This is a genomic window from Mesorhizobium sp. CO1-1-11, from assembly GCF_020164995.1.
GTDB classification, from domain to species: Bacteria; Pseudomonadota; Alphaproteobacteria; order Rhizobiales; family Rhizobiaceae; genus Mesorhizobium; species Mesorhizobium australicum.
Genome location: NZ_JAIUHE010000020.1, coordinates 1 through 55,406 on the forward strand (window position 1 = coordinate 1; position 55,406 = coordinate 55,406).

The window sequence follows — 55,406 nt, forward strand, 5'->3', positions numbered from 1 at the left end:
GGTGGGTGGGTTGGTCGGCGGCGGCAAGGGTGCCCTGATCGGCGCAGCCGTCGGTGCCGGATCCGGCCTGCTGGTTCGCAAGCTGCGGAACGGCCGTTGCGTGTATCGTGATCGTCACGGCACCTACACGGCCCGCTGCAACTGATTCAACGATAACAAGACCAAATCCGGAGGCCCTTGGGCCTCCGGATTTTCGTGGATGGGAGGCTGCCGCTGGGTCCCTCTGATGGGTGGGTTTCAGCCGGCCAGTGGAATTTTGATTTCCACCTTGAGGCCATCGGCCTGAAAATCGCGTCTGATCGTGCCGCGCAGCTCGCGCGTGACATTGAGATCGATCAGCTTGGTGCCGAATCCCGTCCGCGATGGCGCCTGTACCCTCTTCTTCCCCGCCTCCCGCCAGTTCAGCGCCAGCGTCCGCTCGCGCCCCCGCCCTTCCAGCGACCAGTTCACCTTGAGAGCGCCAACGAAATTGCCGGCTTCGCCGTATTTCAGCGCGTTGGTGGCGAGTTCATGAAAGGTCAGGCCAAGCGCCTGCGTCGTTGTTTCATCGAGCAGCACCTCCGGGCCTGACAGGAGCCCGTCCGGCAGTTCCTTGCCGAACACCTGGCCAAGCTCGATGCGCAGCAGATCGGCAAGGTCGGCTTTCTGCCAGCGCGAGCGCGTCAACATGTCCTGCGAGGCGGCCATCGCCTGCAGCCTGGCCGAGAAGGAAGCGGAAAACTCATTGACGTCGGTTGCCCGCGAAGCCGTCTGCCGCGCGATCGCCAGCACCCTGGTGATGGAGTTCTTGATGCGATGCTTCATCTCCTGCAGCATCAGGTCCTTTTCGAGCAGGCTTTTTTCCGTCGTCTCGTGCAAGGCCGACACCGCGTCATAGGCTCGCTCCTGATAGCGCGCCACCAGCGCGATGGCGCCTGCCAGGAGCAGGCCGAACAGCCCCAGCATCACGGGGATGGCGCGCGAAGAGGGTTGCGAGAAGGCGCTGGTTGGCCTGAACAATACGGTCCACGGGCGTCCGGCCACGGTCATCTTGCGGGTGACCAGCAGCCGGTCTCCCAGGGATGAGGCCGGTGGCGTCTCCGAGCGGAACAACAGGTTGTCGCCGTTCACCGCTCCATCATAGATCTCGGTGTTGACCGGCAGCAGCGGCGCACGGCTGAGCGCGATCTGGAACAGGTCCCGGGCCCGAAAGGCCGCATAGAGAAAGCCGGCGGTCGAGGACCGCGATGCGTTGATGACCTCCGGTGCCGTTTCCACATTGAGCCGCACATAGACCAGGAAGCCAGTGAACGTCTGCGCCACGCCCGTGCCCTGGCCGAGTTGGACCAGCCCGCTCGCATGCTGCTGGTCGTCGGCCATGGCTTTTTCGATCGCCGCACGCCGCACCGGCTCGCTGAACATGTCGTAGCCGATGATGGTCTGGTTGGACGGATCGAGCGGCTCGAAAAGCGCGATCGGCGTGCGCCAGGCCTGCGTCGTATCCGGATAGACCGGATGACTGGCGCCGAAATCGTGGAGGAGGTCGCGTTCCACCGCTGCCTCGTCGCCCGTCCTGACCAGCCGCAGGAAGCCGATGCCTCGCAGGCCGGCGAAATTGTTGTCGACATCCAGCGCCTTGAAGAATGCCTTGAACTCGTTCTGGGAAATATCGCCGTTGCGCGCGTCGAACAGGGCCTGTGTCGAGCGCAGCAGCGACAGGTGCAGGTCGATGCGGCTCTCGATCCGGTTGAGGGCGTCATCGGCCGCCCCTTCGAACTTGATGCGGGCGGCTTCCTGCGTCGCGAAATAAGCGAACCCCGCCATGGTCATGCTGATCAGTGCAACGGCAATGAACGCGACGATTGGAAAAAGCTTCTTCAACGGATGATGCGGTCCATGAGCAAAACAGGACCTTTTATGGGCAAGTCGCCGGGCCAACACAATGGTCAGGCCACACCATCGTGATCACTGGCATATCACGTGACCGGCAACGGGGCGTGCCCGAAGCGGCCTGACCGGCCTCAGGCGGCGATCTTCAGCGCGCCCGGCCCCGGTATGGCACCTGGAGGACATTTGCCCAGGATGATCATCCCAAGCACCTCGTCCTGCGTGACGTCAGTCGTGCGGGCGGTACCGACCACCTGGCCATTCTTCATCACGCAGACACGGTCGGCCAGCTCGAACACGTCGTGGATGTCGTGGCTGATCAAGAAGATGCCGATGCCATCGGATTTGAGCTGCCTGACCAACTCGCCGACCTGGGCGGTTTCCTGGGGCCCAAGTGCCGCCGTCGGCTCGTCCATGATCAGGATGCGGGCATTGAACAGGATCGCGCGCGCGATCGCCACCGATTGCCGCTGACCGCCCGACAGCTTGATCACCGGTTCCTTGAAGCGCTGGAAGCGAGGATTGAGCCGCCCCATCACCTTGCGCGCCTCGGCCTCCATGGCGACGTCGTCGAGCGTGCCCCAGGCGGTCATCAGTTCGCGGCCGAGGAACAGGTTGGCGGCGGCATCGACATTGTCGGCCAGCGCCAGCGTCTGGTAGATCGTCTCGATACCGTATTTCTTGGCGTCGCGCGGGTTGGAAATCGCTGCCTCCTCGCCATTGACGAAGATCTGGCCCGCATCGCGCTTGTAGGCGCCGGACAGGATCTTGATCAGCGTCGACTTGCCGGCGCCGTTATGGCCGAGCAGCGCCACGACCTCGCCGGGGAAAAGATCGATCGAGGCGTCGTCGACTGCACGGATGCCGCCGAAGGCGATCGAGATGTTGCGCATGTCGACCAGCGGCGTGCCAGTGGGCGCAGTTGCGAGGGCCGTCACGGGAGCGGTTTTGTCAGCCATGGTCGTATCCCCTAAACCCGCTTGCGATAGACGGTGTCCAGCCAGACGGCGATAACCAGCACGGCGCCGACGACGATGCTCTGCAACGGCGAATCGACGCCGAGCAGCACCATGCCCGACTGCAGCGACTGCATCAGCAATGCACCGAGCATGGCGCCGATGATGGTTCCCGAGCCGCCGGCAAGCGAGGTGCCGCCGATGACGGCCGCGGCAATGACGAGCAGCTCATCCAATGTTCCCAGCACATTGGTGGACGAGTTCTGCCGGGCCGACGAAATGGCGGCGGCGATCGTGGCCAGCACGCCCATGATCATGAACACCTTCATGGTGATCCAGCGCGTGTTGATGCCGGCGAGATTGGCCGCTTCCGGATTGCCGCCGATAGCAAAGACATAACGGCCGAAACGGGTGCGGTTGGTGATGAAGGTCATGACCAGACCGACGGCGACCGCCATCAGCACCGGTATAGCGATGCCGTGGGCGATGAACAGCCCGCCCTCCGGCACGGTGATGTTGTTGGCGGCCGCGTACCGGTTCACGATCCCGATCGGCCAAGGATAGGAGTTGGCCAGCCAGACCGCGCCCATGATGACGGCGCAGGTGACGACGCCGAGCAGCGTCTCGGCCCAGATCGGCCGCAGCGGGAAGCGGAAGCGCTTGCGCTGAACCCGCCCGTTGAACAGCGCGAACACGACAGCCAGGCACGCGACGATGCCGACGACCCAGCTCCAGGTGGCGCCGATCGATCCGGCCGGTCCGCCGCCCATCAGCTGGAAAGTTGCGTCGAGCGGCGCCACCGTCTGGCCTGACGTGACCCACCAGGCGGCCCCACGCCAGACCAGCAGGCCACCCAACGTGACGATGAAGGCCGGCACTTCGAGATAGGCGATGACGAAGCCCTGGAAGGCGCCGATCAAAAGCCCGAGCGCCAGACCGATGACCAGTGCCAGGACCCAGATCCATGGGTTGCCGAGTTCAAGTCCTACGAACCGAACCAGGAAATGTACCTGCGCAAAGCCCATGACCATGCCGATCAAGCCCTCGGCGGAACCGACGGACAGGTCGATGTTGCGCATGACGATGACCAGCACCATGCCGCAGGCCATGATGGCGACCGCGGACGTCTGCACCGACAGGTTCCACAGATTGCGTGGCGTGAGGAACGTGCGGCTGTCGAAATCGAGCGGATTGACGCCAAGACGCAGGCTCGAAATCACATGCAGCGCGACCCAGATCAGCAGCAGCGCGCCGATCATGCCGAGCATGCGGGTGTCGATCTCGGTCGCCTTCAGGAAACGCGCGACCGCGCCGAGTTCCGACGCACGCGCCGTATCGGCCTGCGAGGTTGAGGTCGTGTCGGTCATGATGTTCTCCCAGCGGCTTGCCGTCTGACGCGGAGCCGGACCAGAGCCCAGAAGTTAGCCGCCAGCGGCGGAAACACAAATCTTGTCGGGAACACGCCGCGGCTTGGAAGCAATTCCAGGAAAAGTGCGTAGCGGTTTTTCGTCCGGAATTGCGAAAACAAGGAAATTGGAACGGCCAGTGTTCAGAACACTGACCGTTCCACGCCGCGGCGCTTCCGACTGTTCAGGCGATCAAGCTCAGTTGCAGGCCGCGACGCTGCCCGCGGCAACGCCCGTGCAGACTTCGTCCTTCTTGATCCAGCCGGCGTCGATGACGAGGTTGAGATTGTCCTTGGTGATGGCCACCGGGGTCAGGAACAGCGACTTTACGGTGTTGCCGCCAGGCGTCGTGAAGTCCTTCACGCCGGCGATGTCGGTCATCTTCTTGCCGTCGGCGAGTTGCGAGGCGATCTCGGCGGCGTTCTTGCCGAGTTCGCGCGCGTCCTTCCACACCGACACGGTCTGGGTGCCGAGCGCGATGCGGTTGAGCGCGGCGTGGTCGCCGTCCTGACCGGAGACCGGCACGGTGCCGGCGAGCCCCTGCGCCGTCAGCGCCGCGACCACACCGCCGGCGGTGCCGTCATTGGCGGCGACCACGGCGTCGACCTTGTTGTCGTTGGCGGTGAGGAACTGTTCCATGTTCTTCTGGGCGTTGGCGGGCAGCCAGCCGTCCGTATAGGCTTCGCCGACATTCTTGATCTTGCCGCTGTCTATTGCCGCTTTCAGCACTTCCATAGAGCCCGAGAACAGGAAGTCGGCATTCGGATCGGCGCCCGAGCCCTTGATGAAGACGTAATTGCCCTCAGGCTTCACCTTGAACACTTCGCGGGCCTGCATGCGGCCGACTTCCTTGTTGTCGAAGGTCAGGTAGAAGACGTCCTTGTTCTCGATGAGGCGGTCATAGCCGACGACCGGAATGCCCTCGTCGAGCGCCTTCTGTACCGCCGGGCCGATGGCCGACGCGTCCTGCGCCAGGATGATCAGCGAATTGGCACCCTGCGAAATCAGGCTCTCGACATCGGTCAGCTGCTTGCCGGGATTGGACTGCGCGTCGGCGGAAATGTACTTGTCGCCCGCGGCCTCGATGGCCTTCCTCATGGCCGCCTCGTCGGTCTTCCAGCGCTCCTCCTGGAAGTTGGACCACGAAACGCCGATGACCTTGCCCTTCGCCTGCGCGACCGACGCCAGCGTCAGCGACATGGCGACACCCGCCAGAATGGCGACTGTGAATCTCTTCATGATATCCTCCCTGCGCCCGCGTGTGGCGCGACCAAACTGGCCCTAAGGCCGGCACAAAGGCCCTATTTTTTCGAGCCTCGAAAAAACACTCGTCCATCGCCGGAACACTGTCAACATCGATTCTGACGGATTTTGAGGTGCCGGAAGCCTTTTTTCGAGCCCCGCAATAAATAAATGACAGCCCCAGCCGCTTCTGCCAGTATTCGGCCCGTTGCCGGAGGTGTTCGAGGGGGCGTCAAGAACCGCGGCGACGGGGAGGAAATCATGTCGGTCGGAATCCGCCACGACGATCTGCGCCGGCGCAACCGCGCAATGGTGATTGGAGCCGTGCGCCGGGGTGGCCAGCCCTCGCGCACCGAGATCGCCGCCACCACCGCCCTGAGCCACTCGACCATATCGGCGATATCAGCCGACCTGATCGGCGAAGGTATCCTGAGCGAAGGCAAGCCGAACGAGGCCGGCTCACTGAAACGCGGCCGGCCGCAGGTGGGCCTTTGTCTCAACCCCGAGGCCGCGGCGGTCATGACCGTGGTGCTGTCGCTGAATTTCCTCTCCGTCGCCGTCATCGACTACGCCGGCCAGGTGATATCGGAGGAGCAGCGCCGGCTGGACACGCTGACCATGTCGCGCGAGGCGCTGATCGGCGAATGCGTGGCCATCGTCCGCCGCCGCCTCGAGGATCCCGACCTTGACGTCGCCAGCATCGCCCGCATCGCGCTGGCGATCCAGGGCATCACCGACACCGAGGCGCGCGCCATGCTGTGGTCGCCGATCACGCCACAGACGGACATTGCCTTCGCCGACATACTCGAAGCCGAATTCGGCATCCCCGCCACCATGGAGAACGACTGCAACATGATGGCGGTGGCGCTGCGCTGGCGCGACCCCGAGCGCTACCGCGACGACTTCATCGCCATCCTGCTCTCGCACGGCATCGGCATGGGCCTGGTGCTGAAGGGCGATCTGTTCACCGGCACCCATTCCTCCGGCGGCGAGTTCGGCCACATGATCCATCGCCCGGGCGGCGCGCTCTGCCGCTGCGGGCGGCGCGGCTGCGTCGAGGCCTATGCCGGCAACTATGCCATCTGGCGTAATGCAGGACAGATGGGTGAGGACGCCAAACCGGTCGACGTCAGCGACGCCGACATGCGCGCATTGGCGGCCACGGCGCGCGAAAGAGACGGACCGGAGCGCGAGGCCTATCGCAAGGCCGGCGAGGCTCTGGGCTATGGCCTTGGCAGCCTGTTCGCGCTGATAGACCCGGCGCCCGTTGCGATGGTCGGCGTCAGCGCCGCCGCCTTCGACCTGATCGAGCCGGCCCTGCGCGAGGCCATCGCCCAGACCGCCGGCGGCCAGCATTCGAAATCGATTTCCTTCGATACAGAGCCGAACGAATTGCCGCTGATCCGCGAGGGCTGCGCCATGCGCGCGCTCACCTTCGTCGACCAGGAGATCTTCGCGCCGGGCGTGCAGGTGAGATCCGGCAAGAACGTGGCCTGATCTCAATCCTCGCGGATTGCGTAGCCCGCGCCACGGATGGTGCGTATCACATCGGGCATGCGGCCATTGTTGACCGCCTTGCGCAGGCGGCCGACATGCACATCCACAGTGCGCTCGTCGATGTAGATCGTCTCGCCCCAGACATTATCGAGCAACTGGCTGCGCGAGAACACGCGGCCAGGATGGCGCATCATGAATTCGAGTAGCCGGAACTCGGTCGGTCCGAGCCGGATCTCGCTCTTCTTGCGATAGACCCGGTGCGATTCGCGGTCGAGCACGATGTCGCCGACCTTGAGCACGCTGGACAGCACTTCCGGTTTGGCGCGGCGCAGCAGCGCCTTGACCCGGGCCATGAATTCTGGCGTCGAGAACGGCTTGACCAGATAGTCGTCGGCGCCGGTCGAGAGGCCGCGCACGCGATCGCTCTCCTCGCCGCGCGCCGTCAGCATGATGATCGGCAATCGCTCCGTCTCGGGCCGCATGCGCAGGCGCCGACAGAGTTCGATGCCGGAAACCGCCGGCACCATCCAGTCGAGCACCAGCAGGTCGGGCACGTTTTCCTGGAGGCGGATCTCGGCTTCGTCGCCGCGTGTCACCACCTCGACCTGGTAACCCTCGGATTCCAGATTGTAGCGGAGGAGCACGCCCAGCGGCTCCTCGTCCTCCACCACCATGATGCGTGGCGCGATCATCGATCGATCATCCCTGCCATCAAGCCGCAGGCATCGACAGCGCCGTCTCGTCCTGCTTCGGACGGTTGGCGGGCAATTGCGTGCCGGTCAGCACATAATACGCATTCTCGGCGATGTTGGTCACATGGTCGCCGATGCGTTCGAGATTCTTGGCGCAGAACAAAAGATGCGTGCAAGCCGTGATGTTGCGGGGATCCTCCATCATGTAGGTCAGGAGTTCGCGGAACACCGAGGTGTATTTGACGTCGATGCGTTCGTCGTCATTCCTGAGCTTGGCGAGGGCGGCGGCATCGCCGGCCGCATATTCCTCGACCACGCCCTGCACCTGGATCAGCACCAGCTGCGCCATGGAGTCGATGGAATGCGACAGGTCGCGCGGCGTGGCGGTGAGGCCGACGGAGCCGACGCGCTTGGCGATGTTCTTGGCAAGGTCGCCGATGCGTTCGAGATCGCCCGCCATGCGGATCGAGCCGACGACATGACGCAGATCGTCGGCCATCGGTTGGCGCTTGGCGATCAGGGTGATGGCGCGATCATCGAGTTCGCGCTGGCGTGCGTCCATGATGGCGTCGTCGGAGACGACGCGCTGTGCCAGCGCATTGTCGGAATTCAGCAGCGCCTTGGTGGCGCCGCCGACCATCGTGCCGGCGAGATCGCCCATGTCGCTGATCAGCCTGCTGATCTGTCCGAGATCCTCGTCGAAGGCTGCGACTGTGTGTTCGGCCATGATCCTGGTCCTCGTATGCGTGAGATCAGCCGAAGCGGCCGGTGATATAGTCCTGCGTGCGCTTCTCGCGAGGCGACGTGAAGATCTTCTCGGTCTTGTCGAATTCGACCAGCTCGCCAAGATACATGAAAGCCGTCTGCTTCGAGACGCGCGCGGCCTGCTGCATGTTGTGGGTGACGATGACGATCGTGTAGTCGGCCTGCAACTCGTCGATCAATTCCTCGATCTTGGCGGTCGACAATGGGTCGAGCGCCGAGGCCGGCTCGTCGAGAAGGATGACCTCCGGCTTCACCGCCACGGTGCGGGCGATGCAAAGCCGCTGCTGCTGGCCGCCCGACAGGCTGAGGCCGCTGGCGTTGAGCTTGTCCTTGACTTCGTTCCACAGCGCGGCGCGTTTCAACGCCTGCTCGACACGGCCGTCCATCTCGGCCTTGCCGATCTTCTCGTAGAGGCGGACGCCGAAGGCGATGTTCTCATAGATCGACATCGGGAACGGCGTCGGCTTCTGGAACACCATGCCGATCTTGGTGCGCAACAGGTTGAGGTCCTGCGAGCGGTCGAGAACGTTCTGGCCGTCGAGCAGCACCTGACCCTCGGCGGTCTGCTTGGGGTAGAGCTCGTAGATGCGGTTGAAGACGCGCAGCAGCGTCGACTTTCCGCAACCCGACGGTCCGATGAAGGCCGTCACGCTGCGCTCGGGCAGCGACAAGGTGATGTCCTTCAGCGCCTTCGACTGGCCGTAGTAGAAATTGAGGTTCTTGACCTCGATCTTCGCCTTGGCGGCTGCCTCGGCGGCAATCGTCATGTCTGGAGACAACATCTGGCTCATTTGTCCTCTCTGCGTCCGGTCAGGCTGCGCGCAAAGATGCTGAGCGCGAGAACCGTCAATGTGATTATGAGTGCGCCGGTCCAGGCCAGTTGCTGCCATTCCTCGTAGGGGCTGAGAGCGAACTGGAAAATGGTGACCGGCAGGCTGGCCATCGGCGCGTTGAGGTTGCTCGACCAGAACTGGTTGTTCAGCGCCGTGAAAAGAAGTGGCGCCGTCTCGCCGGAGATACGGGCGATCGACAGCAATATGCCGGTGACGATGCCGGACAGTGCCGCGCGGTAAGCGACTGACTTGATGACCACCCAGCGCGGTGCGCCGATCGCGGTGCCGGCTTCGCGCAAGGCGTTCGGCACCAGGTTGAGCATGTCCTCGGTGGTGCGCACGACCACGGGGATGACCAGGATGGCCAGCGCGACGGCGCCGGCGATGGCTGAGAAATGCCCCATCGGCCGCACCATCAATTCGTAGACGAACAGGCCGATGATGATCGACGGCGCCGACAGCAGGATGTCGTTGATGAACCGTACGACGGTGGTGAGCTTCGAGAAACGACCGTATTCGGCCATGTAGGTGCCGGCCAGGACACCGATCGGCGTGCCGACGATGACGGCGATGACGGTCATCACCACGCTGCCATAGATGGCGTTGAGCAGGCCGCCCGCATCGCCGGGGGGCGGCGTCATCTGCGTGAAGACATCAAGGGAGAGCCCGGCCGCGCCTTTGTAGACCAATGCGCCGAGGATCAGTGCCAGCCAGGCAAGCCCGATGCCCGCGGCGACGACGCACAGCGTCATCATCACCGAGTTTCTGGTCTTGCGGCGGCTGTGAAGCGACGAGGCTGTCGACATCGGTCAGGCTCCGGTGCGGGCGTCGATGCGCATCAGCATGTAGCGTGCGATGGCAAGGATGAGGAAGGTGATGACGAACAGGATCAGGCCGAGCGCCACAAGCGACGACGTGTAGAGATCGCCGACGGCTTCGGTGAATTCATTGGCGATGGTCGCGGAGATTGTCGTTGCCGGCGCGAACAGCGAGGTCGAGATGCGGTGCGCGTTGCCGATGACGAAGGTCACCGCCATGGTTTCGCCAAGCGCGCGGCCGAGGCCGAGCATGACGCCGCCCATGATGCCTATGCGGGTGTAGGGGATGACGACGCGGCGTGTCACCTCCCAGGTCGTGCAGCCAATGCCATAGGCGGACTCCTTCAGCACCGGCGGCACCGTGTCGAACACATCCTTGGTGATCGAGGTGATGAAGGGCAGCACCATGATGGCGAGGATCAGCGACGAGGTCAGCAGGCCGATGCCGTAGGGCGGACCGGCAAACAGGCTGCTAAGACCGGGAATGCCATGGAACACGCTGATGATGAATGGTTGCACTGTCGTCTGCAGGAACGGTGCCAGCACGAACAGGCCCCAGATGCCGTAGATGATCGAGGGGATGCCGGCCAGCAGTTCCACGGCCATGCCGATCGGGCGCCGGAGCGGACGCGGGCAAAGCTCGGTGAGAAAAATGGCGATGCCGATACCGAGCGGCACAGCGATCAGAATGGCGATGGCCGAAGTGATGATGGTGCCATAGATCGGCGCCAGGGCGCCGAATTTCTCGGTGACGGGATTCCAGCTCTCGGTGGTCAGAAAGGAGAAGCCGAAGGTCGACAGTGCCTGCCAGGAACCGGCGAACAGCGAGATAGCGACGCCGCCGAGCAGCACCAGCACGAGAATGGCGGCGGCGCGGGTCAGCCCATGGAAGATCGAATCGGTCAACGCGAACCGTCTGACGGTGGCTTCGCGTGAACCTCGAATGGCTGGCAAGGCTTCCTGGGCAGCGCTCATGTCAAGCTCGGCTCTTTGTGTTGATTGAAAAGGAGCGCCGCGGGGCGGCGCTCCTCCAGAAAGATATTACTCGCCGGCGTAGACGGGCTTGCCGTCGGCCTGGATGTCGGCCTTCCACGAAGCCTTGATCAGGTCGACGACGCTGTCGGGGATCGACACATAGTCGAGCGCCTTGGCGGTTTCCTTGCCGTCCTTGTAGGCCCAGGCAAAGAACTTGAGCGCTTCGCCGGTGGCCGCGGCATCGTCCGGGGTCTTGTGGATCAGCACCCAGGTCGAGGCAGCGATGGGCCAGGTGGCGTCGCCCGGCTCGTTGGTGATGATGACGTTGAAGTTCTTGGCGCCCTTGAAGTCGGCGTTCGAAGCAGCCGCGCCGAAGGATTCGAGCGACGGCTCGACGACCTTGCCGGCGGCGTTCAGCATCTTGGAGTAGGAGAGATTGTTCTGCTTGGCATAGGCATATTCGACATAGCCGATGCCGCCGTCGGTCTGCTTGACGGTGTTGGCAACGCCTTCGCTGCCCTTGGCGCCGACGCCGGTCGGCCACTCGACGGCCGTGTCCGAACCAACCTTGTCCTTCCAGTCGGGCGAGAGCTTCACGAGGTAGTCAGTGAAGTTGAAGGTCGTGCCCGAGCCGTCCGAACGATGAACGACGGCGATAGCGGTCGACGGCAGGGTGAGCGAGGGGTTCAGGGCCTTGATCGCGGCATCGTCCCAGGTGGTGATCGCGCCGAGATAGATCTGGGCCAGCGTCTTGCCGTCGAGGACGAGTTCGCCCGGCTTGATGCCCGTCAGGTTGACGATCGGCACGATGCCGCCCATCACCATCGGGAACTGCACGAGGCCGTTCTTTTCGAGATCGGCGTCGGACATCGGCTTGTCGGTGGCGCCGAAGGTCACGGTCTTGGCGATGACCTGCTTGATGCCGCCGCCCGAGCCGATCGACTGATAGTTGAGGCCGATGCCGGTGTCCTTCTTGTAGGTGTCGGCCCATTTGGCGAACACCGGATAGATGAAGGTCGAGCCGGCGCCGGAAAGGTCAGCTGCCATTGCTGCGGAAAGGGTGAGGGTGGACGCCGCAGCCATTGCAATCGCAACGGCCGCCGAGCGGATGAAATGTCTCATGTGGCCTGCTCCTGTTCGGAAGATGGTCTCTCGGCGCCACTTCTTGCCGGCGCCGCTGAGGCCAATAGCCTTCGATTATAACAGTCGCATGACAGTTTCATGTCAGCCCGGTAACGCGTTGCCGGCAACGCGAAAGACGCTGATCTCGGGCGCTCGCGGCGCGGTCCGAGTTTGCCGCCGGAATCAGGGGCTTGAGCCGTCCGACGGCTGGAATCACCACGGACTCGACCAGGCTTTCCCAAGTGAAGAAAATCCGGACGGGAGCGCGTTGCTCGCAGCCAGAGCGTGTCATGGCCGGGCCATCGCCAAAAACAGGTCCGTTGGGGTAGAGTGACACTGTTTCTTGCAGGCGGTCGCTGCTCCCGCCCGTAACTGAGAAGAGCGGAATTCAATTTCGCTATTGTTCCGGCTGGACGCCGCCTTTGATATGGCGCGATCGCACCATAGTCATTGCACGCAGCGGTAGCAGCGAATCTCCCGCTGATTCCTTGATTGCCTCGCCGGGTCCCGCAATCTAGGCGACGCGGGCTCTATCCCGCGTTGCGGTGGACCTGACGGCCGGCGCCGACCCAGCGCTCGACCTTCTCGAGCAGGGCCCTGGGGCTGATCGGCTTGGGCAGATAGTCGTCCATGCCTGCCTCCAGGCAGCGCTCGCGGTCGCCCTTGAGCGCATGCGCGGTGACGCCGACGATCGGCACATGCGTGCCGGTCTCCTGCTCCAGCAGGCGGATCGCGGCCGTCGCTTCGAGACCGCTCATCTCCGGCATCGAGACATCCATCAGGATCATGCACGGATTGAGCGTGCCGAAGGCGTCGAGCGCCTTGCGGCCATTGCCGACGATCTCGAAACCATAGCCGGTCTCGCCGAGGATTTGCGTGAACACCATCTGGTTCACCTCATTGTCCTCGGCCACCAGGATATCCAGCCTGTGCCCGCCGGCCGTCGCGGGCAACCTGGGGCGAACCTGTGGCGGCTGCAATTGCGCGCGCTGCTCGGATGGTGCCAGGGGCGGCGGCCGGGACGCCTCGGGCGCCTCGCCCGCGAGCGGTTGAACGGCGTGGCCGCTGGTGGCGTGGCGATGGCGCTGGATCGTCGCGACCAGCGTTTCCAGGAGCACCGAGGAGCGCGCCGGCTTGATCAGCTGGGCGTCGATGCCAAGATCGCGGTAGCTGGTGTTGGCAAGCGACTGGTCGACCGATGTCAGCATGATGATCGGTGTGTCCGCGAGGCCCTCGGTGTTGCGCACGATACGCGCCATTTCGGCGCCGCTCATTTCAGGCATCTGGTAGTCGAGCACGACGCAGTCGACCTTCACGCCATAAGCTGCCGCGGCGATCAGCACCTTGAGACCTTCGGCGCCGCTTTCGGCCGCGCAGGAATCGAACGTCCACGAGGTCATCTGCTCGGTCAGGATGGCGCGGTTGACGGCGTTGTCGTCGACGATCAGCACGCGTGCGCCCGTCACGTCCACCGGCGTGATGCGCTGCCCGCCCTGCTGCCCGGCCCCTGGCAGCGTCACCGTGAACCAGAAGGTCGACCCCTTGCCTTCGGCGCTCTCGACGCCAATGTCGCCGCCCATCAGGTCGACCAGCCGCGAGGTGATGGCAAGGCCAAGCCCGGTGCCCTCGTGGCGCCTTGTCGAGGACGTATCGACCTGGCTGAATTTCTCGAACACCAGTTTCAGTTTTTCCTCGGGGATGCCTATGCCGGTATCGGTGACCGAGATCGTCAGCCTGGTTCCCGTCGGAACCGGTTCGCCGGTCACGTCGACCAGCACGTGGCCTTCATCGGTGAACTTCACCGCATTGCCGAGCAGGTTGGTGACGATTTGCCGGATGCGGCCGACATCGCCGATGAACAGACTTTCGAGCCGTGGCTCGATGCGCACGATGAGCTCGAGATCCTTTTCCTTGGCCCGTGTCGATACCAGCGTCGCCACGTCCTCGATCGCCTCGGCGAGATTGAAGGGCGACGGGTCGAGCACCAGCTGGCCGGCATCGATCTTGGAGAAATCCAGGATGTCGTTGATGATGGTCAACAGCGCGTTGCCCGATTTGACGATGATGTCGGTGAATGTCTTCTGCTTGGGATCGAGATTGGATTTGGCCAGGAGTTCAGCCATGCCCAGTACGCCGTTCATCGGCGTGCGGATCTCGTGGCTCATATTGGCGAGGAACTCCGACTTGGCGCGGTCGGCGAGCACGGCGCGCCGGCGCGCCTCGCTGAGCTCCGCCTCGCGCTGCTTGAGTTCCGTGATATCGGTGGTCGAACCGATCAGGTAGAGCGAACCGTCGGAGGCGATCATTGCGCCCTTGCGGGCGAACTGATGCCTGACGCTGCCGTCTGGAAGGCGCACCGTCTCCTCGATCTCCTGGGTTTCGCCTGTACGCAGCACGGCGAGATCGCTGGCCACGAAGGCCTCGCCATCCGGCCCGAAGATCTCGACGTCGGTCTTGCCGATCGCCTCCTGCTTGCTGAAGCCGGTGAGATCGCACCAGCCCTTGTTGACATAGAATTGCCTGAGATCGGAGCGCTTGGCGTAGATCGACACCGGCACGTTGTCGATCAGGCTGCGGAACACCTCGTTCTCGCGCATGCTCTCTTCCAGAGCTTGCTCGCGCGCCTTGACATCGGTGATGTCGGTGCTGGAGCCGACCAGATGCACCGATCCGTCCGTGGCCACCAGGCGGCTCTTGCGCGTCATCAACTGCCGCACCGTTCCGTCACGATGGGTGACGGGCTCCTCGACCTCGCGCACATTGCCGTTCGTCACGACATCGGTATCGTCCTGGCTGAAGCCCTCCGCTTCCTCGCCGTTGAACAGCTGACGGTCGGTCCGGCCGATGACGTCGTCCTTGGCGAGACCGGTCAGCGCGCACCAGGCCTTGTTGACGAATTCGATGCTCAGGTCCTGCGCCTTGATGAAGGCGGCTACCGGCAACTCGTCCATGACATGGCGGAAGAGATCGATCTGGCGCATCGAGTCATGAAGCGCCGCCTCGCGGCTCTTGAGGTCGGTGATGTCGACGCGCACCCCGATGAACGTGCCGTCGCCTGTGCGCATGTCGTAGACCTGGTACCAGCGGCCATCGGCATTGAGGCGCTCATAGGAGGAATTCGGCAGACGGTAACGCGCCAGGATGCCGTCAAGCCAGCGTTCGGAATCGCCTTCGTACAGGCTGTCGATCCCAGGATCGCCACTCGAACGGAAATAACCCACCGAATGGCCGAACTCCAGCGCTTCGCGGAAGGTGCGGCCGGGCTGCCAGAAAGGCTTCAGCGCCGGCAACGTATCCTGCAGCCTGTGGTTGGCGAAGACGAACTTGTCGTCGCGGTCGTAGATGATAACCCCCGCCGGCAGCGATTCCAGCACGCTGGCGAGATGCTTGCGCGCATCTTCGGCTTCGGTCTCGCGCCGCTTCATGTCGGAGATGTCGAACAGAAAGCCGGCGACATAGTCGCGGCCGCTTGCCATGCGGACGCGGTTCTTCCTGACGATACGCGAACGGGTGCCGCCGCCGGCCTCGAAGCTTTCTTCCACTTCGTATTGCTGTCCGCCGGCCAGCACCTCGCGTTCGCTGCTTTCGAACAGCGCGACCTCGTCCGGCCCGAGGAAATCGCTTCCCGGCCTGCCAAGCATGGCTTGCGGCGCCTGCTTGAACAGCGCCGCGAAGGCCTCGTTGACGAAGACGAAGCGCAGATTGTCGTCCTTGACGAAGATCGGATCCTTGACCCCGTTGATTACTGCTTCCGCCAGCCGCGCCTTTTCCAGCGCTTCGGCAAGTTCGGCCTCGCGATCCTTCATGTCGGTGACATCGACATAGGAAATGAACCGCTTGCCGCCGGCCAGCGGCGCCATCGACGAGATCAGCGTCCTGCCGTCATTGCGCGGGAACTGCCTCGCTCCAGCTGTGCCGGCTCTGATTTCAGCCTCGCGTTCGGCGACATGCCGCTGCCATGTCGCGTCGTCCGAACCATACGGGTCGATGTCGCGGCTGGCTTCCATCAGATCGCGGAAGCTGCAGCCGGTCTCGGCGCGCCGGGCGTCGATCTGCCAGAAATCGTAAAAGGCGCGGTTGATGACCTCGGCACGCATGTCGGCATCGAGGACAAGAACACCGATCGGCATCTGATCGACCATGGTGCGGAGATTGGCGAAAGTCTCGGCTATCTTGGCGTTGGCATTCTCGATCTCGGCGTCCCGCCGCTTGACCTCGGTGACCTCATAGTAGGTCAGCAGGCGTTTGCCTCCCGACAGAGCCGTGACGGAGAACATCATGGTGCGCCCGTCGGTGTGGGCAAACTCCCGAGGTGCGACGGTGCCGGCCTTGAGCTCTTCGATGCGCGTGGCGAGGTAGCGCTGCCATTGCTCTTCGTCGATGTCGCCATAGATGCCGTTGCGGCGATTGAGTTCCATCAGCAGGCTGAACGGCGCGCCTACCGTCACGGCCCCGTCCGGAATCCTGGAGAGATCGCGATAGGCCTTGTTGACGATGAGCGTATCGAGCCTGGCGTCCAGAAGCACGACGCCCATATGCATGGCATCCATCGTCCGCTCGAGATCGGCGAGATGCTGGACGGCATCGCCGCCAGCCGCCGGCTGCATGGCCTCGAAGGCGCTGGCCAGCGCGGTGACGTTGCGGCCCAGGCCGCGATAGCCGACGAATTTTCCCTCGCTGTCGAAACGCGGGAAGCCTGACGTCAGCACCCAGCGGCAGTCGGGGCGGCCCCCCTTCAGTTCGTAGACGAAGTCACGGAACGGCCGGTGCGCCTGCAAATCCTCCAGATGCGCCGCCGCACCGCGGTTGCCCTTCAGGACCTGGTTGAGAAAATCGAAGCGGAACCGGCCAAGCACCATTGCCGGATCGATACCGGTTGCCGCCTGGTAATCTTGGGAAAGCCAGGAAAAGCGCAGTTCCGCGTCGGTTTCCCAAATCCAGTCCGAGCCCGCTTCGACGAGTTGGCGCAGCGCGTCGGCGCAATCCACGTCGCCGCCGGATGGCCCATCGCCGCCATGCGCGGCTGCCTTGCCGGGCTTGCGCTTGCCGCGCACGCCGATTGCTTCGTCCGATTCCGCCATGCTGTCCCCACCCCGAAAATCAAGGCCGAACCCTCCCTCCGCGGTCCGTCGGCGGAATGTGCCGCAGAAGCATTAACGATCCGCTAACCTTAACGGCGCAACCGGCCTGTTCCTGCTGCGTTATTCCGTCCGGTTGTGGCGCGGAGCAAGGCCGCGCTATAAGCATGCACAGGGGTGTTGCTAATGTACGGACGGATAGGGCCTTTCTTGCTGGGCGTGGCGCTGCTTTTCGGCGGCGGCTGCTCTCGCAGCTATGACGGCACGGTGGTTATTCCGCGGCCGCTCGACGCCAGGCGGATCTGGGACCGGCCGCCGCCCAATGTCGACTACCAGCCGCAGGTCGACAACAGCGCCTTTCCGGGTCCACCCCAGCCTCCCGGACGGTTTTACGAGCGCAGGGTCGTTAAGCCTGCGCCTCACAGACGGTCTCAGACCAGGGCGTCACCGCCCTCTCCTCCGTCATCGGGCCCAGAAAAACAATTGGCATGCAGGAACGTAAGCGCTCCCGGCCAAAGAGTTCGCATGGTTTGCGACTAATGCATAAAAACAAAGACCTAAAGCGCGGCGCCTGAATCCGCTTTGAGGCGACGTGCTTAGGAACGGCTCGGTTCTATAGCGTTGCCGCGCCCTTCTTCGGTTCCTTGGCGCCGAGCTTGTCGAGCGCAAGCCGAACCTGGCGCAGATCGTCCTGCCAGCCGTCATCGTCGCCCATCGGGCTCTCCGACGCCGCCCGTTGCAGCCCGCGCGCCTCGGACTCGATCTTGCGCAATTCGGCGATCTTCTGGTCGGTAGTCAGGGAGCCGTCTTCGACGATCTCCAGTACCCGCATTTCCCTGAACGTGGCCATGGCGCTTCTCCCTGCCTATCGACCACAACGCCGGGAAGCGGCCCCTGTTCCGAAGACTGCCGTTCCCGCGGGAATGCTCGTGGGGTCATTCAGCCGGGAAAAAGGCGGGGCCGACCACACGCACGGTCCGCTGGCCGGCCTCGATCGACTCGAGCTGGGTGGCCGTCGGCAGGCCGATGCGTCGAGCCTGCGATCAATCAGGCGTTACCGGTGTCCGGCACTGAAACCTTGCCCGTACTGCTGCGTTGAAGCGCAAAGGAGAACGCGCGATGTCGATGCATTTCACCGTATCGGAGCTGACAAGAAACCTTTTTCACTCCCTCGGACTGGATCACGGGCGTGCCCCACGGCCGCTCAACCCCGAGCAAAACCTGTTGCTGGAGTGCTATCTGGCCGGGCAGATTCCGGAATCGGCCTGGAGCGACTACGTCTTCGAGACCCCGGATCTGGCACGGCATGCCGAAGCACGGCGCCTGAGCCATTGATCTGCGGCGATCGGGGGAAACGACACCCGACCCGGTTCTCCGGTTCGACGAACACCCGTGCCGATGCCCGCTCCATGGCAGGCGTTCTTTGGGCGCTACCGCTATTGCTTGGGCGAAACGAATTGCTGCGTGAACACGTTGCCGGCAATCCCTTGCGACAGCGCCGGCGATAAACTCAGCGGCGTGCAATTCTTCACCGCCGCTATTGCCGCATCGATGAACGCCTTACGTGCCTTGTCGTCGCCAGCCACCTTGGCGGCGGTTGGTCGCGGCGGCCCTATCAGAGTGCCGTCGCGCTTGAAACTGAAACTCAGGGTTACAGTCGAATCTCCGGCACCGGCAGGCGGTGTCCAGCAGGACTGGATCGCGGTCCCGACATCGTCCATACTGTTGAGCGTTGCGGCCGATGCATATACGACACCTGCCGACATCACACCCGCAATCGCCAGTTTTGCAGCACGTTTCATCGCAAGCCCTCATCGTCACGACGGTCCGGCAACCCGCCGGACTGCTGTGATCGATGGTAGAGCCGACATGGGCAATGACAATATCCCTTGCCAAAAAGTTGTTCGAAGAAAGCCGACTGCGAAGCCGCCCTGGCGCCTGGCCGATGCGAGCCATGTAGCCCGAAAAAGCAAAAAGGCCGGCACGGAGCCGACCTTTCCTTTCCGCCTCGACAACTGCGCCAGTACATCCGTGGTCGCAGGCTGAAAGCGAATTGTCCCCAGTAGACAGGCTATTGGTAAACCAAACCTTAACCTGCCTGCCGTCCCCACCCGCAAGGCTAGGAATAGATGGCCGCGAACTCCATGATTGTCGCGATATGACGGCCTACGCGACGGCCCTGAACTCGGTTTCTGGTATCGTTCCAAGCCCGGCACACTGCGCGCATATCATGGTCTTTCCCGGGCAACCGCTTTGATGTGTCCCGTGCGGGCAGCAATACCCTTTTGAGGTACGCCATCTCGAGCAGTCGAAAACCTTTCCACCGCCATGGCAGTGCGTGCATGTCGTCCCAACAGAGGCCATTCCAAACTCTACCCGACCCGAAACCCGCGTTGCCGCGAAAGCTATTCCCGCACCGCAAGTATCAGGGATCGCAGTGCTTTCAAGCGTCGCGGCTTGACTTAAATTGGGTGGATTCGGGGTATGGGAAGCCCGGGCTCTCGCAGGCTTTGCGTGCTCTTTCGATGTATGCGGAGCCCATGCGGGACGGGTCCGAAACTGCAGGATTGTCTGGAGGTCAACGACAGGACCGTTGCCTGGTACGCCCAAGGGGAATCGAACCCCTGTTCCCGCCGTGAGAGGGCGGTGTCCTGACCGCTAGACGATGGGCGCGCTCAAGAAGGGGCGATATAGGCTGACGGCCGGGAAAAAGCAACTGGGGTTCGGCGGCTTTGCCGCATCGAATGAAAAGCCGCCCCGCGTTACCGTTTCGGCTGGATCAGGTCCCACAGATTGCCATGCAGATCGGCGAAAACCGCCACCGTGCCATAGGCTTCGTGACGCGGCGCCTCGCGGAATTCGACGCCCTTGTCCAGCATCGCTGCATGGTCGCCGGCAAAATCGTCGGTTTCGAGGAAGAGAAAAACCCGGCCGCCGGTCTGGTTGCCGATGCTTTTCCTCTGCGTCTCGCCGGACGCCTCGGCCAGCAGCAGCCTGGCGCCCTGCCCGTCGGACGGCGCGACCGTGACCCACCGCTTGCCGCCGCCGAGATCGACATCCTCCGTCAGCGTAAAACCCAGCCGCTCGACATACCAGGCGATCGCCTCGTCATAGCTGGCGACGACCAGCGCCACGGTCGCGACACGACGGTGTTCGGCGAAGCCGGTCATGTCGGTGGCAAATGTGTTTGCCGCATTGGCGCCGGCCTATTTGTTGCGGATCGCAAAACGGCCAATCAGGCGGCGCTCGGCGATATCGTAGACGAAGATCGCACGGCTGCCGTCGGCAAGCTCGGCGTCGATCGAAAGGCGGCTGCCCGACAGTGACTGACCGACCACCTTGGCGCCAACCGGCAGCACGATGTCCCCGCTGAGCGGTTCGCCGGCGGGCACCTGGACGTCGCCGGCCAGCGGCGGGCTCACCGGCGTTGCCTTGCGTGATTTGTAGACAATCGCCGCGATCACCACCATAAGAGCCAGAAAGAGCAGGCCGAGATTGATGGCCATGAAGCGGATGAGCTTGCCGCGCAGCTTGTCGACTTCGGGGGCGAGCGGCTTTTCCTGCTCTTCATCGGCATCGGGCCGGGCCATGGCAAACATTCCGGAATGGTTTTTCGATGAGCGCTCATAGCGAAGAGGCCCCCGAATTGATAGAGGACCTGTTGATAGAGGCCGCGCCCACCTTGCTGGTCGCCGGCGCGGACGCGGCCGGCCAACGCCTCGATCAGTGGCTGGCGACAGCCCTTGGCCCGGACATGTCACGCAGTCGCGTGCAGATGCTGATCAGGCAAGGCGCCGTCGTCATCGACGGCAAGCCGGTCGACGAAACCAAGCGCAAGATGCGCGCGGGCGAAAATGTGTCGGTCGCCATGCCGGAACCGGAGCCGGCGCAGCCGCAGGGCGAGAACATTGCGCTCGACGTGCTCTACGAAGACGACGAGTTGATCGTCATCAACAAGCCGGCGGGGCTCGTCGTGCACCCCGGCGCCGGCAACTGGACCGGCACGCTGGTCAATGCGCTGATTCATCATTGCGGCGACAGCCTGTCAGGCATTGGCGGGGTGCGCCGCCCGGGCATCGTCCATCGCCTCGACAAGGAGACCAGCGGCGTCATGGTGGTCGCCAAGACCGACCGTGCCCACAAGGCTCTGTCGGAGGCGTTCGCCGACCACGGCCTGACCGGCGATCTCGAGCGCGCCTACCTGGCGCTGGTCTGGGGCATACCGCAGAGGCCGACCGGCACGATCGATGCACCGCTTGGCCGCGCCTCCGACCGGGTTCGCCGCGCCGTCGTGCCGGAAGGCCGCGACGACGCACGCCACGCCGTCACCCGTTTTGCCGTGCAGGAGCGTTTCGGCGAGGGCCAGCGGGAATTCGCTGCCGCTAGCCTCGTCGAATGCCGGCTGGAAACCGGTCGCACCCACCAGATCCGCGTCCACATGGCCCATATCGGCCATCCCGTGATTGGCGACCCGGACTACGGCCTGGCCTTCCGTACCAAGGCCAATCGGCTGCCCGAACCGCTGAAAAGCCAAGTCAAGGCATTCTCCCGGCAAGCTTTGCATGCATGGCTCCTTGCATTTCGGCACCCGACTACCCATCTAACGATGAGGTTCGAAGCGCCGTTACCGGGGGACATGGAGGAACTCGTCGGCGGCTTTCGCAAGCTCTGACCTGCCATCAGAAAACCTGAGTGGCATTGTTCACTTCAGCGTGACACACTGTTTCGTGTTGAACAAATGCCTGTCTTTTCTGGTTTTGTTCCTGTATAAGATCTGTTGTCGCGAGCGAGCCTTTGGTGTTCGCGTCACATGCCTGCCGCGTTTCGGGGGCATCACTCCAATCGAGAGGGGGCGCTATCATGGCCCAGTCATTACCCAGTATCGTTTCCGGTGAAGGCGGCCTCAGCCGCTATCTGGAAGAAATCCGCCGCTTTCCCATGCTTCAGCCGCAGGAAGAGTACATGCTCGCCAAGCGTTACGCCGAGCATGAAGACACCACGGCCGCGCACAAGCTCGTCACCAGCCATTTGAGGCTCGTCGCCAAGATTGCCATGGGCTATCGCGGCTATGGCCTGCCGATCGGCGAAGTGATCTCGGAAGGCAATGTCGGCCTCATGCAGGCCGTCAAGAAATTCGAACCCGAGCGCGGTTTCCGCCTCGCCACCTACGCCATGTGGTGGATCAAGGCCTCGATCCAGGAATACATCCTGCGCTCGTGGAGCCTGGTCAAGATGGGCACGACCGCCAACCAGAAGCGTCTGTTCTTCAATCTCCGCAAGGTGAAGGGCAAGATCCAGGCGCTGGACGATGGCGACCTCAAGCCCGACCAGATCGCCGAGATCGCCACGCGGCTGAACGTTTCCGAGGCCGAAGTGGTGTCGATGAACCGCCGCCTGTCCGGCGACGCGTCACTCAACGCGCCGATCCGGGCGACGGAAGGCGAGTCCGGCGAATGGCAGGACTGGCTGGTCGACGACCACGAAAGCCAGGAAGAGATGCTGATCGAGCAGGACGAGCTGGAAAACCGGCGCGGCATGCTGTCGGGCGCTCTGGCCGTGCTCAACGATCGCGAGCGGCGCATCTTCGAGGCACGCCGCCTCGCCGAGGAGCCGCTGACGCTCGAGGAACTGTCGGCTGAGTTCGACATCAGCCGCGAGCGCGTGCGGCAGATCGAGGTGCGCGCCTTCGAGAAGGTGCAGGATGCGGTCAAGGCCGCCGCCAAGCGCCAGATGCAGGCGCTACGCACCATCGAGGCACAGCCGGCGGCTTAAAGCCGGCTTCGGCCAGGAAATAGCAGGGCGGCGTCAGGAAACTGGCGCCGCCTTTTTTGTACGCCGCAGCAGGAGCCACGGTTGCCTCAAAGCGAATCCAGCGGAAATTTGAGGTAGCGCCGGCCATTGGCTTCCGGCTCCGGCAGCCGCCCGCCATTGATGTTGACCTGCAGCGCGTGCAGGATCAGCCGCGGCATCGGCAATGTGCGATCGCGCGCCTCGCGTAGCGCGACGAACTCGGCCTCTGTACGCGCGGCGACAAGATGGATGTTGGTCGCCTTCTGCGCCCCGACCGTGCTTTCCCACATCGGTTCGCGCCCGCCGGCCTGGTAATCATGGCCGACGAACAGCCGGGTTTCCTCCGGCAAGGCCAGGACGCCCTGGATCGAGCGCCACAACCGCGCGGCGCTTCCACCGGGAAAATCCGTTCTTGCCGTGCCGCTGTCGGGCATGAACAGGGTGTCGTGGATGAAGCCGGTGTCACCGATAACATAAGTGATCGATGCCAATGTATGTCCAGGCGAGAACAGCACCCTGACCGGAAGGGTTCCGATCCGGAAGGTCTCGCCCTCGGCGAACAGCCTGTCCCACTGTGAGCCGTCAGCCCGAAAGTCCGGCCAGTTATAGATCACCTTCCACAGTGCCTGTACGTCGACGACCCTGTCGCCGATCGCCATCGGCGCTCCGGTCTTCTGTTTCAGGTAATGCGCCGCCGAGAAATGGTCGGCGTGGGGATGGGTATCGAGGATCCACTCGAGCTCCAGCCCGTTTTCCCCAATGAAACCGAGCAAGCCATCCGCGCTCTTCGTACTCGTCGCGCCGGATTTCTCGTCGAAGTCGAGGATCGGATCGATAATGGCGCATCGCTTCGTCGCCGGGTCTGCGACGACATACTGGATGGCCCCGGTCGGCTTGTCATAAAAACCGCTGACCTGCGGCTTCGCCAAAGTTATCTGCACGTCCGGCTTCCCCAGACCTAGCCGGCAGGAACGATTTTCTCCGCCGGAACCCACCGTGAGCATGGTTGTCCGCCCCGACGAACCAGTCAAGCATGACTTGGTTCGCAGGAGCGGAAAACGCCGGAAACCATTCCGGCGTGCTGGCTCAGGCGGAGGGCTGCTTGGTCTTCCTGAGATAGGGCAGGATGGTCTCGTAGGCGCCGAAGCGCTTGATCGCATCCTCGTTGGAAACGGCGGCGGTGATGATGACGTCCTCACCTTGTTTCCAGTTCGCCGGCGTCGCCACTTGATGCTTGGCGGTGAGTTGCATGGAATCGACCGCCCGCAGGATCTCGTCGAAGTTGCGCCCCGTGGTCATCGGGTAGGTCAGCACCAGCTTGATCTTCTTGTCCGGCCCGATGACGTAGACCGAGCGCACGGTGGCGTTGTCGGCGGGTGTGCGGCCTTCCGAAGTTTCGCCGGCGCCGCCTGGCAGCATGTCATAAAGCTTGGCGACCTTGAGGTCCTTGTCGCCGATCAGCGGATAATGCACCGAATGGCCGGTCGCCGTCTTGATGTCGTCCTGCCATTTGCCGTGGCTTTCGACCGGGTCGACCGAAATGCCGATGATCTTGACGTTGCGCTTCTTGAACTCGCCCTCGAGCCCGGCCATCGTGCCAAGCTCGGTCGTGCAGACCGGCGTGAAATTCTTCGGATGGCTGAACAGGATCGCCCAGCCGTCGCCGATCCAGTCATGGAATTTGATGGCTCCCTGCGTGGTCTCGGCGGTGAAGTCCGGCGCGATATCGTTGATACGAAGACTCATGACCTATCCCTACCCCTTGTGAATGTGGCCGGATCTTCGCCGCCCGGCGCCCGGCACCTGATCGTAGCACCGCAGCGCGACTGATTAAACGCTGGAGATGACGGCCATTCACTCGATGGGCAAAAATTTTTCCCCACACGCGGGATCAGGCCAAAAATACGTCGTGGTATCGGGCATGAGACAAGCGGCAGGGATCAGCGAAGACGCCTCAGGCCTTGTTGATTGCCAGCGTCGCCGACAAATCTTCCATACGCTGCGCCAGGGCGCCGAGCGCGCTGGTCAGCACGCTGTCGCTCTTGTCGGCCTTGGTCAGCGCCTCGTCGCGCGTCTTGCGCAAGGTCAGCACTTCGCTTTCCATGCCCTTGACGCGCTTCTGCAGCTCGGAAAGCTCGTCCATCACCATGATGCCGGCCATGACGGTCAGCCGCTGGTCGCCGATCTCGCCGAAGGAATCCTTCAGGTGCGAGACATAGCGGTCGAAACGCTCGGCGAGATCAATCAGATGCTCTTCCTGGCCCTCGTCGCAGGCCATGCGGTACTGCTTGCCGTCGATTGAAACCGTGACCTGTGCCATCGGGCCAGCTCCTATCTGTCCAACACGGCGCGGATGGTTTCCATCGCGGTCACCAGCCGTCGCGACACTTCCTTGTTGGCGTCTTCCAGCCGTTCGGCGCGCGCTTCGGAATTGTCGAGTTCCTGCGCCAACCGCGAGCGGTCGGCATTCATCCGCTGTACTTCGGCCTCGGCTTCCGAATAGTCGCGTTCATGCTCGAGCTTGGCCGCGACGGCGTTTTCCAGCCCTTCGATGGCCTTGCTCAGCCTGGCGATCACTTCCTTGAGCGTGGTTTCCCCGGTCATGGCTTCGTCCTGTGCCCTGCCCATCACCGAATCGTTCGCGTTCAGAACGCGTTATCCCGGAAACATTAGGCACCGGGTGAAGGCAACGTCAATAAAGCTCTCGCGACTGTCCCCCGCTAACGCTAAAGTAGGTCCACCGCCGACATCACAAGACCGGCAAATCTGCACCCGATTTGTTGACTAAAAGCCCGCGCCTGCTATGTGTCGCGCACCCTTTTCAAGGGCTCTCCCAAGCCCCCAAACCCCCACCCTGGAGGTACCATGACGTCGCGTGAACAACATGACCGGATGGCCAATGCGATCCGTTTTCTCTCCATGGACGCCGTCGAGAAGGCGAATTCCGGCCATCCCGGCCTGCCCATGGGTTGCGCCGACATTGCCACGGTGCTGTTCACCCGCTTCCTGAAATACGATCCCAAGGCCCCGCATTGGGCCGACCGTGACCGCTTCATCCTGTCGGCGGGCCATGGTTCGATGCTGCTCTATTCGTTGCTGCACCTGACCGGCTACGAAGACATGACCATCGACCAGATCAAGCACTTCCGCCAGTTGGGCTCGAAAACCGCCGGCCATCCCGAATATGGCCACGCCACCGGCATCGAGACCACGACCGGCCCGCTCGGCCAGGGCCTCGCCAATTCGGTCGGCTTCGCGCTCGGCGAGCGCATCATGAACGCCGCCTTCGGCAACGACCTTGTCGACCACTACACCTATGTGCTGGCCGGCGACGGCTGCCTGATGGAAGGTGTTTCCCAGGAAGCCATCGCCCTTGCCGGTCACCTCAAGCTCAACAAGCTGATTGTCTTCTGGGACAACAACAACATCTCGATCGACGGTCCGGTTTCGCTCGCCGACAACACCGACCAGGTCGCGCGCTTCCAGGCCTCCGGCTGGAACGCCAGCCACATCGACGGCACCGATCCGGAAGCGATCGCCTACGCCATCGAGGCCGCCCGCCATTCCGACAAGCCGACGATGATCGCCTGCAAGACGACCATCGGCTTCGGTGCTCCGACCAAGGCCGGCACCAACAAGGCGCACGGCTCGCCGCTCGGCCCAGATGAGATCGCTGGCGCGCGCAAGTTCTTCAACTGGGACTCGCCGCCCTTCGAGATCCCGGCTGACATTCTCGATGCCTGGCGCTCCGCCGGCAAGGCCGGCGTCAAGGCGCGCACGGACTGGGAAGGCCGCCTGGCCAAGGCCGATCCAAAGCTGAAGGCCGAGTTCGAGCGCCGCACCAGTGGCAAGCTGCCGGCGAATTTCGACGCCGTCATCGCCGACTACAAGAAGAAGCTTTCAGCCGACAAGCCGAAGGTCGCGACCCGCAAATCGTCGGAAATGGCGCTGGAAGTCATCAATGGTGCGGTGCCGGAAACCATCGGCGGCTCGGCCGACCTGACCGGCTCCAACAACACCAAGACCAGCCAGACCAAGAACATCACGCCGGACGATTACGGCCAGCGCTATGTCCATTACGGCATCCGCGAACACGGCATGGCTGCCGCGATCAACGGCCTGACGCTGCATGGCGGCGTCATTGCCTATGGCGGCACCTTCCTGTGCTTCTCCGACTATGCCCGCCCCTCGATGCGGCTTGCCTCGCTGATGGGTATCCGCTCGATCTTCGTCATGACCCATGATTCCATCGGTCTGGGCGAAGACGGGCCGACCCACCAGCCGGTCGAGCACATGGCCGCCCTGCGCGCCATTCCCAACCACAATGTGTTCCGTCCGGCCGACGCGGTGGAAACCGCCGAATGCTGGCAGATCGCGCTCGAATCCGAAAAGACGCCGTCGACCCTGGCGCTGACCCGCCAGAACCTGCCGACCGTGCGCACCGAGTTCACCGAAAAGAACCTGAGCAGCCAGGGGGCCTATGAGCTCGCCGCCGCCAGCGGCGAGGCCGCCGTGACGATCTTCGCCACCGGTTCCGAGGTCGAGATCGCGCTTGGCGCACGCGACCTTCTGGAAAAACATGGCCACCCGACCCGTGTCGTCTCTGTGCCTTGCTTCGAACTGTTCGACAAGCAGACCGACGCCTATCGCAAGAAGACGATCGGCGAGGCACCGATCAAGATGGCGATCGAGGCCGGCATCCGCCAGGGTTGGGATCATCTCATCGGCTCGGACGGCATCTTCATCGGAATGACCGGCTTCGGTGCGAGCGGTACGATCGAACAGCTTTATCCGCATTTCGGCATCACCGCCGAGGCGGCCGCCAAGGCGGCGGAAGCCCGCCTGCACGGCGGATGAGGCCCGGGCATGTCGCCCAAAAGTGTGTCGCGGTCTTGAGATAACGACATGCACGAAACAAAATACCCGGCGAGATCGCGTGAAAAGCGGTTTTGCCAGGCTGGCCCAACCTAATCGATTTAAATCCAGCCCGCTGCGGCTGGATTCTTTGCCCGTCCGCCGCTATGAAGCTGCGGATCAATCGTCTGCCCTCCAGCTCCCCGGGAGAGAAAAATGACTGTCAGAGTTGCCATCAACGGATTTGGCCGCATCGGCCGCAACATCCTGCGCGCCATCCATGAGTCCGGCCGCAAGGATATCGATGTCGTCGCCGTCAACGATCTCGGTCCGGTCGAGACCAACGCCCACCTGCTGCGCTTTGACAGCGTGCACGGCCGCTTTCCGCATGAAGTGTCGGTCGACGGCGACCAGATCAGCGTCGGCAAGGAGAAGTTCAAGGTCACCGCGATCAAGGATCCGACGCAGCTGCCGTGGAAGGAACTCGGCATCGACATCGCGCTCGAATGCACCGGCATCTTCACCGCCCGCGACAAGGCCGCCGCGCACCTGACCGCCGGCGCCAAGCGCGTGCTGGTCTCGGCGCCCGCCGACGGCGCTGACTTGACCGTCGTCTACGGCATCAACCACGACAAGCTGACCAAGGACCACATCGTCATCTCGAATGCGTCCTGCACCACCAACTGCCTGGCGCCGCTGGCGGCCGTCCTGCATGAGACGGTCGGCATCGAAAAGGGCATGATGACGACGATCCATTCCTACACGGGCGACCAGCCGACGCTGGACACCATGCACAAGGATCTCTACCGCGCCCGCGCCGCCGCCCTGTCGCAGATCCCGACCTCGACCGGTGCCGCCAAGGCGATCGGCCTCGTCCTGCCCGACCTCAAGGGCAAGCTCGACGGCATCTCGATCCGCGTGCCGACGCCGAACGTCTCGGTCGTCGACTTCAAGTTCATCGCCAAGCGCTCGACGACGGTGCAGGAAATCAACGAGGCGGTCATCGCCGCCTCCAACGGCAAGCTGAAGGGCATCCTCGGAGTCACCCATCACCCGAACGTGTCGATCGACTTCAACCACGATCCGCGGTCCTCGATCATGGCGCTCGACCAGACCAAGGTGATGGACGGCAACTTCGTTTCGGTGCTGTCCTGGTACGACAATGAATGGGGCTTTTCCAACCGCATGGGCGACACCGCGGTCGCTTTCGGCAAGACCATCGCCTGATCGAAGATCGATCTCCCGACACTCGAAACGCCCGGCTTCGTCCGGGCGTTTTCATTTGCCGGAGCAGCAACGCGAAAATCGGCGGCGCCGGGCAAAAAACCACCCTCCCGCCTTGCACTGGTCACGCCTTCGCCCCACTCTGCCGTGAAGCCAGGAGGCAGAGGAATTCGAGGGGCAAATCACGGATGGAGCATGCGATCTATCTCGTTACGCTGGTCGGCACGGCGCTTGTTGTCGCCGCGGCGTTTTCGAGCCTGATCGCCTTTCGCTTCGGCGCCCCGCTCCTGCTCCTGTTTCTGTGCATCGGGCTCGCCACCGGGACCGACGGGCTCGGCATCCAGTTCGACAATGCCCGCATCGCTTATTTTGCCGGCTCACTGGCGCTCGCCGTCATCCTGTTCGATTCCGGTTTCGGCACGCCGCTCAACGCCCTGCGGCAGGCGGCAGGACCAGCCCTGTCGCTGGCGACCTTCGGCGTCCTTCTCACCACCGGCCTGTTCGGCGCCGCCGCCTACTACCTGCTCGACCTCAGCTGGCTGGAATCCTTCCTGCTTGGCGCAGCCGTCGCCTCGACCGACGCGGCGGCGGTGTTCTTCCTGCTGCGCGCCGGCGAGATCAATCTGCGCGAGCGCGTGCGCTCCACGCTTGAGGTGGAATCGGGCACCAATGATCCGATCGCCATCTTCCTGACCATCACGCTGGTCGAGATCATCGCCGCCCACGCCAACCCCGAAGCCAATGTCCTGGTCACCAATCTCATCCTCGGCTTCCTCATCAACATGGGGCTTGGCGCGATCGTCGGCGTGCTCGGCGGCCTCGCCATCGTGCGCCTTGTCGACCGGCTCAACCTCGACCATGGCCTGCTGCCGATCTTCGTGCTGACCCTGTCCTTGATGGTCTTTGCCGCCGCCGGTGCCATCGGCGGCTCCGGCTTCCTGGCGGTCTATATCGCCGGGCTCATCGCCGGCAATTCCGACATCCGCGCTGTCACCATCCTCAAGCGCTTCCAGGACGGCATGTCGTGGCTGGCGCAGATCATCATGTTCCTCATCCTCGGCCTGTTCGCGACGCCCTCGCAGTTCCCGGCGATCATGGTGCCTGCGATAGCGCTTGGCCTGTTCCTGATGTTCGTCGCCCGTCCTGTCGCGGTCTGGCTCTGCCTGGTCCCGTTCCGCCTGCCGCGTCCCGAAGTCGCCTTCGTCTCCTGGGTCGGCCTGCGCGGCGCCGTGTCCATCCTGCTCGCCATCACACCGCTGCTCGGCGGGCTGGAAAACGGCCGCACCATCTTCAACGCCGCCTTCATCATCGTTCTGGTGTCCCTGGTCATACAGGGCTGGACCGTCGGCCCGCTGGCGCGGCGCCTCGGCCTGATCGTGCCGGCCCGGCTCGGACCGCTGGACAAGGTCGAACTGGAACTGCCCGGCTCCGCGCACCACGAACTCCTTGCCTATCGTGTGGCGCCGGGCAGTCCGGTGGCGCGCGGCGAACGCATCCCGCGCTGGGCGCGGCCCTCGCTGGTGCTGCGTGACGGCCGCTCGATGCGTTTCCAGGACATGGGCCGGCTCGCCGCCGGCGATCAAGTCTACATCTTCGTGCCCGATCGCTATCCCCGCCTGCTCGACAAGCTGTTCGCCAGCCGCGCCGTCGTCGATCCCGAGGATGCCGATTTCTTCGGCGCCTTCGCCGTCGATCCAGCGCGTTCCGCCGCCGAACTGGAAGCCGCCTATGCGCCCGGTCTCAGCGAGGCCGAGCAGAAACAGACCGTCGGTGCGCTGGTCACGGCGCGGCTCGGCGGCCATGCCGAATATGCCGACCGCGTGCTGCTTGGTCCGATCGAGCTGATTGTGCGCGACGTCGACGACAAGGGCAAAATCACCGGGCTCGGCCTGTCCTTCGAGCCGACCGCGCCGGTGGCGCGCGTGCCTGTCTTCCTGAGCGCCGGCGAGATCGGCGACCGTCTCGCCGCCTTTATCCGCAGCTGGCGCAAGCCGGCTGAGGCGCGGGGGGCAACACAGGCGGATGACGCCCCTGAGCCCCCGGTCGAGAAAGCGTCGGCCGAAAGCTGAGGCGGGCGACCGTTTGCCCGCTGACATAGGCCGGGCGGTCTTCACGGACTATGTCCCCGTCCGCCTCAAAATTTCGCACCCGGCCCCAGCCAAAGCCTTGCATCGTCATTGATGCGAGGTATGGTCCCGGCGATTTCAGACGAAAGGGAACCGGCATGGCTGTCTTCAAGACACTGGACGATATCGGCAACATCAGCGGCAAGCGCGTGCTGGTGCGCGTCGACCTCAACGTTCCCGTCGCTGAGGGCAAGGTCACCGACGCCACCCGCATTGAACGCATCGCGCCGACCATCGCCGAATTGTCCGGCAAGGGCGCCAAGGTCATCCTGCTCGCCCATTTCGGTCGGCCCAAGGATGGTCCCTCGCCTGAATTCTCGCTGGAGCCGATCGCCAGGGCGACGGCTGAGGTGCTCGGCCGTCCCGTTGGATTCGCCTCCGACTGCATCGGCGACACGGCAGGCAGCGCTGTCGCCGCAATGGACAAGGGCGACGTGCTGCTCCTGGAAAACACCCGCTTCTACAAGGCCGAAGAGAAAAACGATCCCGCTTTTACCGAACGGCTCGCCGCCAATGGCGACATCTTCGTCAACGATGCCTTTTCCGCCGCCCACCGCGCCCATTCGTCGACTGAAGGGCTGGCGCACCTCTTGCCCTCCTTCGCCGGCCGCACCATGCAGGCCGAACTCGAGGCGCTGGAGAAGGGCCTGGGCAACCCGGTCCGTCCGGTCGTTGCCATCGTCGGCGGCGCCAAGGTCTCGACCAAGATCGACCTGTTGATGAACCTGGTGAAGAAGGTCGATGCTCTCGTCATCGGCGGCGGCATGGCCAACACCTTCCTCGCCGCGCGCGGCACCGATGTCGGCAAGTCGCTGTGCGAGCACGACCTGGCTCCGACCGCCAAGCAGATCATGATCGAAGCGGCGGAGGCCGGCTGCGCCATCATCCTGCCGGTCGACGGCGTCGTCGCCAAGGAATTCAAGGCGGGTGCGGCCTGCGAGACCATCGCCATCTCCGACGTGCCGGCCGATGGCATGATCCTCGATGTCGGCGCCAAGACTGTGACGATGATCGGCGAGTGGATCGACCGCGCCGCGACGCTTGTCTGGAACGGACCGCTCGGCGCCTTCGAGATCGAGCCGTTCGATCACGCCACGGTGGCGGCGGCCAAGTATGCAGCGGCGCGCACAAAGGCGGGCAAGCTGGTTTCGGTCGCCGGCGGCGGCGATACCGTGGCTGCATTGAACCACGCCGGTGTCGCCGACGACTTCACCTATGTCTCGACCGCCGGCGGCGCCTTCCTGGAATGGATGGAAGGCAAGCCATTGCCCGGCGTGGACGTGCTGAAGCGCTGAGGGCACGACGGCTCACCGGCAATTCGATCAACTCGAAGGGAGCTGGCGGCAGCGCCGGCCACTTTCGCTCGATTCGAGCTTTCCGGCGTCATTCCTTTGGCGGTAGTGTCCTGCTGGCCGATACCAACCGGTTAGGAGAAGCATGATGAGCGAACGTCTCGAAGACATTGCCGCCGCGATTGTGGCCAACGGCAAGGGCCTGCTGGCCGCCGATGAAAGCTCCGGCACGATCAAGAAGCGCTTCGACGTCATCGGCGTCGAATCTACCCCCGACAGCCGCCGCGACTACCGCGAGATGATGTTCCGCGCCAAGGACGCGATGGCCAAATACATTTCCGGCGTCATCCTCTATGACGAGACCATTCGCCAGAAGGCCGCCGACGGCACGCCGCTGGTCGACATCATCAAGGCGGCGGGCGCAATTCCAGGCATCAAGGTCGATGCCGGCGCCAAGCCGCTGGCCGGCTTTCCCGGCGACACCATTACCGAAGGCCTCGACGGCCTGCGCGAGCGGCTTGTCGACTATTACAAGCTCGGCGCCCGTTTTGCCAAATGGCGCGCGGTGATCGACATCGACACCGGCAAGGGCGTGCCTTCGGTCACTTCGATCAACTCGAACACCCATGCGCTTGCCCGCTATGCCGCACTTTGCCAGGAGGCCGGCATCGTGCCGATCGTCGAGCCCGAAGTGCTGATGGACGGCGCTCACGACATCGACACTTGTTTTGAGGTCTCCAAGGCGACGCTGATAAAACTCTATGACGAGCTCCACGCTGCCGGTGTTGTCCTCGAAGGCACGATCCTGAAGCCCAACATGGTGCTTTCTGGCAAGAAGTCGGGCACGGTGGACAGTCCTGAGCAAGTCGCGGAGAAAACGATAAAGCTGTTCCGCGAGACGGTGCCGGCCGCGGTGCCGGGCATTGCCTTCCTCTCCGGCGGTCAGGAGGACGAGGAGGCGACCGCCAACCTCAATGCCATCAACGCCATCGGCCCGCATCCGTGGAAGCTGACCTTCTCCTATGGCCGCGCGCTGCAGGCCGCCCCGCAGAAGGCATGGAGCGGCAAGGCCTCGAACATCGCCGCCGGCCAGGCCGCCTTCACCCACCGCGCCCACATGAACCACCTGGCGGCACTTGGGAAATGGAAGGCGAGCCTGGAACAGGCTGCCTGAAGCCCCTGCTATCCCTCCCTTCGAACCCGGGCCGACATGCCCGGGTTTTTTGTTTTGGCGCACCGGCCTTGGGTCAAGGCATTCGAATTCCTATTTTCTCTGGGCATCCCTGACAGCGGCGATGTCGGGGCGAGCCCATCCCGTACGTCCTTGGGGTGCAGACAGGGAGAAGTTCATGCATCGCAACAAGGTCGTTTCGCGCGAAGAATGGTTCGAGGCTCATAAGGCACATCTGGCCCGCGAGAAGGAACTGACGCGGCTTCGCGAGCGCGTCGCGGCCGAGCGGCGCGAACTCCCCTGGTTGAAAATTCGCAAGGACTACGTCTTCGAGACCGAACGGGGGCCGAAGAAACTTGCCGATCTGTTTGGCGCCAATAGCCAGCTGATCGTCTACCATTTCATGTTCGGGCCGGGCTGCGTCAATCATTGCGAAGGCTGCTCCTTTCTTGCCGATCATATCGACGGTGCCAACCAGCACCTCATGCACCACGACGTATCGCTGGTCGTGATCTCGCGCGCGCCGCTGGACGAGCTTGTAGCCTACAAGCAGCGCATGGGCTGGAAGTTCGACTGGGTGTCGTCCTATGCGTCTGATTTCAACTTCGATATGCAGGTTTCCTTCACCGACAGGCAGATCGCGGCTGGCGACACCACATACAATTTCGAGACCCGAGCCCGGACATCGAAGGAGCTTCCGGGCGCCAGCGTTTTCTACAGGGACGAGAACGGCGACATTTTCCTGACCTTCGTTTCGCGTGCCCGCGGCGGCGAACAACTGATCGGCGCCTACCACTATCTGGACCTGACGCCGAAGGGCCGCGATGAGACCGGCCTCTACCGCAACCTGATGGATTGGGTGCGGCTGCATGACGAATATGCAGGCGAGCCGCAAGCGGAGCGCGATTGCCACGATGGCTCAGAGCCCCTTCGGAATTGCGTAAAGGGGTAGAGCGTTCGAGGCGATCCTGTTTTCGCCGGAAATGCTCGTTCACCTCTCTCGCGACATGCGTTAAATGCTGGTCGCAAACCAGTTCAATGGACCAGCGATGCGACGCTTTCCGACCTTCCTCACCTGGCTCGCCTTCCCGATCTATGTCTGGCAGGGATTGGGTGTCCGCCGCCGCACCTCGCGCATGCTGCCGGCGCAAGGACCGGTCATGCACGAGATCTCGGGCGAGGCTCCGGCGATCTCGCTGTTGGTGCTGGGCGATTCCTCCGCCGCTTCGGTCGGCATCGGGAATTCCGAAAACGGGCTTGCCGCGCAGCTTGCCGTCATGATTGCGCAGCGCACCGGCGGCGCTGTGCGCTGGCGTGCCGCCGGCTTCAATTCGGCGACATCTGGTCAGATCCGCGACCATGTCCTGCCCAATCTGTCGGCTGATCCGTGGACGCATATCGTGCTCGCCATCGGCACCAACGACACCAAGAATTTTCATTCCGTGCCGCGCTTCAAGAAGGAGTTCGGCGGCCTCCTCTACGCGCTGCGCGCCAAATGGCCGGAGGCGCGCGTGGTATGGTCGCCGGTGCTGGAGTTCACGCGTGCACCAGCCATGCCATCGCTGCTCGGCAAGATCCTCGAGATCCGCGCCACCGCGATGAACCGGATGGGCGAACGCCTCTGCCTGGAGCGCGGCGCGGTGCCGGCGCCGCGCCTGCCGATCACCAACCCCGAGGCCGGTTTTGCTTCCGACGGGTTTCATGCCTCGGAGGCCGGCTACCGGGCCTGGGCGGAACATCTCGTGGGCCCAGTGCTTGCCGGCTGAAGAGCGACCGCAGCTGTCGCCAGGCCTTATGTCAGGTGCCCGAGCACGGCCGCCAGTGAGATCGCCGCCATGGCTAGCAATGCCAATTTCCAGAAATCGCCGCGGCGCCTGAGCCCCGGCCAGCCGAGCGGCTTGATGAGCTGGATGACCATGAACCCGACGATGACAAGGGCGAGGAGTTTCGTCATGCTGCCTTTGACCAGCAACGCTTGCGCCTGTCAAAGCGGTTCGTTCGGTCTCCGGGAAAGAAAAGGCGCCGCGAACCCGAAGCGGAACGCGACGCACGCCTTGACCGCGCAGCAATCTACTTCAGCGGCTTGAGGCCAGCCTCGATCGATGCGCGTTTTGCCTCCAGGAACGGGGGCAGGGCAAGGCTTTCGCCCAGCGTCTCCAGCGGCTCGTCGGCGGTGAACCCTGGCCCGTCGGTGGCAATCTCGAACAGGATGCCGTTCGGCTCACGGAAATAGAGCGAGCGGAAGTAGTAGCGCTCGACCTCGCCGCTTGACGGCAGCCGGAATTCCGCCAGGCGCGCCGTCCACTGATGCAGCGTCTCCTCGTCTGGCGCCCTGAAGGCGACATGGTGAACCGCACCGGCGCCTTGCCTTGCGGGTGCCAGCCCGGGCTGCACGGCCACATGAAGCTCCGCCGCCGGCCCGCCCGCGCCCATTTCGAAGACGTGGACCTGGCCCTCGCCATCAGGCGAGGCATAGTCGCGGACCTTGCGCATGTTCATCACCCCGGCCAGCACCGCCTCGGTGTTGGTGATGTCGGGAACACTGATAACGATCGGCCCCAGTCCGCGGATCTGATGCTCGGCCGGCACCGGGCTTTGCGCCCAGGGATGGCTGCCGCCCTTGCCGCCATCGCTGACGAGCCGCAGGCGCTGGCCTTCGGGGTCCTCGAAATCCAGTGACTTGTAGCCGCCGACATCGGCAATCTCTCCTGTCACGATGCCCTCGCTGGCAAGGTGCTGCTTCCACCAGCCAAGGCTCTCCTGGCTGCCGACCCTGAGGCTAGTCCGCGCGATGCTGTGTGTGCCGCGCCGTTCGCGGCCGATCGGCCAGTCGAAGAAGGTGAGGTCGGTACCCGGCGTTGCCTCGCCGTCGGCATAAAAGAGGTGGTAGGCCGAGGTATCGTCCTGGTTCACTGTTTTCTTGACCAGCCGCAGCCCCAGCACCTTCGTGTAGAAGTGAAGATTGCCGGGCGCATTGGCGGTGATGGCGGTCAGGTGGTGAATTCCTGTCAGTTGCAAGCTCATGGTGGTCTCCCTGTTTTTGGGGAAGAATTTTCTCCTTTCATATCAGAACTCCGGTCACTTCGCTGAAGGCCGCCTATCCCGACAGTTCGTCGCCAAGCTATGAACAATACTGCCTCGATTAACCCTTCCTTAGTGAACAATCCGCGCTCGCGCGACCCGTCACGACAAGAACGGAACAGTCGCCACACGACCTGCCATCCTCCTGACAGACTGCTGTCAGGAGGGGTGTGCGATAGTGTCTCCGGTTAGAGAGAGGAGATTGGTCATGAACGGTTTTACCATTCTGCGCGGCATGCAGCATTATGTCGGCAAGATCCGCACGATGCGCAACGAGATCCGGACCCAGCGGTTCATGAACGCGCTGCCCGCAGACATTCGCAAGGATATCGGCTGGCCGGACATGTATGCCGAGCGTCGACATCACGGCAATTGAGACGAAAATTTTCAACGCAGCGGTTGGATGCTCACGCGTCAGCACCCAGATATCAAGTCCGGCGCGCGAGGGATGGAGCGAGCTCATGTCCGATCAGAAGACAATCGGCTTTCTGTTCATCGAAGGTTTTGCCGACTGGGAATATGGGCTGCTGGCGGCCTCGGCGGTCGAATGGTTCGGCGCTCGCGCCGTGTCGCTGACGCCCGACGGCAAGCCGGTGACCGGAATCAGCGGTTTTAAGCTGACGCCAGACCGCTCGGCCAGCATCAATGAGAATACCGATCTCGATGCCGTGGCCGTCATCGGTTCCGACCACTGGGCGGGCAAGACGCCGCCGGATGCTGCCGAACTGCTGATGGCTGTCGCATCGCGCGGCGGTGTCGTTGGTGGCATCTGTGCGGGAACGCTGGCGCTGGCCCGAGCCGGCATGTTCGAGAACTCCAGACATACCAGCAATGGCCGTGACTGGATCAGCCGTCACGAGTCCGGCTATGCAGGCGACGGCAATTATCAGGATGTGCCACATGCCGTGGCCGACGGCAAAATCGTGTCCGCGCCAGGTTCGGCGCCCGGCACTTTCGCCCTTGCCTTCCTGCAGACGCTCTACCCGGAAAAAGGCAGCGAACTCGCGCAGATGCGGACGCTGTTCGCCAAGGAGTATGCTGAAGCCTCCTGACAGCATGCTGTCAGGAGGTGCGTGCGATGGTGGAATAATGCGTATGGCCGGCCGAGGACGATCGATGCAAAACTGGAACGACAGGCTGAACGCGCCTGGCATCAACGGTGTGAAGCCAACGCCGCGCACCGTAGGGGACGTTATCGAAGGCCAGCCCATGCTGGTGCCGACCGCGCGCCAGGTCGACGATTTCATCCGCTCCATCCCCGAAGGCGTCGATATGGACGTTCGCGCGCTGCGCACGGCCCTTGCCATCGAGCATGGCGCCGAAGTGACATGCCCGGTCACCATGGGCTATCATCTGCGTACGGTCGCCGAGGCTGCCAAGGAGTATCTCGAGCGCGGCATGACGCTCAGCGACGTCGCTCCCTTCTGGCGCGTTCTCGATGCGAAGACGCCGACAACGAGGAAACTGTCCTTCGGCGCGGAATTCGTCGCCGCGCAGCGCAAGCGCGAAGGGCTGAAGCCGTAATGCATGTCATGTGGAAGTGGATCCGGTCAGGGAGCCACGGCATGCATGGGAAAAACACTGGGGAAGCAAACGATGCGCCGCGCCGACAGGCTCTTTCAAATCGTGCAGCATCTGCGTGGTGGCCGCCTTGTCACCGCCCAGAAGCTCGGCACATGGCTCGAGGTTTCCGAGCGAACCATTTACCGCGACATAGCCGACCTGCAGTCGACCGGAGTGCCGATCGACGGCGAGGCTGGCGTTGGCTATATGATGAGGGAGGGTTTCGACCTTCCGCCGCTGATGTTCACGCGTGACGAGATCGTGGCGCTGGTAGCCGGCGCCCGCATGGTGCGCGCCTTTGGCGGCGCCGCCATGGCGCGGGCCGCCGACGAGGCACTGGTCAAGATCGGTGCCGTGCTGCCCGATGCCGAGAAAGACCGCATCGCCCGCACCGAGATCCACACGCCGATGTGGGTGGTCAGCGATGCCGCCCGCGAGGCGATCGACCTGATCGAGCGCGCGGTCGAAAAGCGCCAGGTGCTGACCATCGACTACTCGGACGAAGCCGGCCGCGGCACCGCGCGCGATATCAGGCCGCTCGGCCTGTGGTTCTGGGGCAAGGTGTGGACGCTGGTCGCCTGGTGCGAGATGCGCGATGATTTCCGCGCCTTCCGCATCGACCGCATTGCCTCCGTGGTCATCGCCGGCCGGATCTTCAAGCCGGAGCGCGGCAAGCAGCTTGCCGATTTCTACCGGGCGGTGGAGCGCAGCGAGGACTACGGCATGGCGCCCGACCGCGCGGCGCGAAGCTAAGACTTGCCGAGCCGCACAAAATAGCCCGCTCGAAGCGGGCTATTTTGTTGCGTTGGCGAAAAGTCTATTCCTCGTCGTCCGTATCGGTGTCCTTCGACTTCAGCGCCGACAGCTTGGCGAAGACGGCGTTTGCATCGAGCTCCGCGTCCTCATCCTTCGGCTTCTCCGGTGCAGGCACCAACCGCTCGGTCAATGCCGCCGGCAGCAGCGTGTCGCCGACCGGCTGAGCCTGTTCGCGGCCGCGCGAGGCGCGGTTGACTTCCATGTCGAGGTCGATCTGCGAGGCGAGACCCAGCGTCACCGGGTCCATCGGCTGCAGATTGGCCGAATTCCAGTGCTTGCGTTCGCGGATCTGCTCGATCGTTGACTTGGTGGTGCCGACGAGGCGCGAAATCTGCGCGTCCTTCAGCTCGGGATGGTTGCGCACCAGCCACAGGATGGCGTTCGGCCGGTCCTGGCGCTTCGACAGCGGCGTATAGCGCGGGCCCTTGCGCTTGGATTCGGGCACCCGCACCTTGGGATCGGAAAGCTTCAGGCGCTGGTTCGGGTCCTTCTCGGCGCGCGCGATCTCGTCGCGGGTCAGCTGGCCGGTCATGATCGGATCCATGCCCTTGATGCCTTGCGCTGATTCTCCGTCGGCGATCGCCTTGACCTCGAGCGGATGCAGCCCGCAGAACTGCGCGATCTGCTCAAAGGAAAGCGCGGTGTTGTCGACCAGCCAGACGGCGGTCGCCTTGGGCATCAGCAGCGTATTGGCCATGTGCAAATCCTTCTCGTTCGCCCGCGTTCCCGCGCGGGCGGTGGTTTAGAGCCACCAAAATGGGAAATTCGCGGCCTGTATAACCGTTCCAGACTGCTTTCGCAACGTTTTTGGAAGAGCTGGGAACGACGTGGCCAACCGAGGCACGCGGTGACGGCTAACGTTTGCCACGGCGGTCCAAACCCTGCCGCCGCATTTGCCGCGGATCGCCATGGCATATCACGCCGAAGCCGAGATGAATCCAATCCCCCAAAAGACAAAACCCGCCGGACAGGGTCCAGCGGGTTTGGAACCGGCGACGACAAGCGTCTGCGGCGGCTCTGCATTGCGACCCTGCCTTGCGGCGGGTCGCGCTTGCAATCAGATCGCCTGACGGGCGATCCGCTCGATGTCGCCGCGGTTGATGCCGAGGTCGCTGAGCTGACGGGCGTTGAGGCGGTTCAGTTCGCGAACGGTCTCGTTGTACATGCGCCAGTTACGGAAAGCACGGATCGGGTTCATGGTAGTCCTCCTGAATTGGGTTCGTTTCGATGATGCTCAAATAGTGATCATCGGGCGGGACTTGAACAGCCGATTTTGCATAGCAATGATGCAAATGCTGCATTGCACCATTAAGCTTCTGTTCATCTTGTAGGCAGGAGACAAGGGCGCTGGCCAGACCGTGTCGAGCCGGTCAGCCCGAGCCGAAAATGCCGACGTCCTAGCCGACGTCGAGCACGATCTTGCCTATATGCTCGCCCTCCTCCATCCGCTCATGCGCACGCCAGGCGTCGGTGAGCGGGTAGATCATGTCCATCACCGGTGCCACCTTGCGCGTGCCCAGCAGAGGCCACACCTGTGCCTCCAGCGCCGCCGCGATCGCCGCCTTGAATTCGACTGTGCGCGGCCTGAGCGTCGAGCCCGTATGGGTCAGCCGCTTGACCATGACCTTGGAAAAATCGGCACTGGCGACAGCGCCTGCCTGAACCGCGATCTGCACGATCCGGCCCTCGACAGCGGCGGCCTCGTAGTTTCGCTGGACATAGTCGCCGCCGACCATGTCGAGGATGACGTTGGCGCCTCGGCCTTCGGTCACCTCCTTGACCGCGGTGACGAAATCCTGCTCGCGGTAATTGATCGCACGGTCGGCTCCGATCTTCAGGCAGGCGTCGCATTTCTCCTGGGATCCGGCGGTGGTGATCACATAAGCGCCGAAGGCCGAGGCGAGCTGGATCGTCGTGGTGCCGATGCCGGACGAGCCGCCATGGACGAGCAGTGTCTCACCCTTCTTCAGGCCGCCGCGTTCGAACACATTGTGCCAGACGGTGAAATAGTTTTCCGGCACCGCCGCCGCTTCCGTGTGGGTGAAGCCCGCCGGCAGTGGCAGAACGCTGCCTGCATGAACCCTGACATATTCGGCATAGCCGCCGCCGGGCGTGAGCGCGCAGACCCTGTCCCCGATGCGCCAGCGCGATATCTGGTCGCCAAGAGCGGCCACTTCTCCCGACACCTCGAGGCCCGGCAGGTCCGATGCACCGGGCGGAGGCGGGTAGGCCCCCTTGCGCTGCTGCACGTCCGGCCGGTTGACGCCGGCGGCATGCACCTTGATCAGGATTTCGCCGGGGCCGGGCTGCGGTACGTCGCGCGTTTCCGGTTTCAGCACCCGTGGGCCACCCGGCTCCGAGATAGCGATCGCCGTCATCCGTGCCGGAATTTTCTGTCCGCTCGCCATGAAGTTTTCCGTCTTTCCTCGCCGCACTCTTACCGGCTGTTTGCATCGACGCCCTTGCCCTATGTATGCTCATTGCCAAATCAGGCAAATGGCCAATCTGGTCTGGCGGAGGAGGAGCAGCCATGGCGATCTTCGACGACGAACCCAAGAAGAAGGCACGTCCGCACGAGATCGGGCAAGACCTGTCGCTGCTTTCCGTCGGTGAACTGTCCGAGCGCATCGGCATCCTGCGCGACGAGATCGCCCGGCTGGAGGCCGAACTCAAGACCAAGGACACCACCAAGTCGGCTGCCGAGGCGCTGTTCCGTCGCGGATAAGTTCGCTGAGGTAACCGCCCGCCGCCGAAAACCGAATGCGACTGCCTTTAAACCTGCGTCCCCGCCCAGTCCCCAGCCGGATCAAAAAATGCTCGCAGCCTACAGACCGATCCTTTCCCTGCTTCGCGGCACCGCCTTTCTTCTGGCTGCATCGGGACTGCACGGGCTGCTGCTGCCCTTGCGCGGCCAGGTGGAAGGGTTCTCGACCGCTTCGCTCGGCCTGATGGGCACGGCTTGGGCCGGCGGCTTCGTCACCGGCTGTTTCTTTGCGCCGCGCATCGTGCGCCGCGCCGGACATGTGCGCGCCTTCGGCGCCTTTGCCGCGTCCGGCGCCATCGTGGCACTGCTGACGGGCCTGGTCATCGACGAGTATGTCTGGATCCTGCTGCGTGCCTTCACCGGTTTTACCATGGCCGGCGCCTTCATGGTCATCGAGAGCTGGCTCAACGAAAAGGCCACCAACGAGAACCGCGGCACCGTCTTCGGCCTTTACATGATGGTCACCTATGCCTCGATCATGGGCGGCCAGATGATCGTCGCCGGCGGCGACGTGAAATCGGCGTCGTTGTTCATGATCACCGGCATCCTGTTTTGCCTGTCACTGATCCCGACGGCCGTGTCGACCGCCTCGCATCCCAAGCCGCTGCAGGACGTCAAGCTCGACGTCAAAGGACTCTACGCCAACTCGCCGGTGTCGGCGATCGCTTGCCTTTTGATCGGCATCGCCAATGGCGCCTGGGGCACGCTCGGCGCCGTCTACGGCGCCCGCATCGGAATCTCCACCGCCGAGATCGCCTTGATGATGAGCCTGGTGGTCGTCGCCGGCGCCGCCATGCAACTTCCGGCCGGGCGCCTCTCCGACAAGACCGACCGGCGTTTCGTGCTGGCCGGTGCCGCCTTCGGCGCGGCGCTGTTTGCGCTGCTCATCTTCCTGTTCGAGCCGCGCTCGGCGGTCTTCGTCCTCGTCTTCACCGCCGCCTACGGCGCTTTCGCCTACACGCTCTATTCGATCGCCGTAGCGCATGCCAACGACCACGCCCGGTCGGAAGATTTCGTCAAGGTGTCGGGCGGGCTGCTGCTGCTTTACGGCTTCGGCACCATGATCGGGCCGTTGCTGGCCGCCGCCCTGATGGGCTGGATGCGCCCGGAGGGCCTGTTCCTGGCGACAGCCTTCGCGCATCTGTCGCTGGCCGGCTACACGCTGCTGCGCATCAGCCGCCGCGCGCCGGTGCCGATCGGAGATCGCGATGCCTTCAAGACGCAGCCGGCCGACCGTTCGGTGACCCCCGAAGCATTGCGGCTCGATCCGAGAAGAAAAGCAGAAGCAAACAGTTGAGATTTGAAAAACTTTGCCTCACAAATGAGGCATGATGTTTTCCGACGCCTTCATGGCGATCGCCGATCCCAATCGGCGCCATCTTCTGGAAGAACTTCGACGCGGTCCGAAGACCGTCAACGAATTGGCGGCCGGGCTGCCAGTCTCCCGCCCGGCGGTATCACAGCATCTGAAAGTGTTGCTCGACGCCGGACTGGTCAATGCCAAGGCTGAAGGGACGCGGCGTGTCTATACGGTGAGCAATGCCGGCTTCCTCAGACTCAACATCTGGCTCGATCAATTCTGGGAAGCCTGATCCTCTTCGGTCAGCAGCCACAACGATCAGGTTTCCATCCGCAAAAACTTGCCGAGAAGATCGAGCAACACCCCGGTCCCATGCTCGCGTGTGCCGGACGTGTCATGGCCATCGAGGAAAGCGCCCTGCTCGGTCAGCACCAGGCGCGTGCCCTCGTCTTCGGCAAAAAGTTCGATCGTGGCTAGCGACACCGAGATTCTGATATCGCCGAACAGCATGTCGTAGCTGTAGACGATGCGCTGGTCGGGCACGATATCCCAGTAGGTGGCAGTGTAGACATGGATCGGCCCATCCTTTGGCCCACCAGCGTTGATCTCCTTGCCGCCGACGCGAAAGTCCAGTTCGTATCGGCCGGGCATCGGGTTGCCCGGATCGGTGAACCAGTGCCGCTTGGCGTCCGGATTGCTGAGCGCGAAAAAGACCTTCGATGGCGCCGCGGGATAGAGGCGCTCGATAACGAAGGTGGAGTGGACGACGGAACGTTCGGTCACGGTTGGGTCCTCGTTGGTCAGCTTGATGGATTCTGCGGAATGAAGGCGCCACCGCGATAGCTGGCGCCGAAATAGACCTCGACGCTGCGCAACTGGTCGCCGCGAAACGAATGCAGCTCGGTGTTGCGAAAGGTCTTTCCTTCAAGCGTCTCGCAGCTGTATCGGACGAACACGTCATTGCCGTCTTCGCAAATCCGCTCGATCGTCATCGACCGGAACAGCTTGCCATTCGGCCAGCAGCGCTCGAAATAGGTCGTGCGATCGATGGCGTCGTCATAGGGGCTGGTGAAGGTGAAATCGTCGGCAAGGGTCGCCTCCATGACGGCGCGGTCGCCGGCCTGAAAGGCCGCGAAATAGCCGCGGACCAGATCGGATTTTCTCTTTGACATGGCATGCTCCTCTTCAGTTCTCCGCAAGAAAATCGCCGAGCCGATCCAGCCGGCGTTCCCATGAGAGGCGCCGCTCATTGATCCAGTGTTCGGCCGCGCGCAGCGCCTTCGGCTCGATCTGACAGGTGCGCACCCGTCCGACCTTTTGCGTGCGCACGAGGCCGCTCGCCTCCAGGAGATTGAGGTGCTGGACGACCGCCGATAGCGACATCGCCAGCGGCTCGGCCAACTGGCTCACCGACGCCGGGCCGCGTGATAGCCGGTCGACCATCTGCCGCCGCGCCGGATCGGCGAGCGCCTGGAACATCAGGTCGAGTTGGGCGGGATCGTGCAGCATCGCGATCAGCCGTTGTTGTAGGGAAAGAACTTGAAGTAAGGCTGCGCCTCCTCGATCACCCTGGTGAAGGCGGCGCGCTGCAGCAGGCGGTCGTGATAGCGCTTCACGGCGGGATAGCTGTCGCCGAACGGCTCGACCTTGTTGGCATAGAAGAGCGCCGGAGACGCCGCGCAATCGGCCATGGTGAAGATATCGCCCACAGCCCATTCCCTCGACAGCATCTCCCGTTCGATGATGGCGTAGGAATTGCGCAGCTGGCTCCGCGCCTGCTCGACACCGAATGGATCGGTCTTGTCCTGCGGCCGCAACCTGTCGCCGACGATCTTCTGCATCGGCTCCTGCACATAGAAATCATAGAAGCGGTCGGCCTGGCGGACCGCCAGCGCCAGGTCGATGCCTTCGGGAACGAGGTCAATCGGTCCCGGATAGTGCGCGGCCAGATATTCCACGACGATGGTCGATTCCAGCACCGTCCGGTCACGCGCGTCGTCGCGCAGCGCCGGCATCTTGCCGGTCGGCGAAACCTTCAGAAAGGCCGCGCGCGATTGCTCATCGCCTAGGTCGACGATGACGGGCGCAAAAGGCGTGGCGTTCTCGTAGAGCGCGATCAGCGGCTTCCAGCAAAAGGAGGCCAGCGGATGGAAATGCAGCGTCAGGGACATTCTTGTGCTCATCTGTTCTGTGGAAACACTGAAGCATTTACTTAACTATTGCGGCAGGCCTCGCTCGTCAAGGCTCGCCCACGAAGTCTCAGCTGGATCGACATGCTCGACAATGGCGGCTTCTATATCAGGCCAGTCATCCGGATGCAGTTCGTGACCGCCGCCTTCGACACGAAGGAGTTTCGCGCCGGCAACTGCTTGGGCCAAGGCCTCGCCATGCTCGACCGGAAATATCGGATCCGACGTGCCGTGGATGACCAGAAGCGGCACTGCCAGTTCGTGCAGGCGACCCTTCCATTGGTCATTGCCCTTGAGCATGAAATGATTGGTGGCACTGAGCAAGCCGCCGGACCTGGTATAATCCCGCTCGATGAACGCCCTCATCCCGGCCTCGTCGAACGGATGCGCGGTGCTGGCGATCGCGCGTGCATCGCTGACCATGAAGTCGATGACCTGGCGGCGGTCCGCCCAGTCGACTTTGGCCCCATCGGCCGAATGCTCCATATAGGCGTCGGTCGTTTGCGGCAGATGCGACGTGTCGGTCCCCACGGGCGAACTGCTGATCACGGTCAGCGAAGCGACGCGCGAAGGGTGCCGGAGCGCGACGAGCTGCGCGATCATGCCGCCCATCGACATGCCCGCGACATGCGCCTTGCCGATGCCGTAACTGTCGAGAACGGCTATCGCGTCGTCAGCCATGTCGTCGAAAGTGTAGGGCGGCTGTCCCACCAGATATTTGGTCGACCGGCCGGTATCGCGATTGTCGTAGCGGATCACGTAAAGGCCGGCGTCCGCGAGCTTCCGGCAAAACGCCTCCGGCCACCACAGCATCGAGGCCATCGCGCCCATGATCAGCAGCAGCGTCGGATCCGCCGGATCGCCAAACGCTTCCGATATGATCTCGGGACGGTCTTTGCTCGTCATTTCATGGCCTCCTCATCTGCTTGCATTTTGCAATCGGTTGCACGATAGTAAAACCGATACGATAATGCAACCGGTTTTGCGGAGAAAATGGAATGACCCTCGATCGCCGGTCCGGCTGCCCGATCAACCTTTCACTCGAGGTGTTCGGCGACCGCTGGAGCCTGATCATCCTGCGCGACATGATTTTCGGCGGCAGGCGCCATTTTCGCGAGCTGCTCAACGGCTCGATGGAGGGTATCGCCTCCAACATCCTCGCCGACCGTTTGAAGCGGCTGATGGAGCTCGGCATGCTGACCAAGGCGGACGACCCCAGTCATAAGCAGAAGGCGATCTACAGCCTGACCGAGATGGCCATCACGCTGGTGCCCATCCTGGCCCATCTCGGCGCCTGGGGCCGCGTCTGGCTGCCGACAAGCGAGGAACTCTCGATCCGCGCCGAACTCCTGGAAAAGGGCGGACCTCCAATGTGGGAGAAATTCATGGACGAATTGCGCCATGAGCATCTCGGCACCCCCCTCGACACAGCGCCCGGCTCCTCTGTCCGCGCGACGCTGCAGGCCGCCTATGAAGCGGTGGTTGCTGAAAAGCCCCGCAACGCCAGCCCGGCCGTCTGACCAACTATTTTCCCCGTTGAAAGGCCGGCTCTGCTACAAAGGACGGAAATCACACTTCACGGGATTGGATACGCTCTTGGTTGAGAACTCTAGGGACACTGCCCGCGCGCGTGCCGATCTGCGCTTCAAGAAGCAGGAAGAGGCGGCGACGGTCCGGCAGAAAGCCATGGCCGAATACGTCGCCGAGAGCGATGCCCGCAAGGCCAAGACCGACAAGCTGCGGGCGCTGCGGCTGGCCAAGGAAGCCGAAGATCTAGCCAACGCGCCTGCCGCACCTGCCAAGAAGCCGGCCCGCGCCAAGAAAAAATAGCCCGTCTCTCCGCCAATGCCTCGTCCTGGATCGAGCGGTCGTAACGCATCCGACAGGCACGCCTTCGTCCCGCTGCTTCGCGGGAAGCAATTTCAACCGAAAGCGGGATTGCCTGGTCCGGCTGGCCGGCGATGATTGGGCTGTTCAACAGGAGATTGCCATGACCGCGCTGTCGCTCGAAAAAGCCGTAGAGATCATCAATGCCGCCTTCGCCAGGGGCGCCGATCTCAAGCTCAAGCCGCTCGGCGTCTCGGTGCTCGACGCCGGCGGGCACCTGGTCGCCTTCCAGCGCCAGGACGGCGCCTCGTTCCTGCGCCCGCAAATGTCGGCCGGCAAGGCTTATGGCGCGCTGGCGATCGGCATGGGCTCGCGCAGGGTCGAGGCCTTCGCCAAGGAGCGCCCGCATCTGGTTGCCGGCATTTCCGACGTGTCGGGTGGACGCGTGCTGCCGGTCGTCGGCGGCGTGCTGATCCGCGACAAGGCAGGCAGTGTCATCGGCGCTGTCGGCATTTCCGGCGACACGTCTGACAATGACGAGGCGGCCGCGATCGCCGGCATCGAAGCCGCCGGCTTCGCCGCCGATCCGGGCTGAGGTTCCGGTCTAATTCAAATTGATGTCGCGGCTGGCCGACCGCATCGACACCGCGAACCCGGCCAGCACGTCGAACAGCGCGATGATCAGCAGCGTGAAGAAGATGGAGTGCGCGGCACCCTTCACCAGCAGAAACTCGACCAGGAAAGCAACGAAGACAAGCGTCGACAACAGATGGTCCATGATCGAGGCGGTGGTCGTGCGCGCCGACTTCACCATTTCAAGGAACAGAAAAATCAGCCCGATCAGCACGATCAGGTCGCCGAGCGTCATCGAGAACACCCCGCCCGACATCATGCGGAACGAGAACATCTCGCTCGCCCACGGATCGTCGCCGCCGCCGAATATACCGAGCAGGCCGAGATTGTAGAGCACGAAAGGCACGATCAAAAGCGGGACGGCACCGAACATCTGGCGTCTCCATATGGGGGCACCTTCTGTAGAATGCCCCACAGGCACGGCGTCAAGATTTTTCGTGCGCGGCCGCAAACACGGTCGAATACCGGATGCAACAACCATGTCAGCCGGTTGCCCGGCCGACATGAAAGACGAGACAAAAAAGCTCAGCGCTTGAAGTAGCCGGCGCGCAGGGCAAGGCCAAAACGCAAAAAGACCGGCCAGAAGCCGGTCTTTTGTAACTCGGTTGCTTGGGAAAAGCTGGTCTCAGCTTTCCTTGGGCGTCAGCACCTGGCGACCGCGATACATGCCGGTCTTCAGGTCGATGTGGTGCGGGCGGCGCATTTCGCCGGAGTTCTTGTCCTCGACATAGGTCGGGGCCTTGAGGGCGTCGGCCGAGCGGCGCATGCCGCGCTTGGACGGAGAGGTTTTGCGTTTCGGAACGGCCATGGATATGCTCCACTACATGGTCAAAAGCCCCGCCCGCCCTCGTGAAAGGGCCATGTCGGGGCCTAAATCTGAGAAAGTCGGGTGCCTATACACGCCTGACACCGTTTTGGCCAGCACTGTGGTGAATCTTTTTTATACCGGCTAGTCCAGGCAACCGACATAGGCGCCGGAGCGGCCGGCGCGCCGCTCGATCAGATTGGCGAGCCTTCTCAAGCCCGGCCCTGGTTTTGCCGGATTGCGGGCGATCGGATTGGGCAGCGTGACGGCGAGAAGGGCCGCCTGCCGTCTGGACAGCTGCTTTGCCGAAATGCCGAAATGGTGCCGCGCCGCCGCCTCGATGCCGTAGATGCCGGGCCCCCACTCGGCGATGTTGAGATAGATCTCCATAATGCGCCGCTTCGACATCACCGCGTCGAAATAGACGGCCAGCGGCAGTTCGACGACCTTGCGCACCGAGCCCAGCGGCCGCGACCACAGGAAGAGGTTCTTCACCGTCTGCATGGTGATGGTCGAGGCACCACGCGTCGCCTCGCCGGCCAGCGCATCATCGACGACCCCCCTGAGCTCGCCAAGATCGACGCCGCGATGAAAGCAGAACTGCCCGTCCTCCGACATGATGACGGAATGGGCGAGCACAGGCGCGACATCATCGATCGACACCCAGCGCCGGTCGTAGCCGGAGAATGTCGCGAGATCCTTCAGCATCAGCGTCGACACTGGATGCACGAAGGACGGCAGGTAGAGAAAGGTCAGCACCACCGGGATGAGCGCCAGCACGGCGGCCACGACGATGCCGCGCCGGACCCAGCGCCTGAGACTGCGGCGGCTCACGCCTCGCGATCTCGTCGCCATGTCCAGCTTTTCGGTCTCATGATCGACGATCGGTTCCGCCAAGCCGCCCAACCCATGCCAGAGAACTCGCTTTGAAACTGGCTCCCGTGAGTCATGTGAGGGTGTTTTCGAGAACCGGAGCGGAGCGTACATTCGAGTACGTGAACACCGGAAGCGCGGAAAACGCCTTCAGATGACCGCAGGAGATGAGTTTCCAAACGGGCTCTTACCGCCCCGGCATAATGGCGCTTGCCTTCTTGCGCAACGTCTGAGTGTCGGCTACCGGTCCCGGCCATGACGAATGACGACGAAATGGCGTTCGAAATGGCGCTCATCAGGCGCGCGGCCGCCGTCGAGGTGATGCTGCGTCGCTTGCTCGACGACCGACCGCTTTCGGGTGAGATCGCTCGGCCCGATCGTCTGATGGCGGCGATGCGCCATGGCGTGTTGAACGGCGGCAAGCGCCTGCGCCCCTTCCTGGTCATGGAAAGTGCCGCCCTGTTTTCCGCCGATGGCGAAGCGGCGTTGCGCGTCGCGGCGGCGCTCGAATGCGTGCATTGCTATTCGCTGATCCACGATGACCTGCCGGCGATGGACGACGATGACCTGCGCCGCGGCCAGCCGACCGTGCACAAGGCCTTTGACGAAGCCACCGCCATCCTCGCGGGCGACGCCTTGCTGACGCTTGCCTTCGACATCATCGCCGGCGAAGCGACGGCGCTGCCGGCCAAACGGCGCGCAGCCCTGGTGCTGGCGCTCGCCCGCGCCGCAGGAGCCGGTGGCATGGTCGGCGGCCAGAAACTAGACCTCGAAGCCGAGCAGGTGCGACCGGACGAGGCCGGCATCATAACACTGCAGGCGATGAAGACTGGCGCGCTGATCCGCTTCGCCTGCGAGGCGGGTGCGATCCTGGCCGGCGCACAGTCGGATGACCTGGAAAGGCTTGCCGAGTTCGGTTCGGCGATCGGCCTGGCCTTCCAGCTCGCCGACGACCTGCTGGATCTGACGGCCGACGCCGAGCAGATGGGCAAGGCGACCGGCAAGGATGCCGCCGCGGGCAAGGGTACGCTGGTGGCCTTGCACGGTGCGGATTGGGCACGCAAGCAGCTCGACGGCCTCGTCGGCCAGGCGCACGCGCTGCTCGAACCCTATGGCGAAAAGGCTGCCCTGCTGAAGGCCGCGGCGATCTTCGTCGCAACCCGTAACAGCTGACGGCAGGCTCATGTCGGTTGCGCGGTGCACCTGCGGTCCACCAACGAAATCTTAATGTAAATGAAGCGTAATCCCAATCCTTAGAATGATGCGTATGTGTTGGGGTTGCGCATGCCGGAATATTCTTCCTTTATCCGGTCCGTCCGGATACGTTATCTTTCAGGATTGTTGGTTTTCGCGCTGGCTTCAGCCGCCATCATGGTTGCGCTCAATCGCGTCAATTCCTTGCGCCATGAAATCGATGCGCTGAGCAGCAATCTCGTCATTTTCACCCGCGATCTGCGCAACGCCACCAGCTTCGCCGAGACAACCAGTTCCGCCTGGCGGATCGAGACGCGCGATGCGCTGACGGCTTCGGCGCGCGACCATTCCGAGCGGCTGACCGGCGAGATCGAGACCCTGACCGCCCAGCTCGCCGCGATCCGCCCGCGCCTGTCGGCCAAGACCGTCAGCGAGCTCGCGGCCGCTTCGGTCAATGGCGACCTGTTCTGGTCGCCGCGTGACATGGTTCGCAACTTCAACCTGATGTCGGTGGCGCAAAAGACCGATGAATGGAGCACTCGCGAGATCCGCAACCAGAACGACCTGTTCGTTCAGCCCATGCTGGTGCGTGTCCGCACCGCGATGGACGACGAACGCCATCAGGCGGACGCGTCCAGCGACCGGCTGCTTTTGTGGGCAAGCGGCTTGTTGTTTGCCGTCCTGGGCATCGTCGCTTTCTGGATCTTCCGCCCGATGGAACAGGCGATCCGTCGCGCCTTTGCCCAGTCGGCCGAATCCTTGTTCAAGGCAGAGGCCGCCGACCGCGCCAAGTCGGAATTCCTGGCCAATATGAGCCACGAGATCCGCACACCGATGAACGGCGTGCTCGGTATGGCCGAATTGCTGGCCAAGACCGAGCTCAACCCGCGCCAGAAGACGTTCACCGACGTTATCGTCAAATCGGGCAACGCGCTGCTCACCATTATCAACGACATCCTCGACTTCTCGAAGATCAATGCCGGGCAGTTGACGCTCGACCCCGCCCCCTTCCGCCTCTCGGAAGCGGTGGAGGACGTGGCGACGCTTGTCTCGGCCCGCGTCGCCGAGAAGAACCTGGAACTCATCGTGCGCGTCGATCCCAGGCTGCCGGCCTATGTCGTCGGCGACGCCGGCCGCTTCCGGCAGATCGTCACCAACCTGGTCGGCAATGCGGTGAAATTCACCGAGAAGGGCCATGTGCTGATCGATGTCGGCGGCGAAACCGTCAACGACGTCGTCCAGCTCAAGCTGCGCGTCGAGGACACCGGCATCGGCATCCCGGCCGAGAAATTGCAGAACGTGTTCGAGAAGTTCGCTCAGGTCGATGGCTCCTCGACCCGCCGTCACGAAGGTACCGGCCTTGGGCTCGCCATCGCCGCCCGCCTCGTCGACCTGATGGCCGGCAAGATCGGCGTCGAGAGCGAGATCGGCCGCGGCTCCGTCTTCTGGTTCGCCGTGCCGCTGCCGGTCCACCGTGCCGAGGCGCGCGACGCCATCGTGCCGGTCGACGTCACCGGCGCGCGTGTGCTGGTCATCGACGACAATCCGGTCAACCGCGAGATCCTGCTAGAACAGCTCAGAAGCTGGAGCTTCGACTGCGCCGCCGCCGAAAGCGGCGCGGTTGGCCTCGCCTTCCTCGATCGCGCCTGCCAGCTCGGCGCCAGCGTCGACTGCATCATCCTCGATTATCAGATGCCCGGCATGAACGGCGCCGATGTCGCCCGGGCCATCGCCGCCGACAGCCGGCTGTCCACCATCCCAGTCGTTATCCTGACCTCGGTCGACCAGGTCGATTTCGGCAAGATGATCATCGACTTCGGTATATCGGCGCATCTGACCAAGCCGGCGCGCTCGGCGGTCCTGCTCGGCACCGTCATCTCGGTCATCCAGAAGGCGCGCTCGCAGGTCGGCAAGGCGCACTTCATTCGCGAACCGATCCAACCGATGCCTCAGCCGGCTCCGCCGGCCTTCACGGTTATCCGCGGCCCCGCCATGCCGATCGCGGCAGTGCCGGAATCGAATGCCGCGCCGAACAGCCCGATCGACATCCTCATCGCCGAGGACAATGACGTGAACCAGATGGTGTTCGGCCAAATCCTCAATGGGCTGGGCTTGAGCTACCGCATCGCAGGCAATGGCCGCACCGCGGTCGAGATGTACCGGTCGCTGCATCCGAGGCTGGTTCTGATGGACGTCTCGATGCCGGAAATGAACGGCTACGAGGCGACACGCGCCATTCGGGCGATCGAGGCGTCGTCGGGCGGCCACATTCCGGTCATCGGCGTCACCGCGCATGCGCTGAAGGGCGACCGCGACAAGTGCATCGAGGCCGGCATGGACGACTATCTGCCCAAGCCCGTTTCGCCCGATCGCCTCGGCGCCAAGATAGGCACCTGGCTCAGCGAAACGGTGGTGGCCAAGACGGCCTGAACTCCGTCCGGCGTCAGACGGTTGCGTCCAGATGGTAGCGGCGCATCCAGTCGAGGCTTGTCGCGTCGGCGAGCTTCGCGACACCCGGTTTCACATCCCCGGCGTTCGGCGACTGTACGCCCAAGGCCTGACAGATGGAAATCAGTGTCGCCGCCGGGCTGCTTGAAAGCCGCTCGTAGCCAATCCGCAGTGGCGTTATGTCTTGCTCGGCGAACCATGTGTTCCACGCTGCGTCATAGGCCTCAAGCTCGGCGACTTCGTCCCTGATACGCTGGAAATCGTACCGCGGTTCTCCTGGCGATCCGACCCTTTCGATCTCCGTTCCATCGGGAGCGACGTGCCAAAGGCCGGTCTGCTCCGCCTTGACCAGGGAGACAGCCTGCGCAAGCTTGTTCTCACGCGACAGATGCACGTAGAGAACGCGACCGAAAGCCCTTTCGAAACGCGCTTTGTCCGACACAAGCCCCGGAAAAATCCGGTCGAGGATCGCTGAAAGCTCGTCCAGGTTTTCTCGCATCAGGCGAAGACCGAAGATTTCCGTACCACCCTTGCCGGCATCGATCGCCGCATTGAGATAGGCAAGCTGGAATTCAAGCTCGCCCATCGTGTCGCGAGGCGGCAGGTTCCATTCTTCGGCCCACTCCGACACATCCTGCCGCCGATAGAATGAGTGTGGATCGCCGGTCGTTCTGGTGGCCGCCAGCAGTTTGCACAGCAAGGTGCTGCCGGTTCTGGGCGTGCCGCAGATAATGTACGCGTCGAACATCGCTGTCCCTGTAGCTGCCGAAGGCGGACCAGCCCACCGGTCCGGCGCCGCTATAGCTGAAATCGTTGCTGGATACGATGGGCACATTCCAACGGCGTGTGCCCCGTGCAGCCCAACCCTCCTCGGCTACCGGTTGCGCACCACCACGCAGGCGCCACCGATGCTTTGCAGTTTCTGGCAGATGACATTGGCGGCGGCGCGGTCGTCGACGCCGATCCGGACCGCGTAGATGCCGCGCCGGCCGATCGGCGTACGCACTCGGCTGACCACCGGATCATGCCCGGCAAGCAGGGCCGGAAAACGGCCCCGTACCCTGAGCCATTGGCTGATCGCGGCGCTGCGGCGGAAATTGCCCGCCACCTGAATGCCCCATGGCTTGATGTTGATTGAGGCCATCGCCACGGTTCTGGACATGATCACCGGCAGCTTGCGGCAGGCGACCGCGAAATCCAGCTTGGCGTCGAGTGGCTCGACTTTGCCGGCATAGGCCCGGTCGGTGAACTTGTCGACCGGCTCGCCCATCACATCGAAGACATAGCTTTCCGTCTCCATCGGCAGGAAGCCACCGGAATTCAGCCAGCGCGACACCCGGCTCTCGCCGGCATTGTAGGCAGCGGCCGCCAGACCGAGATTGCCATAGCCGGCCTTCATTTCGGCGAGATATCTGGCCGACGCCGGAATTGCCTGGTTGATGTCGAAGGAATTTTCCAGCCCCCGCATCTTGGCGGTGCCCGGCATGAACTGGGCAATGCCTTCGGCGCCGACAGGGCTCACGGCGTTGGGATCGAACCGGCTTTCCTTCCAGATCAGGCGGGCGAAGAAATCCCGGGGCAGGCCGTTCTGGTCGGCATGCGCCTGGATCAGGTTACAGACCTTGTCGATCAGCCGCTGCTTGGCCGATTGCGGTGGATCCGCTTGGGCAAGCGTCGACCAGGCCATACCACACAGGAATATCAGCGCCGCCCACGGGAAACGCCGCATCTGGTTTACTCTGCCGCGGCTTTGCCGCCCCGACCGAAGCGCTGGTCAATATAGTCGGCGACCATTTTCTCGAAATCCGCCGCGATCGACGGCCCGCGCAGCGTCGCCGCCTTCTTGCCGTCGACGAAGACCGGCGCGGTCGGCGTCTCGCCGGTGCCGGGCAGCGAAATGCCGATATCGGCATGCTTGGATTCACCGGGACCGTTGACGATGCACCCCATCACCGCGACCTTGAGGTTCTCGACGCCCGGGTATTTCTCCCGCCACACCGGCATGTTCTTGCGCAGGTCCGCCTGGATGTTCTGCGCCAGTTCCTGGAACACGGTGGAGGTGGTGCGGCCGCAGCCCGGGCAGGCCGCGACGATCGGCACGAACTGCCGGAAACCCATGGTCTGCAGCAGTTCCTGCGACACCTGCACCTCGCGGGTGCGATCGCCATTGGGCTCCGGCGTCAGCGAGATGCGGATGGTATCGCCA

The 55,406-nt window shown here is 63.4% G+C and carries 57 protein-coding genes, 1 tRNA gene and 1 pseudogene (1 of these 59 running past the window's edge); 23 read left to right on the top strand and 36 right to left on the bottom strand.

Translation table 11 applies throughout. The features are described from left to right. Positions 1 to 237: 237 nt before the first annotated feature. From LB554_RS22210 to xylF, 4 genes are all read right to left on the bottom strand, one after another. Positions 238 to 1,860: a CHASE domain-containing protein gene (locus tag LB554_RS22210; RefSeq protein WP_224586968.1), complete on the bottom strand. Its 1,623-nt coding sequence runs from the start codon at positions 1,858 to 1,860 to the stop codon at positions 238 to 240. 140 nt (positions 1,861 to 2,000) lie between these two features. Next, entirely contained in the window at positions 2,001 to 2,825 is an 825-nt protein-coding gene (locus LB554_RS22215; RefSeq protein ID WP_224586970.1) for an ATP-binding cassette domain-containing protein, read from the bottom strand. A gap of 11 nt (positions 2,826 to 2,836) precedes the next feature. Further along, positions 2,837 to 4,189, bottom strand: coding sequence for a sugar ABC transporter permease (locus LB554_RS22220; RefSeq protein WP_015315390.1), 1,353 nt, complete (start codon positions 4,187 to 4,189; stop codon positions 2,837 to 2,839). Between the two features lie 237 nt (positions 4,190 to 4,426). Beyond that, positions 4,427 to 5,467, bottom strand: a complete 1,041-nt coding sequence (xylF, locus tag LB554_RS22225; RefSeq protein ID WP_224586973.1) for a D-xylose ABC transporter substrate-binding protein — start codon at positions 5,465 to 5,467, stop codon at positions 4,427 to 4,429. Between the two features lie 264 nt (positions 5,468 to 5,731). Here xylF and LB554_RS22230 point away from each other — a divergent pair, with 264 nt between their 5' ends. Further along, entirely contained in the window at positions 5,732 to 6,967 is a 1,236-nt protein-coding gene (locus LB554_RS22230) for an ROK family protein (protein WP_224586975.1), read from the top strand. A gap of 2 nt (positions 6,968 to 6,969) precedes the next feature. Here LB554_RS22230 and phoB read toward each other — a convergent pair whose 3' ends face one another. The 8 genes from phoB to LB554_RS22270 form a co-directional block, all read right to left on the bottom strand. Next, positions 6,970 to 7,659: a phosphate regulon transcriptional regulator PhoB gene (gene phoB / locus LB554_RS22235; RefSeq protein ID WP_010911896.1), complete on the bottom strand. Its 690-nt coding sequence runs from the start codon at positions 7,657 to 7,659 to the stop codon at positions 6,970 to 6,972. Positions 7,660 to 7,678: 19 nt separating this feature from the next. Continuing rightward, positions 7,679 to 8,386: a phosphate signaling complex protein PhoU gene (phoU, locus tag LB554_RS22240; RefSeq protein WP_224586976.1), complete on the bottom strand. Its 708-nt coding sequence runs from the start codon at positions 8,384 to 8,386 to the stop codon at positions 7,679 to 7,681. Between the two features lie 25 nt (positions 8,387 to 8,411). Then, a complete protein-coding gene (pstB, locus tag LB554_RS22245) occupies positions 8,412 to 9,215 on the bottom strand; it encodes a phosphate ABC transporter ATP-binding protein PstB (RefSeq protein ID WP_015315386.1) in 804 nt (267 codons plus the stop codon). Then, positions 9,212 to 10,063 carry a phosphate ABC transporter permease PstA gene (gene pstA / locus LB554_RS22250; protein WP_224586978.1) on the bottom strand — a complete coding sequence of 284 codons (852 nt, stop codon included), beginning with the start codon at positions 10,061 to 10,063 and terminating at the stop codon, positions 9,212 to 9,214. Before pstA ends, pstB begins: the two co-directional genes overlap by 4 nt. A 3-nt stretch (positions 10,064 to 10,066) precedes the next feature. After that, positions 10,067 to 11,050 (bottom strand): phosphate ABC transporter permease subunit PstC, encoded by a 984-nt coding sequence (gene pstC / locus LB554_RS22255; protein WP_224586980.1) that lies wholly within the window; start codon positions 11,048 to 11,050, stop codon positions 10,067 to 10,069. 66 nt (positions 11,051 to 11,116) lie between these two features. Then, positions 11,117 to 12,172, bottom strand: coding sequence for a phosphate ABC transporter substrate-binding protein PstS (gene pstS, locus LB554_RS22260; RefSeq protein ID WP_224586982.1), 1,056 nt, complete (start codon positions 12,170 to 12,172; stop codon positions 11,117 to 11,119). 530 nt (positions 12,173 to 12,702) lie between these two features. Then, positions 12,703 to 17,253 (bottom strand): PAS domain-containing protein, encoded by a 4,551-nt coding sequence (locus LB554_RS22265; protein ID WP_224586984.1) that lies wholly within the window; start codon positions 17,251 to 17,253, stop codon positions 12,703 to 12,705. 610 nt (positions 17,254 to 17,863) lie between these two features. Next, entirely contained in the window at positions 17,864 to 18,100 is a 237-nt protein-coding gene (locus LB554_RS22270; protein WP_224586986.1) for a hypothetical protein, read from the bottom strand. A gap of 269 nt (positions 18,101 to 18,369) precedes the next feature. Between LB554_RS22270 and LB554_RS22275 the strand changes: the two genes are divergently transcribed. Beyond that, the gene (locus tag LB554_RS22275; protein ID WP_140720378.1) at positions 18,370 to 18,585 is read left to right on the top strand and encodes a hypothetical protein; all 216 of its coding nucleotides are present in this window, start codon (positions 18,370 to 18,372) and stop codon (positions 18,583 to 18,585) included. A 101-nt stretch (positions 18,586 to 18,686) separates the two neighbouring features. Here the strand turns inward: LB554_RS22275 and LB554_RS22280 are convergent, their stop codons facing one another. From LB554_RS22280 to LB554_RS22295, 4 genes are all read right to left on the bottom strand, one after another. Beyond that, complete coding sequence (locus LB554_RS22280) at positions 18,687 to 19,052, bottom strand: hypothetical protein (RefSeq protein ID WP_140712699.1); 366 nt, start codon at positions 19,050 to 19,052, stop codon at positions 18,687 to 18,689. Positions 19,053 to 19,848: 796 nt separating this feature from the next. Then, a tRNA-Glu gene (locus LB554_RS22285) sits at positions 19,849 to 19,923 on the bottom strand. Between the two features lie 89 nt (positions 19,924 to 20,012). Continuing rightward, positions 20,013 to 20,420 (bottom strand): VOC family protein, encoded by a 408-nt coding sequence (locus LB554_RS22290; protein ID WP_224586988.1) that lies wholly within the window; start codon positions 20,418 to 20,420, stop codon positions 20,013 to 20,015. 36 nt (positions 20,421 to 20,456) lie between these two features. Further along, positions 20,457 to 20,840, bottom strand: a complete 384-nt coding sequence (locus tag LB554_RS22295; protein ID WP_015315377.1) for a hypothetical protein — start codon at positions 20,838 to 20,840, stop codon at positions 20,457 to 20,459. A gap of 26 nt (positions 20,841 to 20,866) precedes the next feature. Here LB554_RS22295 and LB554_RS22300 point away from each other — a divergent pair, with 26 nt between their 5' ends. Both LB554_RS22300 and rpoH read left to right on the top strand, forming a co-directional pair. Continuing rightward, positions 20,867 to 21,922, top strand: a complete 1,056-nt coding sequence (locus tag LB554_RS22300) for an RluA family pseudouridine synthase (RefSeq protein WP_224586990.1) — start codon at positions 20,867 to 20,869, stop codon at positions 21,920 to 21,922. A 188-nt stretch (positions 21,923 to 22,110) separates the two neighbouring features. Continuing rightward, on the top strand, positions 22,111 to 23,022 hold the full coding sequence (gene rpoH / locus LB554_RS22305; RefSeq protein WP_015315375.1) for an RNA polymerase sigma factor RpoH: 912 nt from the start codon (positions 22,111 to 22,113) through the stop codon (positions 23,020 to 23,022). 86 nt (positions 23,023 to 23,108) lie between these two features. Here rpoH and LB554_RS22310 read toward each other — a convergent pair whose 3' ends face one another. The 4 genes from LB554_RS22310 to LB554_RS22325 all read right to left on the bottom strand — a co-directional run bounded on the left by LB554_RS22310 (position 23,109) and on the right by LB554_RS22325 (position 25,644). Continuing rightward, the gene (locus LB554_RS22310) at positions 23,109 to 23,981 is read right to left on the bottom strand and encodes an MBL fold metallo-hydrolase (RefSeq protein ID WP_224586992.1); all 873 of its coding nucleotides are present in this window, start codon (positions 23,979 to 23,981) and stop codon (positions 23,109 to 23,111) included. A 145-nt stretch (positions 23,982 to 24,126) separates the two neighbouring features. Next, positions 24,127 to 24,786 (bottom strand): peroxiredoxin, encoded by a 660-nt coding sequence (locus LB554_RS22315; protein WP_015315373.1) that lies wholly within the window; start codon positions 24,784 to 24,786, stop codon positions 24,127 to 24,129. 208 nt (positions 24,787 to 24,994) lie between these two features. Further along, positions 24,995 to 25,360, bottom strand: coding sequence for a cell division protein ZapA (locus tag LB554_RS22320; RefSeq protein ID WP_015315372.1), 366 nt, complete (start codon positions 25,358 to 25,360; stop codon positions 24,995 to 24,997). An 11-nt stretch (positions 25,361 to 25,371) separates the two neighbouring features. Next, entirely contained in the window at positions 25,372 to 25,644 is a 273-nt protein-coding gene (locus LB554_RS22325; protein ID WP_015315371.1) for a DUF4164 domain-containing protein, read from the bottom strand. Positions 25,645 to 25,905: 261 nt separating this feature from the next. Between LB554_RS22325 and tkt the strand changes: the two genes are divergently transcribed. The 7 genes from tkt (at position 25,906) to LB554_RS22360 (ending at position 35,473) form a co-directional block, all read left to right on the top strand. Next, positions 25,906 to 27,897 (top strand): transketolase, encoded by a 1,992-nt coding sequence (tkt, locus tag LB554_RS22330; RefSeq protein ID WP_224587003.1) that lies wholly within the window; start codon positions 25,906 to 25,908, stop codon positions 27,895 to 27,897. Positions 27,898 to 28,110: 213 nt separating this feature from the next. Then, positions 28,111 to 29,121, top strand: coding sequence for a type I glyceraldehyde-3-phosphate dehydrogenase (gene gap, locus LB554_RS22335; RefSeq protein WP_015315369.1), 1,011 nt, complete (start codon positions 28,111 to 28,113; stop codon positions 29,119 to 29,121). 185 nt (positions 29,122 to 29,306) lie between these two features. Next, positions 29,307 to 31,187 (top strand): potassium/proton antiporter, encoded by a 1,881-nt coding sequence (locus tag LB554_RS22340; RefSeq protein ID WP_140720087.1) that lies wholly within the window; start codon positions 29,307 to 29,309, stop codon positions 31,185 to 31,187. 155 nt (positions 31,188 to 31,342) lie between these two features. Then, on the top strand, positions 31,343 to 32,539 hold the full coding sequence (locus LB554_RS22345; protein ID WP_224587006.1) for a phosphoglycerate kinase: 1,197 nt from the start codon (positions 31,343 to 31,345) through the stop codon (positions 32,537 to 32,539). A gap of 145 nt (positions 32,540 to 32,684) precedes the next feature. Continuing rightward, complete coding sequence (locus LB554_RS22350; protein ID WP_224587009.1) at positions 32,685 to 33,710, top strand: class I fructose-bisphosphate aldolase; 1,026 nt, start codon at positions 32,685 to 32,687, stop codon at positions 33,708 to 33,710. 175 nt (positions 33,711 to 33,885) lie between these two features. Continuing rightward, a complete protein-coding gene (locus tag LB554_RS22355; RefSeq protein ID WP_140663003.1) occupies positions 33,886 to 34,659 on the top strand; it encodes a DUF899 domain-containing protein in 774 nt (257 codons plus the stop codon). A 97-nt stretch (positions 34,660 to 34,756) separates the two neighbouring features. Beyond that, a complete protein-coding gene (locus tag LB554_RS22360) occupies positions 34,757 to 35,473 on the top strand; it encodes an SGNH/GDSL hydrolase family protein (RefSeq protein ID WP_140874847.1) in 717 nt (238 codons plus the stop codon). A 26-nt stretch (positions 35,474 to 35,499) separates the two neighbouring features. On the opposite strand, the gene LB554_RS22365 is transcribed toward LB554_RS22360, so the two are convergent. Then, positions 35,500 to 35,679, bottom strand: a complete 180-nt coding sequence (locus tag LB554_RS22365) for a hypothetical protein (protein ID WP_032922606.1) — start codon at positions 35,677 to 35,679, stop codon at positions 35,500 to 35,502. 98 nt (positions 35,680 to 35,777) lie between these two features. After that, on the bottom strand, positions 35,778 to 36,731 hold the full coding sequence (locus LB554_RS22370) for a ring-cleaving dioxygenase (protein ID WP_140712685.1): 954 nt from the start codon (positions 36,729 to 36,731) through the stop codon (positions 35,778 to 35,780). 265 nt (positions 36,732 to 36,996) lie between these two features. On the opposite strand from LB554_RS22370, the gene LB554_RS22375 reads away from it, so the two are divergent. From LB554_RS22375 to LB554_RS22390, 4 genes are all read left to right on the top strand, one after another. Beyond that, positions 36,997 to 37,164, top strand: coding sequence for a hypothetical protein (locus LB554_RS22375; RefSeq protein ID WP_015315361.1), 168 nt, complete (start codon positions 36,997 to 36,999; stop codon positions 37,162 to 37,164). Between the two features lie 85 nt (positions 37,165 to 37,249). Next, positions 37,250 to 37,840 (top strand): DJ-1/PfpI family protein, encoded by a 591-nt coding sequence (locus tag LB554_RS22380; protein ID WP_224587011.1) that lies wholly within the window; start codon positions 37,250 to 37,252, stop codon positions 37,838 to 37,840. 64 nt (positions 37,841 to 37,904) lie between these two features. After that, complete coding sequence (locus tag LB554_RS22385; RefSeq protein WP_224587013.1) at positions 37,905 to 38,312, top strand: hypothetical protein; 408 nt, start codon at positions 37,905 to 37,907, stop codon at positions 38,310 to 38,312. A 72-nt stretch (positions 38,313 to 38,384) separates the two neighbouring features. Then, on the top strand, positions 38,385 to 39,104 hold the full coding sequence (locus LB554_RS22390) for a helix-turn-helix transcriptional regulator (RefSeq protein WP_013529238.1): 720 nt from the start codon (positions 38,385 to 38,387) through the stop codon (positions 39,102 to 39,104). A 64-nt stretch (positions 39,105 to 39,168) separates the two neighbouring features. Here the strand turns inward: LB554_RS22390 and LB554_RS22395 are convergent, their stop codons facing one another. From LB554_RS22395 to LB554_RS22405, 3 genes are all read right to left on the bottom strand, one after another. Further along, positions 39,169 to 39,864 (bottom strand): DUF1013 domain-containing protein, encoded by a 696-nt coding sequence (locus LB554_RS22395; RefSeq protein WP_015315358.1) that lies wholly within the window; start codon positions 39,862 to 39,864, stop codon positions 39,169 to 39,171. 360 nt (positions 39,865 to 40,224) lie between these two features. After that, positions 40,225 to 40,365 carry a DUF1127 domain-containing protein gene (locus tag LB554_RS22400; protein WP_013892619.1) on the bottom strand — a complete coding sequence of 47 codons (141 nt, stop codon included), beginning with the start codon at positions 40,363 to 40,365 and terminating at the stop codon, positions 40,225 to 40,227. A gap of 199 nt (positions 40,366 to 40,564) precedes the next feature. Then, positions 40,565 to 41,575, bottom strand: a complete 1,011-nt coding sequence (locus LB554_RS22405) for an NAD(P)H-quinone oxidoreductase (protein WP_015315357.1) — start codon at positions 41,573 to 41,575, stop codon at positions 40,565 to 40,567. Between the two features lie 122 nt (positions 41,576 to 41,697). Here LB554_RS22405 and LB554_RS22410 point away from each other — a divergent pair, with 122 nt between their 5' ends. The 3 genes and pseudogenes from LB554_RS22410 (at position 41,698) to LB554_RS22420 (ending at position 43,523) form a co-directional block, all read left to right on the top strand. Next, entirely contained in the window at positions 41,698 to 41,892 is a 195-nt protein-coding gene (locus LB554_RS22410) for a DUF1192 domain-containing protein (RefSeq protein ID WP_015315356.1), read from the top strand. 76 nt (positions 41,893 to 41,968) lie between these two features. Then, positions 41,969 to 43,228: pseudogene (locus LB554_RS22415) on the top strand (MFS transporter); the annotation flags it as partial. A 31-nt stretch (positions 43,229 to 43,259) separates the two neighbouring features. Further along, positions 43,260 to 43,523, top strand: coding sequence for an ArsR/SmtB family transcription factor (locus LB554_RS22420; protein WP_010911936.1), 264 nt, complete (start codon positions 43,260 to 43,262; stop codon positions 43,521 to 43,523). 26 nt (positions 43,524 to 43,549) lie between these two features. On the opposite strand, the gene LB554_RS22425 is transcribed toward LB554_RS22420, so the two are convergent. From LB554_RS22425 to LB554_RS22445, 5 genes are read right to left on the bottom strand one after another with little or no spacing between them, the layout of a single operon-like run. Continuing rightward, on the bottom strand, positions 43,550 to 44,014 hold the full coding sequence (locus LB554_RS22425) for an SRPBCC family protein (protein WP_140822495.1): 465 nt from the start codon (positions 44,012 to 44,014) through the stop codon (positions 43,550 to 43,552). A 17-nt stretch (positions 44,015 to 44,031) separates the two neighbouring features. After that, entirely contained in the window at positions 44,032 to 44,403 is a 372-nt protein-coding gene (locus LB554_RS22430) for a nuclear transport factor 2 family protein (RefSeq protein ID WP_140712677.1), read from the bottom strand. Between the two features lie 13 nt (positions 44,404 to 44,416). Then, entirely contained in the window at positions 44,417 to 44,740 is a 324-nt protein-coding gene (locus LB554_RS22435) for an ArsR/SmtB family transcription factor (RefSeq protein ID WP_015315351.1), read from the bottom strand. Between the two features lie 5 nt (positions 44,741 to 44,745). Beyond that, positions 44,746 to 45,402: a glutathione S-transferase family protein gene (locus tag LB554_RS22440; RefSeq protein WP_140822497.1), complete on the bottom strand. Its 657-nt coding sequence runs from the start codon at positions 45,400 to 45,402 to the stop codon at positions 44,746 to 44,748. Positions 45,403 to 45,447: 45 nt separating this feature from the next. Continuing rightward, complete coding sequence (locus tag LB554_RS22445) at positions 45,448 to 46,326, bottom strand: alpha/beta fold hydrolase (RefSeq protein WP_140822499.1); 879 nt, start codon at positions 46,324 to 46,326, stop codon at positions 45,448 to 45,450. Between the two features lie 92 nt (positions 46,327 to 46,418). On the opposite strand from LB554_RS22445, the gene LB554_RS22450 reads away from it, so the two are divergent. The 3 genes from LB554_RS22450 (at position 46,419) to LB554_RS22460 (ending at position 47,842) form a co-directional block, all read left to right on the top strand. Next, positions 46,419 to 46,940, top strand: coding sequence for a winged helix-turn-helix transcriptional regulator (locus LB554_RS22450; protein WP_140616689.1), 522 nt, complete (start codon positions 46,419 to 46,421; stop codon positions 46,938 to 46,940). A gap of 76 nt (positions 46,941 to 47,016) precedes the next feature. Next, positions 47,017 to 47,250 (top strand): hypothetical protein, encoded by a 234-nt coding sequence (locus LB554_RS22455; RefSeq protein WP_023773965.1) that lies wholly within the window; start codon positions 47,017 to 47,019, stop codon positions 47,248 to 47,250. Positions 47,251 to 47,410: 160 nt separating this feature from the next. Then, positions 47,411 to 47,842, top strand: a complete 432-nt coding sequence (locus LB554_RS22460) for a GlcG/HbpS family heme-binding protein (protein ID WP_015315346.1) — start codon at positions 47,411 to 47,413, stop codon at positions 47,840 to 47,842. Between the two features lie 9 nt (positions 47,843 to 47,851). Here the strand turns inward: LB554_RS22460 and LB554_RS22465 are convergent, their stop codons facing one another. The 3 genes from LB554_RS22465 to LB554_RS22475 all read right to left on the bottom strand — a co-directional run bounded on the left by LB554_RS22465 (position 47,852) and on the right by LB554_RS22475 (position 49,591). Next, a complete protein-coding gene (locus LB554_RS22465; protein WP_140792665.1) occupies positions 47,852 to 48,253 on the bottom strand; it encodes a hypothetical protein in 402 nt (133 codons plus the stop codon). Between the two features lie 252 nt (positions 48,254 to 48,505). Further along, complete coding sequence (rpmF, locus tag LB554_RS22470; RefSeq protein ID WP_008834724.1) at positions 48,506 to 48,688, bottom strand: 50S ribosomal protein L32; 183 nt, start codon at positions 48,686 to 48,688, stop codon at positions 48,506 to 48,508. A 141-nt stretch (positions 48,689 to 48,829) separates the two neighbouring features. Beyond that, complete coding sequence (locus LB554_RS22475) at positions 48,830 to 49,591, bottom strand: biosynthetic peptidoglycan transglycosylase (protein ID WP_140712669.1); 762 nt, start codon at positions 49,589 to 49,591, stop codon at positions 48,830 to 48,832. Positions 49,592 to 49,813: 222 nt separating this feature from the next. On the opposite strand from LB554_RS22475, the gene LB554_RS22480 reads away from it, so the two are divergent. Both LB554_RS22480 and LB554_RS22485 read left to right on the top strand, forming a co-directional pair. Next, a complete protein-coding gene (locus tag LB554_RS22480) occupies positions 49,814 to 50,731 on the top strand; it encodes a polyprenyl synthetase family protein (protein ID WP_140712667.1) in 918 nt (305 codons plus the stop codon). A 111-nt stretch (positions 50,732 to 50,842) separates the two neighbouring features. Further along, entirely contained in the window at positions 50,843 to 53,182 is a 2,340-nt protein-coding gene (locus LB554_RS22485) for a response regulator (protein ID WP_224587015.1), read from the top strand. 13 nt (positions 53,183 to 53,195) lie between these two features. Here the strand turns inward: LB554_RS22485 and LB554_RS22490 are convergent, their stop codons facing one another. The 3 genes from LB554_RS22490 to ispG form a co-directional block, all read right to left on the bottom strand. Further along, on the bottom strand, positions 53,196 to 53,948 hold the full coding sequence (locus LB554_RS22490) for a Stf0 family sulfotransferase (RefSeq protein WP_015315341.1): 753 nt from the start codon (positions 53,946 to 53,948) through the stop codon (positions 53,196 to 53,198). A gap of 126 nt (positions 53,949 to 54,074) precedes the next feature. After that, entirely contained in the window at positions 54,075 to 54,929 is an 855-nt protein-coding gene (locus tag LB554_RS22495) for a lytic transglycosylase domain-containing protein (RefSeq protein ID WP_015315340.1), read from the bottom strand. A 5-nt stretch (positions 54,930 to 54,934) separates the two neighbouring features. Further along, positions 54,935 to 55,406, bottom strand: the final stretch of a protein-coding gene (ispG, locus tag LB554_RS22500; RefSeq protein ID WP_140616683.1) for a flavodoxin-dependent (E)-4-hydroxy-3-methylbut-2-enyl-diphosphate synthase. It continues 782 nt past the right edge of the window; only the last 472 of its 1,254 coding nucleotides appear in the window; its start codon lies off the right edge, out of view — the gene reads right to left on this strand; its stop codon occupies positions 54,935 to 54,937.

Excerpts from the sequence above, each read along its gene's own strand:
- pstC (WP_224586980.1), bottom strand. The coding sequence starts at position 11,050 with ATGAGCGCTGCCCAGGAAGCCTTGCCAGCCATTCGAGGTTCACGCGAA.
- LB554_RS22445 (WP_140822499.1), bottom strand. The coding sequence starts at position 46,326 with ATGACGAGCAAAGACCGTCCCGAGATCATATCGGAAGCGTTTGGCGAT.
- LB554_RS22420 (WP_010911936.1), top strand. The coding sequence starts at position 43,260 with ATGATGTTTTCCGACGCCTTCATGGCGATCGCCGATCCCAATCGGCGC.
- LB554_RS22275 (WP_140720378.1), top strand. The coding sequence starts at position 18,370 with ATGTCGATGCATTTCACCGTATCGGAGCTGACAAGAAACCTTTTTCAC.
- LB554_RS22220 (WP_015315390.1), bottom strand. The coding sequence starts at position 4,189 with ATGACCGACACGACCTCAACCTCGCAGGCCGATACGGCGCGTGCGTCG.
- tkt (WP_224587003.1), top strand. The coding sequence starts at position 25,906 with ATGACGTCGCGTGAACAACATGACCGGATGGCCAATGCGATCCGTTTT.
- phoB (WP_010911896.1), bottom strand. The coding sequence starts at position 7,659 with ATGATCGCGCCACGCATCATGGTGGTGGAGGACGAGGAGCCGCTGGGC.
- LB554_RS22480 (WP_140712667.1), top strand. The coding sequence starts at position 49,814 with ATGACGAATGACGACGAAATGGCGTTCGAAATGGCGCTCATCAGGCGC.
- LB554_RS22295 (WP_015315377.1), bottom strand. The coding sequence starts at position 20,840 with ATGGCCCGGCCCGATGCCGATGAAGAGCAGGAAAAGCCGCTCGCCCCC.
- LB554_RS22270 (WP_224586986.1), bottom strand. The coding sequence starts at position 18,100 with ATGGCCACGTTCAGGGAAATGCGGGTACTGGAGATCGTCGAAGACGGC.
- LB554_RS22460 (WP_015315346.1), top strand. The coding sequence starts at position 47,411 with ATGACCGCGCTGTCGCTCGAAAAAGCCGTAGAGATCATCAATGCCGCC.
- LB554_RS22350 (WP_224587009.1), top strand. The coding sequence starts at position 32,685 with ATGAGCGAACGTCTCGAAGACATTGCCGCCGCGATTGTGGCCAACGGC.
- LB554_RS22435 (WP_015315351.1), bottom strand. The coding sequence starts at position 44,740 with ATGCTGCACGATCCCGCCCAACTCGACCTGATGTTCCAGGCGCTCGCC.
- LB554_RS22375 (WP_015315361.1), top strand. The coding sequence starts at position 36,997 with ATGAACGGTTTTACCATTCTGCGCGGCATGCAGCATTATGTCGGCAAG.
- LB554_RS22280 (WP_140712699.1), bottom strand. The coding sequence starts at position 19,052 with ATGAAACGTGCTGCAAAACTGGCGATTGCGGGTGTGATGTCGGCAGGT.
- rpmF (WP_008834724.1), bottom strand. The coding sequence starts at position 48,688 with ATGGCCGTTCCGAAACGCAAAACCTCTCCGTCCAAGCGCGGCATGCGC.
- LB554_RS22355 (WP_140663003.1), top strand. The coding sequence starts at position 33,886 with ATGCATCGCAACAAGGTCGTTTCGCGCGAAGAATGGTTCGAGGCTCAT.
- LB554_RS22315 (WP_015315373.1), bottom strand. The coding sequence starts at position 24,786 with ATGAGTCTTCGTATCAACGATATCGCGCCGGACTTCACCGCCGAGACC.
- LB554_RS22410 (WP_015315356.1), top strand. The coding sequence starts at position 41,698 with ATGGCGATCTTCGACGACGAACCCAAGAAGAAGGCACGTCCGCACGAG.
- LB554_RS22490 (WP_015315341.1), bottom strand. The coding sequence starts at position 53,948 with ATGTTCGACGCGTACATTATCTGCGGCACGCCCAGAACCGGCAGCACC.
- LB554_RS22465 (WP_140792665.1), bottom strand. The coding sequence starts at position 48,253 with ATGTTCGGTGCCGTCCCGCTTTTGATCGTGCCTTTCGTGCTCTACAAT.
- LB554_RS22440 (WP_140822497.1), bottom strand. The coding sequence starts at position 45,402 with ATGTCCCTGACGCTGCATTTCCATCCGCTGGCCTCCTTTTGCTGGAAG.
- LB554_RS22495 (WP_015315340.1), bottom strand. The coding sequence starts at position 54,929 with ATGCGGCGTTTCCCGTGGGCGGCGCTGATATTCCTGTGTGGTATGGCC.
- LB554_RS22485 (WP_224587015.1), top strand. The coding sequence starts at position 50,843 with ATGCCGGAATATTCTTCCTTTATCCGGTCCGTCCGGATACGTTATCTT.
- xylF (WP_224586973.1), bottom strand. The coding sequence starts at position 5,467 with ATGAAGAGATTCACAGTCGCCATTCTGGCGGGTGTCGCCATGTCGCTG.
- phoU (WP_224586976.1), bottom strand. The coding sequence starts at position 8,386 with ATGGCCGAACACACAGTCGCAGCCTTCGACGAGGATCTCGGACAGATC.
- LB554_RS22395 (WP_015315358.1), bottom strand. The coding sequence starts at position 39,864 with ATGGCCAATACGCTGCTGATGCCCAAGGCGACCGCCGTCTGGCTGGTC.
- pstA (WP_224586978.1), bottom strand. The coding sequence starts at position 10,063 with ATGTCGACAGCCTCGTCGCTTCACAGCCGCCGCAAGACCAGAAACTCG.
- LB554_RS22390 (WP_013529238.1), top strand. The coding sequence starts at position 38,385 with ATGCGCCGCGCCGACAGGCTCTTTCAAATCGTGCAGCATCTGCGTGGT.
- LB554_RS22360 (WP_140874847.1), top strand. The coding sequence starts at position 34,757 with ATGCGACGCTTTCCGACCTTCCTCACCTGGCTCGCCTTCCCGATCTAT.
- rpoH (WP_015315375.1), top strand. The coding sequence starts at position 22,111 with ATGGCCCAGTCATTACCCAGTATCGTTTCCGGTGAAGGCGGCCTCAGC.
- LB554_RS22290 (WP_224586988.1), bottom strand. The coding sequence starts at position 20,420 with ATGACCGGCTTCGCCGAACACCGTCGTGTCGCGACCGTGGCGCTGGTC.
- pstB (WP_015315386.1), bottom strand. The coding sequence starts at position 9,215 with ATGAGCCAGATGTTGTCTCCAGACATGACGATTGCCGCCGAGGCAGCC.
- gap (WP_015315369.1), top strand. The coding sequence starts at position 28,111 with ATGACTGTCAGAGTTGCCATCAACGGATTTGGCCGCATCGGCCGCAAC.
- LB554_RS22450 (WP_140616689.1), top strand. The coding sequence starts at position 46,419 with ATGACCCTCGATCGCCGGTCCGGCTGCCCGATCAACCTTTCACTCGAG.
- LB554_RS22320 (WP_015315372.1), bottom strand. The coding sequence starts at position 25,360 with ATGGCACAGGTCACGGTTTCAATCGACGGCAAGCAGTACCGCATGGCC.
- LB554_RS22400 (WP_013892619.1), bottom strand. The coding sequence starts at position 40,365 with ATGAACCCGATCCGTGCTTTCCGTAACTGGCGCATGTACAACGAGACC.
- pstS (WP_224586982.1), bottom strand. The coding sequence starts at position 12,172 with ATGAGACATTTCATCCGCTCGGCGGCCGTTGCGATTGCAATGGCTGCG.
- LB554_RS22345 (WP_224587006.1), top strand. The coding sequence starts at position 31,343 with ATGGCTGTCTTCAAGACACTGGACGATATCGGCAACATCAGCGGCAAG.
- LB554_RS22300 (WP_224586990.1), top strand. The coding sequence starts at position 20,867 with ATGAGCGCTCATAGCGAAGAGGCCCCCGAATTGATAGAGGACCTGTTG.
- LB554_RS22430 (WP_140712677.1), bottom strand. The coding sequence starts at position 44,403 with ATGTCAAAGAGAAAATCCGATCTGGTCCGCGGCTATTTCGCGGCCTTT.
- LB554_RS22380 (WP_224587011.1), top strand. The coding sequence starts at position 37,250 with ATGTCCGATCAGAAGACAATCGGCTTTCTGTTCATCGAAGGTTTTGCC.
- LB554_RS22265 (WP_224586984.1), bottom strand. The coding sequence starts at position 17,253 with ATGGCGGAATCGGACGAAGCAATCGGCGTGCGCGGCAAGCGCAAGCCC.
- LB554_RS22385 (WP_224587013.1), top strand. The coding sequence starts at position 37,905 with ATGCAAAACTGGAACGACAGGCTGAACGCGCCTGGCATCAACGGTGTG.
- LB554_RS22405 (WP_015315357.1), bottom strand. The coding sequence starts at position 41,575 with ATGGCGAGCGGACAGAAAATTCCGGCACGGATGACGGCGATCGCTATC.
- LB554_RS22370 (WP_140712685.1), bottom strand. The coding sequence starts at position 36,731 with ATGAGCTTGCAACTGACAGGAATTCACCACCTGACCGCCATCACCGCC.
- LB554_RS22325 (WP_015315371.1), bottom strand. The coding sequence starts at position 25,644 with ATGACCGGGGAAACCACGCTCAAGGAAGTGATCGCCAGGCTGAGCAAG.
- LB554_RS22230 (WP_224586975.1), top strand. The coding sequence starts at position 5,732 with ATGTCGGTCGGAATCCGCCACGACGATCTGCGCCGGCGCAACCGCGCA.
- LB554_RS22340 (WP_140720087.1), top strand. The coding sequence starts at position 29,307 with ATGGAGCATGCGATCTATCTCGTTACGCTGGTCGGCACGGCGCTTGTT.
- LB554_RS22215 (WP_224586970.1), bottom strand. The coding sequence starts at position 2,825 with ATGGCTGACAAAACCGCTCCCGTGACGGCCCTCGCAACTGCGCCCACT.